Raw genomic sequence first — 57,443 nt, 5'->3', positions numbered from 1 at the left:
TCAAGGTCGGTGCTCAGCTTGGCCTGGTAGGGGTCCTGAAAGAGGTGAAAGTTGTAAAAGGCGGTGAGCAGGCCTGTGCTGTACCTTTTGGTCTTGTAGGTGGCACCGATGTAGTACTTGTCGTTGTCGTCATTGGTGATGTGGTCGTTTTTGGCGTTTTCCGTGACCTTTTCGGCCACGGCCCCGATGTAGAGTTTGTTTTCGCCGATGGGGATGGGGGTGACGAGCTTGATGCGGTCGGTGTCGGTCTCGTCGTCGGACCAGCTGGTGCCCCAGACCACACCCTGCATGCGACCGATGGAGAGGAGGCCGATGGGGGTGATGATTTCCGCGTAGGCTCGGTCGAAGTCAAAGTTGTCGTCGTCTTCGTTGTTGTCAAAGGCGGAGTCCCTGGAGCTGAGAACCTTGTCGAGGGCGTCGAAGCGGGTGATGATCTTGATGTTGTCGGTGATCTGGGCCTCGGTGAGGACACGAAGCCGCATTTCCCTGAAGCTGTCGGTGGAGTCGCTCTTCTGAAGGGTGGCGTTTTCGTTGTTAACGCCTTCGAACTGGAGGCTGCCGCTTATATCCAGATCCAGGGCGAGGGCTGGGGAAGCAATCAGCATCGAAAGAACGAGGGGAAGGAAAAGCAGGCATCGTCTCATGTTTTCGTCTCCTTTGAGTGACATAGGTACCGGTGTGTGACCTGAAGTAAGGCACATAAACAACGTTTTGTGTCGGCGCGACTCAAAACCGGATCCGCCATGGGCAATGTCTCAAAATAACTCAACTGAGGGAGATGTTAGTATGCGTAAACGATGTTATTTTACCCGAAATTAAATGTCAAGTGCTATCGCAAGTAACGGCACGCTTTTTACGGGTGTCTTATTAAGCGAAACCAAGACGCTTTTGTGTGGAGTGTTAAGGGAACTTTTTCCTCGTTAAAAGGGGAGGGGGGAAAGGCTTTCTAAGCGGTGGGTCTTTTTTCTTATATACCTAACTGGGCCACCGGGTGACGTATCCGAATTGAGGAGGACCTCTGCGGATATTCACCCGGTGATGGCATGGGGGGTGAGAAAAGGCGTCTCATCACCCCCTGGCGGTCGGCGTGGCCTTTTTCGGGGCCATGGCCAGGTAGCGCACGCCCGGAGGTAGAAGGCTCCGAGCCACCCGACGAGGGTGAGGGCGGGTTCGGCGGCGATGACAGGGCCCAGGAGTGCGGCCAGAAGGATGCGGGAAGACGAGATGATGCTTCCTTCCACGGCGGTGACAAACCGGAACCCAAAGGTGATGAAGACCTGCCCCATGACGCTCACCACCGAACAGAGCCCCACAAAGAAGAGGGCTTTGCCGCCGGGCCAGACAATGCGGTCCCGGAAGAGAAGAAAGATGATGACACACCCCAGGGCGAACATGAAAAAGAGGGTGGTCTCCGTGGAGTGGACCCGCCGCGAGAGGTTGAGGTAGATGATGGCCACCGACGCGCTGATGCCCGATCCCAGTCCCCAGAGGGAGTTGATATTGAAGTGGGAGAAGAGGCCGCTGTGGACCATGTCCGGCACGAGGATCATCACCACCCCGGCAAAAGCAATGAGGACCACGCAGATGGATGCGTAGTTGCGCTCATCCTTCAGGGTAAACCAGCTCACCAGGGCCACAAACAGAGGATAGGTCATGTTGAGGATATTGCCCTCGGCTACGCTGGTGAGGTCCACGGCCTTGAAAAAACAGTAGACGGCCATGGTGTTGGCCAGGGTCCTGCCGATGAGATAGTGCCAGTTTACAGGCTTAGGCGGCCGTTTTTTCATGACGAGGAGGACGCCGACCATGACGAACCCCAGGAAAAAGCGTCCGAAGACGAAGTTGGCCGAATCGATGGTTACCCCGCTGAGTCTTGCCCATCTGAGGGCGGCGGTGGCGAGGTAGAAGCAGACGGCCGATGCAAAGACCGATGAAAATCCGAGTAATTTGTTGGACGGCTGGCTCATAAGGCAATGGTTCGGGCGGGCATGCCCGTATTTGGTTTTATATAAGGTGGCGCCGGGATGTCATCAGGGCCAACGGGTCACAAAGGGGACCATTCCGGAGGGGACGGAGGAGGAAAAGGCAGGGAGGGGACTCGGGCTGCTCTTTTCCGCCCATGTGTCCCGTGCCGGTCAGACGGCCTGCTGCACTATGCAACCATGCAAATGGATTTGCCTATTGCAGGAATTGTCAATGGGTATGGACTTTTGAAACCAAACCCTGTTTAATGTTCGTGTCCGTATCCCCTCACGGGATCTGTTTCTCACCCTTCACGCTGACACATCCTGTTTTTCGGAGAGACTGATCATGAACCGATTTGCCTTTCATTCCACCGGACTGGCCATCAAGGCCATCTATGACATGGCCCGCGCCCGGGTGAACCTGTACGGTGAGGAAAACATCCCCGACGGGTCCGTCATCTTTGCCGTGAACCATTTCACCCGCATTGAAACCATTTTCCTTCCCCTGCACCTTCGGAAACCGCAGTGCTGTGTGGTCCCTGGCCGATTCCGCCCTGTTCAAGGGGTTCGTGGGGGACTTCATCAGCGAGGCCGGGGCGGTTTCCACGCGGGACCCGGACCGGGACAGGCTCATGGTGAAGACCCTGCTTACCGGTGAGGCCAACTGGGTGATTTTTCCGGAAGGGCGCATGGTCAAGACCAAGAAAATTTACGAAAACGGGGAGTTCGTGATTCGCGCCGAGGGAGGCCCTCATCCGCCCCGAACCGGTGCGGCCACCCTGGGCCTGCGCACGGAGTTTTACAGGGAGCGCCTGAAGGTGATGCAGGAGAAGAAGCCGGAAGAGTATCTGCGCCTGCTGGCGATGTTTGGCATGGAGGCGTCCGAGGCCAGGTTGGACCAGGCCACCTCCATCGTGCCGGTGAACATTACCTACTACCCCTTGCGGGCCCGGGAGTCCATCATCAGCCGCATCACCGGTTCCCTGCTGGACAATCCCTCCACCCGTACCCTGGAAGAGCTCATGACCGAGGGGAGCATGCTCCTGGACGGGGTGGACGTGGATGTCCGGTTCGGCAAGCCCATCAAGGTGCGGCCCTATCTCAAGAATCCGGTGGTGGCCTGGGACATCGCCACCACCGACCCCATCAACTTCGACGACCCCATCAACTCCAGGGACGTGCTCCGGGAAGCCTCGCGTACCTTGATGAAGGCCTACATGAGGGCCATCTACAGCATGACCACGGTGAACCACGACCACATTTTCGCCCTGCTGATGATGCGCCACAGAAGCGATTACATCGACCCCATGGATTTGAAGACCCGGGCCTTTGTGGTGAGCGACTGGCTTCGCAAGCAGATCGGGATCTACATCCACTCCAGCCTGGAGGATTCCCAGAGCCACCTGCTCACCGACGACCGGTACGAAAAATTTTCCAACATCATGGAGGTGGCCGAGGCCAAGGGGGTGGTGAGGCGAAGCGAAGAGGGGGACATCATCCGCAACACCGAGCTGTTGGGGGACGAAGGGCAGTTCCATACCCTGCGCATCCAGAATCCCTTGATGGTGATGGCCAACGAGGTGGAGCCCCTGACGGATTTCACCGCCTTTGTGGACCAGGTGGCCCGGGAGCCCGCTGCCCAGGTGCGGAGGCGGATTTTCGGGCTGTTGATGGAGAAGGGGATCAATGACTTCACCAAAGACCGCGAGGCTTTTTTCATCGATGGGGAGACCAAGCCCGCTGAGATCGGGAGTCCCTGTCTCCTCAAGGGGGACGAGGAGAGGCGGGGTGTCCTTCTCGTCCATGGATACATGGCGGCCCCGGCAGAAGTCAGGGGCCTTGCCGACGAACTCCAGCGCCATGGCTACTGGGTTTACATGCCGCGGCTCCAGGGTCACGGCACCGCCCCCGAGGACCTTGCCGAGCAGCGCTACCTGAACTGGGTGGTCTCGGTGGAGGAGGGGTACGCCCTGCTGAAGAACATGTGCGATACCCTGTTTGTGGGGGGCTTTTCCATGGGCGCGGGGCTGGCCCTGGACCTTGTGACCCGCATTGCCGGAGCCGACGGGGTGAAAGGGGTCTTTGCCGTGGCCCCGCCCATGAAACTCCAAGACTATTCCAGCCGGTTCGTGCCGGCGGTGGACACCTGGAATGCTCTCATGAAGCGCTTGCGCATCGATCGGGTGCGCAAGGAGTTCATTGAGAACCGGCCGGAGAACCCCCACATCAACTACGCGCGCAACCCCGTTTCCGGGATTCGGGAGATCGATCGCCTCATGGACCAGCTGGCACCCAAGCTCGAAGAGATCACCATGCCCGCCCTCATCGTGCAGTCGGCCCGGGATCCTGTGGTGAGCCCCAAGGGAAGCCGGAAGATTTTTGATCGCATCGCCTCCGAAGACAAGGAGTACCGGCTTTTCAATTTTTCCCGACATGGGATTCTTCTCCATGAGGGGAGCGAAAAGGTCTACCGGGCCGTGGTCGAGTTCCTGGCCGACCACCGGCAGGGTTAACGCATTTAGATTTTTGCCTCCGGCGGCCCTGCCGGGGGCCAAACGTTTGCCAATTTAGATGCCTTGGGTTTGACAAACAGGTTTTGTTTTTTGAAGATGCGTTACTACAGAGCATAGCCCCTCTTCTTTTTTAATTTATAAAGGCGCTTATCTCCAGCCCCTGCGGGGCTTGAGATAAGCGCCTTGATTACCGGAACGTTTTTGCGGAGCTTTTTTCAAAAAGCGACCCGCCGGAGGCAACTGATTTTTTACATGCGTTGCCCCTGCGACCACCGGTGATTCCTTTTGTGTTGGCACGGGGGTTGTGATAAAAATATCGATTTTGAGCAGAAGACCGCCGCAGGGAACAGGGCCACCTTTACGCAGGAAGGGCCCGTTTCCTGCGTTTCATAACTTCAGACGACACCATCACACAACAACGGGTGTGAGCCAAGAGGGAGCTGCCGTACATGAGCGAGACCGAAAACAAACCGGTTGATTTTATTCGAAACATCATTAACGAAGACCTGGCTTCCGGGAAACACGAAGGCGTGGTGACCCGTTTCCCGCCCGAGCCCAACGGCTACCTTCATATAGGACACGCCAAGTCCCTCTGCCTCAACTTCGGCATTGCCGAGGAGTACGAGGGGGCTGTCTGCAACCTGCGTTTCGACGACACCAACCCGGAAAAAGAGGACGTGGAGTACATCGACGCCATCAAGGCAGACGTCTCCTGGCTGGGCTTCTCCTGGAACGGTGAGCCCCGGTACGCCTCCGATTACTTTGAGGCCCTCTACGCCTACGCCGTGGAGCTGGTCAAGATGGGCAAGGCCTATGTGGACAGCCTCACCGCCGAAGAGATTCGTGAGTACCGCGGCACCCTCACCGAGCCGGGCAAGAACAGCCCCTACCGGGACCGCAGCGTGGAAGAGAACCTGGCCCTTTTGGAGGGCATGAAACGGGGTGATTTCGAGGAGGGCACCCATATCCTCCGAGCCAAGATTGATATGGCCTCTCCCAACATGAACATGCGGGACCCGGCCATCTACCGAATCCGCAAGGCCGATCACCACCGCACCGGCGATGCCTGGTGCATCTACCCCATGTACGATTTTACCCACTGCCTCTCCGACGCCATGGAGGGCATCACCCACTCCCTATGTACCCTGGAGTTTGCCGACCACCGCCCCTTATACGACTGGGTGCTGGAGACCCTCAAGACCCCGAGCCATCCCCAGCAGATCGAGTTCTCCCGGCTCAACATCAGCTACACGGTCCTCAGCAAGCGAAAGCTCCTTCAGTTGGTGGACCAGGGCCATGTCAGCGGGTGGGACGATCCGCGCATGCCCACCATCAGCGGGATCCGCAGGCGCGGCTATACCCCCGAGGCCCTGCGCAACTTCTGCCGCCGCATCGGTATCTCCAAAAAGGAGAGCCGCATTGACTACACCATCCTGGAAGACTGCGTCCGTGAGGATCTGAACGAAAAGGCACCCCGGGTCATGGGTGTACTGGCGCCCCTCAAGGTCACCGTCACCAACTACCCCGAAGACCTGGTGGAGGAGATGGACGTCATGAACCATCCCCAGAAACCGGAGATGGGCACGCGCAAGGTGCCCTTCTGCAGGGAACTCTACATCGAGCAGAACGATTTCATGGAAGAGCCCCCCAAGAAGTTCTTCCGCCTGGGACCCGGCCGTGAGGTGCGCCTCCGAAGCGCCTACTACCTCACCTGTACCGACGTGGTGAAGAATGATGCCGGCGAGGTGGTGGAACTCCTCTGCACCTACGACCCCGAGTCCAAAGGGGGCTCCACCCCTGACAACCGCAAGGTCAAGGGCACCATTCACTGGGTCTCCGCCCGCCACGCCGTCAACGCCGAGGTCCGGCTCTACGATCGCCTCTTCAAGGTGGAAAACCCGGAAAAAGAAGGGGACTCCTTTCTGGATAACCTTAACCCCGATTCCCTTACCGTTCTTGCAGACTGCAAAGTGGGACCAAGAGGGAGTGAGAGAAGAACGACAACGGGGCCTTCTTTCAGTTTGAACGCACCGGGTACTTTAACCTCGATCCCGTGGACAGCACCCCTGAAAAGCCGGTGTTCAACCGCACCGCCACCCTGCGTGACGCCTGGGCCAAGATGAACAAATAAGAGCCGGGAAAAAACGCCTTCGGCGGCCCTGCCGGGGGCCAAACTTTTAAAAAAGTTTGACAAACAGGCCTTGGAAGCATTTGCAACCTGGCTCATCCCCTGGCGGTGGAGGCAAAACGTGATACGAATAGGAAAAGGGTATGATGTTCATCGCCTGGTGGAAGGGCGTGAACTTGTTCTGGGTGGGGTGACCGTGCCTTATGAGAAAGGGCTCCTGGGGCACTCCGATGCCGATGTGCTTCTCCACGCGGTGTGTGACGCCCTGTTGGGCGCGGCGGGCCTGGGGGATATCGGGGAGCATTTCCCGGACAGCGACCCCCGTTTCAAGGGGATCAGCAGCCTGGTGCTGCTGGCCCACTGCACGGCTCTGTTGGGGGAGAAGGGGTATGAGGTGGTGAACATCGATGCCACCCTCATGGCGGAAAGGCCGAAAATTTCCCCCTACAAGGCGGCCATGCGGGAGAATATCGCAGAGGTCCTCTGCCTGGACCCGGACGCGGTAAACATCAAGGCCACCACCACCGAGGGGCTGGGGCCTGTGGGGCGCGGGGAGGGCATGGCGGCTCTTTGCGCGGCCCTCATACAAAAAGTGGAGAGCTGAATCCGTGCCTGCCCTGGGTGTGGCCCACAGCGATTCATTGCAGATTTATCCTTTGGTCGCCCCTCTGATGCCTTGACAGGGGCGGCAATCGTGATGATTATCTAAACTGACTTTTACAGAAGAGGGCCCCGGTGACGGGGCTTGAGCGTTGAGGGCGGCACAACGGCCCTGCAGCGGATACATAAGGCGGCACACAGCGTGCCCGAATGATAACGACAGAGAAGAGACGGTGAACTGAGCATGGCGCTTCGCATTTACAACACATTGTCCGGACAGAAAGAAGAGTTTCAACCCATCGAAGAGGGCGAGGTCAAGATGTACGTCTGTGGGCCTACGGTCTACGACTCCAGCCATATCGGCCATGCCCGATCCGTGATCTTCTTCGACGTGGTGTACCGCTACCTCAAAGGCCTGGGCCTGGATGTGACCTATGCTCGAAACTTCACCGATATCGACGACAAGATCATCAACCGTGCCGAGCAGCTTGGGGTAACGGCCAAGGCCGTGGCCGAGAAGTACATGGACGAGTTCCATCGGGACATGGACGCCCTGCACGTCAAGCGTCCGGATCTTGCCCCCCTGGCCACCGAGCACATTGACGACATCATCGCCCTGATTACGCGACTCATCGACAAGGGCAAGGCCTACCCCGTGGACGGAGACGTCTACTTCCGCGTCACCTCCTTTGACGGCTACGGCAAGCTCTCCGGCCGGAAACTGGAGGACATGGAGGCCGGGGCCCGTATCGAGGTGGACGACCGCAAGGAGAACCCCTTTGACTTTGCCCTGTGGAAGGCCCAGAAACCGGGTGAGCCCGCCTGGGAAAGCCCCTGGGGCATGGGACGGCCCGGCTGGCACATTGAGTGCTCGGCCATGAGCTCCCGTCTTCTCGGGGAGACCATCGATATCCACGGCGGCGGCAAAGACCTGATCTTTCCCCACCACGAAAACGAGATCGCCCAGTCCGAGGCGGCTTTCGACGCCCCTTTTGTGAAGTACTGGATGCACAACGGCTTTGTGAACATCAACGCCGAGAAGATGTCCAAGTCCCTGGGCAACACCACCATGATCAAGGATGTCCTCAAGAACTATCATCCTGAGGCGGTGCGTCTCTTCCTGCTCTCCAACCACTACCGCAGCCCCATCGATTACAACGAGCAGGCCATGAAAGAGGCCGCAGGCAACCTCGACAAGCTCTACACCCTGCTGCGTCGCATCTCCGATGAGTTCGGTAACCTGAGCATCCTGCGGCTCCAGTCGTTCAACAACAAGTTCGGGGACCTCTTCCGTGAGTTCTGCGAAGGCATGGAAGACGACTTCAACACGGCTCGCGGTATGGCGGCCCTGTTCGAAGCCCTTCGCGCCACGAACCGCACCATCGACGAGATGACCGATGAGAACGCCTTTGAGTCCAAGATCGAGATCGACGGGCACATGGTGGACTTGTTCAAGATGGCCAACATCCTCGGGATACTCAACGAGAATCCGTATGAGTACTTTGAGGCCAAGAAGGACAAATCCGGAGTGGACGCAAGCCGCGTGGAGGCCCTGATTCAGGAACGGGCCGAGGTGCGCAAGGCCAAAAACTTTCAGCGGGCCGATGAGATCCGCGAAGAATTGACCGCCATGGGGGTCGCCATTGAAGACGGCCCCGGCGGCACCACCTGGAAGATGATGGACTAGGCCACGGCGCTGTTCACCCCTTCCGGGACCATCAATCGATAAAAAAAAGCGGCCCGGCATACGGACCGCTTTTTTTTGTGTATATCGGGACTCCCCGCAGACAGGCAGGTTTATCGCCATGGAACCATTTAAAATTGTATCGTCATTCACCCCCCAGGGCGATCAGCCCAAGGCGATCCGCCGCCTGGTAAAGGAGCTGAACAAGGGAACCGCCAATCAGGTCCTTCTGGGGGTGACGGGGTCGGGCAAGACCTTCACCATGGCCCACGTGGTGGAGCAGACCCAGCGTCCCACCCTGGTGCTGGCCCCCAACAAGATCCTGGCGGCCCAGCTCTACAGCGAGTTCCGGGAGCTTTTTCCGGACAACGCCGTGGAGTACTTTGTTAGCTATTACGACTACTACCAGCCGGAAGCGTACATTCCCAGCAGCGACACCTACATCCAGAAAGACTCGGCCATCAACGAGCTCATCGACAAGATGCGCCATTCGGCAACCCGCAACGTCCTGTCGCGACGGGATGTCATCGTGGTGGCCAGTGTCTCCTGTATCTACGGACTCGGGGCGCCGGAGGACTACCTGGCCCTGAGGGTGGAGCTCTCCACCGGGGATGAGCGGAGCCGGGAGTCTCTGCTCACGGATCTTGTCTCCATCCAGTACGAACGCAGCGACATCGATTTTCACCGGGGCTCCTTCCGTGTGCGGGGGGACCGGGTGGAGATTTTCCCGGCCTACGAGGAGAAGGTGGCCGTGCGGGTTGAATTTTTCGGGGACGAGGTCGACACCCTGGCCGAGTTCGACCCCCTCACGGGCAAGACCCTGCGAAAGCTCAAGCGCACCGTCATCTATCCGGCCAGTCACTACGTTACCCGCAAGAGCACCCTCAAGAAGATGCTCAGCAATGTGGAGGTGGAGCTCAAGGACCGTGTGGAGCACTTCCATCGGCTTAACAAGCTCATTGAGGCCCAGCGCATCGACGAACGGACCCGCCTGGATCTTGAGATGCTTCGGGAGATCGGTTACTGCAACGGCATCGAGAACTACTCCCGGTATCTTTCCGGGCGCAATGCAGGGGAGGCGCCGCCCACCCTCCTGGACTATTTCCCCGACGATTTTCTCCTGCTGGTGGACGAGAGCCACATCGCCCTTCCGCAGGTGCGGGCCATGTACAAGGGGGACCGCTCACGCAAGGAGACCCTGGTGGGCTACGGCTTTCGCCTGCCCTCGGCCCTGGACAACCGGCCCCTGAAGTTCGAGGAGTTCGAAAACAAGCGCGGGCAGGCCATTTTTGTCTCCGCCACCCCTGCGGAGTACGAGATGGAGGCTGCAGACGGCATGGTGGTGGAGCAGATCGTCCGCCCCACGGGTCTGGTGGATCCCGAAATCGTGGTGAAGCCCGCCGAGAATCAGGTGGACGATCTCTACGAAGAGATCCGAAAACGCCTGGCGGCTCGGGAGCGGGTGCTGGTCACCACCCTGACCAAGCGCATGGCCGAGGACCTCACCGACTACCTCACCGATCTTGGGGTACGGGTGCGCTACATGCACTCGGACGTCAAGACCATGGAGCGCATCGAGATTGTCCGGGATCTGCGCCTGGGCAAGTTCGACGTGCTGGTGGGTATCAACCTCCTGCGGGAGGGCCTTGATATCCCGGAGGTCTCCCTGGTGGCGGTTCTGGACGCCGATAAAGAGGGCTTCCTCCGGTCGGAGCGGTCCCTGGTACAGACCTGCGGCAGGGCCGCGCGAAACGCCAACGGCAAGGTGATTCTCTATGGGGATAACATCACCGGCTCCATGCAGTACGCCATGGACGAGACCAAGCGTCGACGGGCCATCCAGATGGCGTACAACGAAAAGCACGGCATTGTTCCGGCCACCATCTCCCGGGAGATTCAGAGCAGCTTCGGGGAGCTTTACCATTTTGACGACGAAACCGCGGATGACGCGGTGATGGAAGAGGTGGCCGAGTACGGGGCTGAGTCCATGGACGACGGCGCCCTCCTGGAGACTCTGGAGGCCTCCATGCAGGAGGCGGCCCGGAACCTGGAGTTTGAAAAGGCCGCTCGCCTGCGGGACCAGATTCAGGAGATCAGGAAGCGGATAGGGGAGGCGTCGTGAACCAGGGAATCATGATTCCGGAGGCCCTGGCCGAGCAGTTGAACTGCCTTGTGACGGACCCGGGGGTGTACCGGTTCAAAGACGAAAAGGGGACCGTCATCTATGTGGGCAAGGCCAAGAATCTGAAGAAGCGGGTCTCCAGCTACTTTAACCGCACACACACAGACCCCAAGACTGCGGCCCTGGTCCGCAAGGTGGTCTCCCTGGATACCGTGGTGACGGCCACGGAAAAAGAGGCGCTTATTCTGGAGAGCAGCCTCATTACCCGCCACAAGCCCCGTTACAACATTATCCTCAAGGACGATAAGCGCTATCCCTCCCTGCGGATAGACCCCAACGAGGAGTGGCCGGGCCTGGCCATCGTACGCCGTATTGAAAAGGACGGGGCTCTCTATTTCGGCCCCTACACCTCGTCTTCGGCCGTGCACGCCACGGTGAAGTTCATCAACCGTCACTTTAAGCTGAGAAAATGCACCAACAGTACCCTCAAGAGCAGGTCTCGGCCCTGTCTCAATCACCAGATGGGTCTCTGCCTGGCCCCGTGCTGCCTGGATGTTTCCCGCGAGGCCTACATGGAGATGGTCTCTCAGGTCATCCTGTTTCTTAAAGGGCGCACCCCGGAGCTGGTGGAGAGCCTGAGGGCAGAGATGGTTCGGTGCGCCACCGAGGAGCGCTTTGAAGAGGCGGCCGAGTTGAGGGATCGCCTCTTTGCCGTGGAGAAGACCCTTGAAAAGCAGGTGGTGGTGGCTACGGACATGGGGGACAGGGACGTGGTGGATGTCTGCATGCACGGGCCTGCGGTCTGCATCACGCTGATGCAGGTGCGCGGCGGTGTGCTCCTGGGGAGCCGGAGCGTTCATCTCCTGGAGACCATGGCCGGGCCCGAAGAGGTGGCGGAGAATTTTATCTGCCAGTACTACGAAAAGCACGCGGCCCCTTCCGAGGTGCTGGTTTCCCATCGTTTTGACGGGGTTGAGACCGTATCCGACCATCTGCGGGAGACCGCCGGACGCCGCGTGCAGCTTCTGTTTCCCTCCCGGGGGGAAAAGGCAAAGCTCATGGCCATGGCCCGCAAAAACGGAGAAAAACGCCTGGAGGAGATCATGTCCGGGGCGGACGCGGACCGCAAGGTTTTAGAGAACCTCATGAAACGCCTGGGCATGGACCGGCTTCCCGAGCGCATCGAGTCCTACGACAACTCCAACACGGCGGGCAATGACCCGGTTTCGGGGATGGTGGTGTTTGAAAACGGGCGGCCCAAGAAGAGCGACTACCGAACATTCCGCATCAAGGCCGATACGCGGTACGACGACTACGCCTCCATGGCCGAGGTGCTCACCCGGCGCTTCGGGGACCCTGTGAAACGGGAGCCCCTGCCGGATCTTTTGATGGTGGACGGCGGAAAAGGGCAGCTCAATGTGGCGACTCGGGTCCTGGAGGAGCTGGGGCTTCTGGGGGCTTTTACGGTGATCGGCATTGCCAAGATGCGCGAGGAGGCCGGTGAGACCCAGGACAAAATTTATCTTCCCGGGCGTTCCAACCCCGTGAACATGGGGATGCAGCCCGACCTGCTCCTCTTCCTTCAGCGCATGCGGGACGAAGTGCACCGGTTTGCCATCACCTTTCAGCGTCGTGTGCGCGGCAAGCGGTCGGTTTCTTCGAAACTGGACCATGTGCCCGGGGTGGGGAAGAAGAGGAAGACCATGCTCCTCAAACATTTCGGGGGGATTACGGCCATGAAGGCCGCGTCTCAAGACGAGCTGGCGGCCCTGCCCGGCATCACGCAGGAGATTGCCGGCGCCATCCGGCGCGCCCTGGAGTGATCCTTTGGGTCAGGTATGGGTGAGGCTGCGGATTTCGTGGAGTTGGGCGTTGTGGATGAAGTGACTCAGCACCTCTTCATCCGCGCTCTTCAGGCGGGTGAAGCGGCATCCGGCAAACAGGGAGAGTTCATTGAATCGGCGGTTCACCCGGACCACCGAGAGGGCAGTGTCCATGGTATGGAGCTGCTCTTTTTTTTGGCTGTGGTCCCGGAGCACGATGCCCAACCGGCCCACATGGCCCGCTTCAAGTCCGGCAAGGGGGTTTTTTCCTTTGCCCAGAAGGCGGGGGATGATCAGGCCGACCCCGGTGGTGGATATATTGCAGATGCGGAACTGCTTTCCTGAGAAAAAATCATGGCTGCCGACGACAAGTTTGCCCAGCACCTCGTGGGTGGCGGTGGGGATGTATCGAAAGGCGGAGCGGACGTTGACATCTTCCGGGGTGGGGTCGTAGCTCAAGGCGAGGGCCTGGGTGGTGTTTCCGTTGGCCAGCCGGTAGCCGGGGAGCGTCTTGAGGATTTTGCAGGGGAACCCGATGCGTTTCTTTTCTCCGGAGTCCATTCGGACCATGGTGCTCACGTGGAGCTGCCTGCTTGCCGCATCTTCGGAGGCCCAGGATGCCCCAGTGGCTGCCACGGTGAGTCGCCTGGAGGCCGGGTCCGCTTCAAAGATGACCGAGGCATAGGAGACGGGGCTCAGGCTGTGCAGGTCTATGACAAGATCAATACCGGTTCCGGGTCTAAGGACAGAGTCGTCAACGGGTGCTGTGGCCAACGGGAAATTCCTTCTGTTATCCTGTTTCTTTTGGGCGCGGCTCAAGCCGCAGGAACATGGGATTCATCTACCACAAGGCCGGGCAAAAATCAAAGCCATAGACAAACCCTGTTGGGGCTGCAGGGGAACAGACAGGTTTGCGAATTCAGTAATATGAAGGGGATGGACTACAATAACGGAAGGTTGTGTATTTTGTACGGCGGGAAAATGACTGATTGCGAAACGGCGAATTCAGGGGGGAGGTAAAACGGCGAAAAAAAGTGTGTCCGCCTGGTAGTGTAGACAGACGGACACGGAAAAAACAGTCGTCCGCCTACTTCAAAGCGTCTTTCAGAGCCTTGCCAGGTACAAACTTGGGAACCTTGCGTGCGTCGATGCTGATCTCCTGACCGGTCTGGGGATTGCGGCCTTTGCGGGCTTTTCTTTCAACGGCCTTGAAGGTGCCGAAGCCAACGAGGGTCACGGCGTCGTTACCGGTGAGGGCATCGGTGATGGTGGAAAGGACACAGTCTACGGCTGCCTGAGCTTCTTTTTTGGAGCTGACAACTTTTGCAACTTCGTTGACGAGATCACCTTTGTTCATCCTTGAATCTCCTTTTTGTAAGGGGTTTTAAACAACGGCTTGCTTATGATGTTATTCAGTAATGCAGTGTATATCGGGAAATCAGGATACGACATGCAGTGAGTATCCTATCTGGTAAGGCGAAGTCCAATATTGGCGGCCTTTTTTGAAGATCACCGTACTTATTTGGTTTCTAAGTGTCAAGCAATAATTGAGTTGGATGTCAAAAAAAAAAGCCCAAAAGACTTGATATATGGGCTCTTTAAGGTTTGACAATGATGAATAACCCGTGTTGGGGGCACACTTCCGGCAGATGAGTAAACAGGGTGGGAGGTATGGAAACATTGAAGGGTTTTTGTTGATAAGTCTAATAAATACAGCGCTTTAGCAATGAGTAAATTTTCCTCTTTCAACCGCGATGGCGCGGGTTTGAGAAACCGTCGCTCATCCAGGATTTCAAGGGGAAGGTCTTGTAGGGACCGTTGATCGGGCCCGTATTTCTCGGGATAATACGCGAAGAGAGGCCGTTTTGAAAGGGTGTTCAGGCCTTCAAAGCGGTTTGGTTACCCTCCAAGGATTCTGCAGGCGGTCTATTTCAGCAGGACCTTGACGGCTTCGGCCCCTGTTTCATAGATGTGGGGGGCCACTCCCCGCTTGGACAGGGCGTCTTTGAGCTTCATTTTCAGGAAGGTGCTGGTTGTGTATCGGGTGACCCCTGAATAATAGGTGGCGACAATGTGTTTGACCATGGCGGTATAGGGCTCCATGAGTTCGGGGTGGATCTGGAAATGGTCGTAGTTGACCACGGCAAAGACCTGCCTGTCTATTGTCTTGAGTTTGGATTCCACCGCTTCCTGTATCTCCTCGATCATCTCCGGTGAATCCACCACCAGCCCTTCGAAATTGACAAAGAAGAGATTGGACTCTTCGTTGTAGGTGAGCCTGTCGCTGAGTTTGACGGCCAGGAGGTCGTCCTTGAGGCCCATGGGGTCGGTGCGGAAAATCCGGCTGTCCATGGGGGCCGGTGGGAAGGGCATGGCAGGTTCGAAGGCCATGTGGGCAAGGATGTCTTTCGCAAGGTCGATGCCGGGGGCCACCTCTGTGAGGGTCATCCCCTGGTCCGTGAGGGCAAAGACGCATCGCTCCGTCACAAAGAGGACCGGCTGGTTGCGCTGCCGCGCGTAGTCCCCGCTGAAGGTCACCTGTTCCACATCGGCCATGAATTTCTGAACGGACCCTTCCCGGAGAATCTCCAGGGCGCCGTCGGCGATGCCAACCGAGAGGCCCTTGGCCGTGAAGGTACCGGTGAAGACCACCCGGCGTGCGTTCTGGCTGATGTTGATGAACCCTCCGGCCCCGGCGATACGGGGACCGAACCGGCTCACGTTGAGGTTGCCGTGGCTGTCGGCCTGGGCCAGGCCAAGGAAGGCGATGTCCAGGCCGCCTCCGTCGTAGAAGTCGAACTGGGCGGGTTGGTCGATGACGGCGTCGGGGTTGGTGCCTGCGCCGAAGCTCAGGCCCCCGGCCGGGACCCCGCCGATGAGGCCTGGCTCTGCCGTGAGGGTGATGTAGTCGAGGATGCCCTCTTCATGGGCCACGGAGGCGATGCCCTCGGGCATGCCGATACCCAGGTTCGTCACACAGTTGACGCGCAGCTCCATGGCGGCCCGGCGGGCGATGATCTTGCGCGGGGTCAGGTCCATGGGCGGCATGTGCTGCAGGGGGATGCGGACTTCGCCGCTGTATGCGGGGTTGTAGGCCTCGGCAAAGGTCTGGTGATGGTATTCCGGCTTGGAGACAAAGACGCTGTCCACCATGATGCCGGGCACTTTGACAGCCTTTGGGGGGAGGGTACGCTTTTCGGCGATGCGCTCCACCTGGGCGATGACCACGCCGCCGGAGTTCTTGGCAGCCATGGCCAGGGCGAGGCTCTCCAGGACCAGGGCCTCTTTTTCCATGGTGATGTTGCCCAGGGTGTCGGCGGTGGTGCCCCGGATGACAGCCACATCAATGGGGAAGGTTTTGTAGGCGAGGTAACGTTCCCCGTGGATCTCCATGGAGGTGACCAGGTCCTCGTGGGTGCAGCGGTTGATTTTCCCGCCGTCGATGCGCGGGTCCACAAAGGTGTTTAAACCCACCCGGCTGAGGGTGACGGGGCGGCCTGCGGCAATGTCCCTGTAGAGGTGGCAGAGCACGCCCTGGGGGAGGTTGTACGCTTCGATCTCATCGGCCACGGCCAGGGCCTGGAGGGCGGGGACCAGTCCCCAGTGCCCGCCGATGACCCGTTTGAGCATTCCCTTGTGGCCCAGGTGGTTGAGGCCTTTGGAGGCGCCGTCCCCCATGCCTGCGGCGTAGACGAGGGTAAGCTCTGACGGGGTACCCGTCCGTGTGAAGCGCTCTTCCAGGGTCACGGCGAACTCTTCGGGAAACCCGATGCCCACAAACCCGCCGAATCCGATGGTGTCCCCACTCTGGATCACCTCGGCTGCTTCGCGGGCGTTGACCACTTTTCCCTTTGGGGAGACAAGGGGGGAAAGGCTTGAAAGAATGGGATGGGACGAACCCTGGTTTTTTTGGGTAGGCATGGCAACCTCCATATGGGGGTTTCGGAGACATGATGGTGTGTTTCCGATAGTTTACCAGAGAAGGGGGAGAGGGTGCCAGGGGCGTCTTGGATGTGGGGAATAACGACGGGGCGGCTGCCCCGTCGGGAGGTGCTGTCGGACGAAATATCCAGGTCAGCCCATGAGGCCGAAGTACCAGCTGATAAGGCGCGCGCCGAAGAGGGTGTAGGCCACGCCCCCGGCGGCCAGGAAGGGGCCGTAGGGGATGGCCATTTTCATGTTGCCCCTCTGGACGAGCATGATGGAGAGCCCGATGACACTGCCGGTGAGGGAGGAGAAGAAGACGGTGAACAACACACCTTCCCAGCCGATGAATGCACCCATCATCCCCAGCAGCTTGATGTCGCCGCCGCCCATGCCCGCTTTGCCCGTGGCCCGTTCATATCCCCAGGCAATGAGCCAGAGGCTGCCGCCTCCGGCAAGGATTCCCAGTGCGGCATCCTGCCAGGAGAGGGTGGGGACGGCAAAGGAGAGCAGGAAGAAAATGGGAATTCCCGGCAGGGAGATCACATCGGGGATGATGCGATGATCGATGTCGATGAAAGTGAGGGTGATGAGCACGCAGTAAAACAGAAAATGGGCCAGGGCGCTCAGGGTGGGCCCGAAGGTATACAGGGCGACAAGGGCCATGAGGCGGCGGGCCTCGATGGCCGGGTAGCGGAGGGAGACGCGGTGTTTGCAGGCTCGGCATCGCCCCATTAATATAAGGTAGCTCACCACGGGGATGTTGTCGTACCAGCGGATGGCCGTACCGCAGGAGGGGCAGGCAGAACCCGGCCTGACAATGGAGCGGGAGAGGGGCACCCTGTAGATACAGACATTGAGAAAGCTGCCCACGCAGAGGCCGTAACAGAGGGCGGCCAGGCTAACGAATAAGGGGATCATGAATTTTTCCTGCTTCATCGGGTGGATGTCGTGGGCGGCTGGCCCGTCGGCCGCCTTGGGTCGTCGGCCTCATACCCGGGTAAAATAGAAGCCGTGGCCAAAAAAATCAAGAATGATATTGTAAATGGGGAAATGTGTCTTATAATTACTCCGTAGCTCTCCCTATTCCCCGGAAAAACCTTGTCTGGAGGCCGTTTCGGGCGTTGTGGCAACACGGCGCGCTGCCCGGGGGATGATGTTTGCGTTCAAAAAATCATGATGGCGTCAAAAAATCGTCGATTTTTAGACATCTCGCCTGCGCCTTTGACGTCTTCCCGGTCGGTTTTTCTCCGCCGGGGAGCCGGGACCCTTTCCCGGGCTGCGGGGCCATCGCATCATATGCAGGAGTTGGAATGGCTGTTACCGACAAAGACGATCTGATCAACCTCATCGAAGAAGAGGTTCCCGATAACGAAATCCCTGAAATTCTTCCCTTGATGCCTGTTCGGGATGTGGTGATCTTCAATGACATGCTCCTGCCCCTGTTCATCGGCAGGGACAGGTCGGTGCGCGCCGTGGAGCATGCCCTGGAAGGGGATCGCTTCATTTTCCTTGCGGCCCAGAAGGATCCGGCGGACGAAGAACCGAAGACCGAAGAGATCTTCACCGTGGGCACCGTGGGCAAGGTCCTTCGCATGGTGAAGCTGCCCGACGGCAAGATCAAGGCCCTGGTCCAGGGCATGGCCAAGGGACGGGTCGTGGAATACGTGGACGAATCGCCGTTTTTCAAGGTGCGCCTCGAGCAGATTGAGGAGGAAGCCTCTCCGGAGATGGATCTCACCGCCGAGGCCCTTATGCGCAATGTCCGCGAGCAGAGCGAAAAGATCCTGACCCTCAAAGGGGAGTTCAGCACGGAGGTGTCCGCGGTGCTGGAGAGCATCGACTCTCCGGGCAAGCTGGCCGACCTTGTGGCTTCCAACCTGCGGCTGCGGGTGGACGAGGCCCAGCAGGTCCTCGAATGCCAGGATCCCATGGAGCGGCTGAAGAAGGTCTACGGGTACCTCAGCCGGGAGGTGGAACTGTCCGCGGTGCAGGTCAAGATCCAGACCGATGTGCGGGACGAGATCTCCAAGACCCAGCGTGATTTTTACCTGCGGGAGCAGGTGAGGGCCATCAACCGTGAGCTCGGCGAGCAGGACGACAGGATCGCAGAACTCACCGAGTACAAGGAGAACATTGCCAAGGCCGGCATGTCTCCGGCAGCGGAAAAAGAGGCCCTGAAGCAGCTCAAGCGTCTGGAGCAGATGCACTCCGATTCGTCGGAAGCCTCGGTGATCCGGACCTACCTGGATTGGATGGTGGAACTCCCCTGGAGCGTCAGCACCAAAGACCACCTCAACATCAAGCGCGCGGCCAAGGTGCTGGACGAAGAGCACTATGGACTGGAAAAAGTCAAGGAGCGCATCCTTGAATTTTTAAGCGTTCGAAAGCTTAACCCCAATGTGAAGGGGTCCATCCTTTGCTTTGTGGGCCCTCCCGGGGTGGGCAAGACCTCCCTGGGCAAAGCCATTGCAGCGGCCATGAAACGGGAGTTTGTGCGCATCTCCCTGGGCGGCATCCGAGACGAAGCAGAGATCCGCGGCCACAGGCGGACCTACATCGGGGCCTTGCCCGGCCGGATCATCCAGGGGCTGAAGCAGTGCGGCTCCAACAACCCCGTCTTTATGATGGACGAGGTGGACAAGCTGGGTTCCGATTACAAGGGGGACCCCTCGTCGGCGCTCCTGGAGGCCCTGGATCCCGAGCAGAACAACGAGTTCAGCGACCATTACCTGAACATCGCCTTTGACCTGTCCAAGGTGATGTTTATTCTTACGGCCAACCAGCTGGACACCATTCCGTCGGCCCTGCTGGACCGCATGGAGGTGATCTATCTCTCCGGGTACAGCCATGAAGAGAAGCGGGTCATTGCCGATAACTACCTGCTGCCCCGACAGGTCAAGGAGAACGGCCTGAAAAAGCGTCACCTGCAGCTGAGCGCAGGGGCCCTGGACGACGTCATTCAGCACTACACCCTGGAGGCAGGGGTGCGAAGCCTGGAACGCGAGCTGGGTTCTGTCTGCCGCAAGATCGCCCGCAAGGTCGCCGAAGGCGCCAAGGGCGGGCAGCGTGTCAGCCGCGCCAACCTGGAAAAGTACCTTGGTCCCCCGAAGTATCTTTCGGAGCTGGACAAGGAAGAGAGCCAGGTGGGCCTTTCCACCGGCCTCGCCTGGACCCAGGTGGGCGGGGAGGTTCTCTATGTGGAAACCTCCATCATTCCCGGCAAGGGGGAACTCATTGTCACCGGCCAGCTGGGCGAGGTGATGCAGGAGTCTGTGAAGGCGGCCATGAGCTATACGCGCCATGCCCTTGCAGGCTTGGGGTTCAAGGACAGCTTTGATGACCTGGATATCCACATCCACGTGCCGGACGGGGCCACCCCCAAGGACGGGCCTTCGGCGGGCATTGCCATTGCCACCTCCCTGTTCTCCGCTGTGGTGGACCGGCCGGTGAGCAGTGATGTGGCCATGACCGGCGAGATCTCCCTGCGCGGGCGGGTCCTGCCCATCGGCGGGCTGAAGGAAAAGGCCCTGGGGGCCTTGCGGGGCGGGATCAAGACCGTTCTGTTTCCGGTAAAGAACGCCAAGGACCTGGCGGAGATTCCCCAGAGTGTGAAAAAGCGGATCTCCTTTGTGCCCGTCAGGCACCTGGACGATGTGCTCAAGATCGCCATTGAGGGGTTCGACACCCTGGCTGAGGACGCTGCCCGTCTTAAGAAGGAGGAGGCTGCCGCCGCCAAAGGCAAGACCAAGGCCAAAGGCAAGCGCAAGGCTAAAGAGGAGGCGGCATGATGCGACTCCTTGCCGTGGATACCTCCACCCTGTCGTGCGGCGTGGCCGTCACCGACGGGGAGGGGCTTCTGTCCGAGAGCCTCTTTACAAGCCGCCAGACCCATTCCCGCCACCTGCTGGGCATGGTGGATGAGACCCTTTCCCGTTCCGGTCTGGCCCTGGGAGACCTGGACGGCTTTGCTGTCACTGTGGGGCCCGGCAGTTTTACCGGGCTGCGCATCGGCATGAGTGTGGTCAAGGGACTGGCCGAGGTGGCGGGCAAGCCCGTTGTGGGGGTCAGCACCCTGGAGGCCCTGGCCCGGGGGGCGGCCCTGGCCGGAAAACCCATTGCCTCCATGATCGACGCCCGCAAGGGCGAGGTGTATGCGGCCCTCTACCGGCCGGACGGGACAGGCGGTGTGACCGAGGTCTCTTCCCCCGAGGCTGTTCGGCCGGAAGACTTTTCGGAGCGGCTCACCGGTGAGGTCCTCTGTGTCGGGACCGGTGCGTCTGCCTACGGGGATCTTTTTAAGAACGCCTTGAAAGAAAAGGTTTTTTTTGCTCCAGAGTATGATACTATCCGCCCTTCCGTTGTGGCGGCCCTTGCCCTGGAAGCCCTTGAAAGGGGGGAGGGAAAGGACGCGGCTGCCCTGACGCCTCTGTACCTGAGAAAGTCGGACGCCGAGATCGCCCTGGAGCTTCGAAATGCTTCAGAGGGGCACGGTTAGGGGCTTTCGTTTGACAAGGCATGGGTGATCTGATACTCCTCAATACAGAAGGAGGCATTTAAAAATGCCGAGATTGCGGGGCGTGGACGCCCCGCAAACAACGTTTGATTCCCATCTGTTGCCATGGCACGGATGGCGGCTGTGAGTCTTACCAACCTCATCAGATGCACCACGCCAACAGGAATCGTGCATAAGCAACGATGATATTGATGTCTTGCGTCGGCTGTCCCCGGGTGCGTGTCTGCACCAGGGTGAGACGGTGGGCGGAGGCGTTTCAACCATATGAATACTGGAACCGCGAATGGATCGTTTTACCTGGCCTGAAACACCGAGTCTGAAAGCATTTCAAGTTGCAAAACCCGGCATACCCTTTATTGTGGTGGCCTGTGTTTCCACTCTTTTCCTTGCAGGGATTCATTTCCACACTCTCGCCCTGATCTCTTTTTTCATCACCCTGTTTGTCTGCTACTTCTTCAGGGACCCGGACCGGGCCGTGGAAGTGGGGGAGGGCTACCTCTCGTCCCCTGCGGACGGCAAGGTGATTTTTGCAGAGGTTGTGGACGAGAACCCGTATGTCGAGGGGAAATGCTTTAAGATCAGCATTTTCATGAATGTGTTCAACGTGCATGTCAACAGGGTCCCCTTTGACGGCACGGTCAAGGCCATTCATTACCACCCCGGTAAGTTTTTCAACGCCAGCCTGGACAAAGCCTCCGAGCACAACGAGCGCAATGCCCTGGTGATTGAAACGGACCAGGGGGTGACCTTTGCCACCGTCCAGATTGCAGGGCTTGTGGCCCGGCGCATTATCTGCGGCGTAAACGAAGGGGACCGCGTTACACGGGGCCGACGCTACGGCATGATCTGCTTTGGCTCTCGCCTCGATCTTTACCTGCCCACCGACTTTGCCTGCCGTGTGGCCATCGGCGATAAAGTTCAGGCCGGCACAACGGTTATGGGGGTACTCTCATGAAAGATGCACGAAAAGAACGGCTGAAAAAAGGAATCTATCTGCTGCCCAACGCGTTTACATCCATGAACCTGTTCTTCGGGTTCCTCTGCATTGTCTCCGCTCTGGAGGGACGCTTTGAGTTCGCGGCCATTGCCATTTTGATTGCGGTGGTTTTTGACTCACTGGACGGCAAGATTGCCCGCGCCACCAACACCACCAGCCAGTTTGGCATTGAGTTTGACTCCCTGGCGGACCTGGTCTCCTTTGGGCTGGCGCCTGGCAGGTCTCTCTGGATCTTGAAACCCATGGGACGCATCGGCTGGCTTGCAGCTTTTCTTTTTACCATCTGCGGGGCCCTGCGCCTTGCGCGGTTCAACACCATGGCCGAGGCAACGCCCAGCAACCATTTTCTGGGGCTTCCCATTCCGGCTGCCGCGGGCATGAACGCCACGGCCGTGATGTTCTGCACGAAGTTTGGTGTGCCGGCTTCGGAGTTTCCCCTTGTTTTCCTGCTCGGCATGTACGCCCTGTCGTTTTTGATGGTCAGCTCTGTGAAATACGAGAGCTTTAAAAAAGCCGAGCTCTTTAAGAAGATGAAGTTTAACATGCTGGTTTCCGCCATCCTTGTTTTCATCTTCATTGCGCAGAAACCGCATCTGGCACTTTTTGTTATTTCGCTCTGTTATGTGGTTTCCGGGCCCATCCTCACCATTGTGCTGGCCCGGCGTGCCAAGCAGGCGGAAGGACGCGCCTGATCCGCGCCCAGCGCTTTTTTTGTGTAAGAACAAGGCTCCTTCATGTATGATGGGGCCTTTCTGAAAAGATAAACAGACAAAGCCCCTTTCGTTGCCGGGGATTCAGTCGATGGATCCCAAAGGCGAAAGAGGTTTTTGTTTTTAAAGGACACTGTAACGGGGTCGGGCTTTTGCCCGGGTCCCACAGAAACACCAGGAGCACTATTTTGAAGACCATTCCCATTACCAAGGAAGGCTACGAAACGTTGAAAAGGGAACTCCACCAGCTGAAGACGGTGGACCGCCCCAAGACCATTGAAGCCATCGAGGTCGCACGAAGCCATGGGGACCTTTCGGAGAATGCCGAGTACGATGCGGCAAAAGACCGTCAGTCCTTCATTGAAGGGCGTATCATGGATCTGGAGTACAAGGTCGCCAACGCTGATGTCATCGATCCCGAAACCCTTCCCTCGGACAAGGTGGTCTTCGCCAGCCGATTTGTTCTTGAAAATGTTGACACCGGTGAAGAAGTGACCTATCAGCTGGTCGGTCAGGAAGAGTCGGACATTGCAAAGGGCAAGGTCTCTGTTTCGTCTCCCCTGGGTCAGGCCATCCTCGGCAAGGCTCCGGGAAGCGAAGTGACTGTCCAGGCCCCCGGCGGCCAGCGACTCTACGAGCTTGTTGAGATCTTGTAATCTTTTATCGGTTCGTATATAGTAATAAGTCGGCATGGGGCCCGGTTTCGTTTTTGTCACGGCCCGGCTCACCCGTAACGACAGTTGATTTCCCCCGGAAGAGCGCGGCTTTTCGCGTTTCAGACCGGTATACAAAACACGTTATTTTTCGAACACAAGGAGAATGACCTTGGCCAGAGTAACCGTTGAAGATTGCCTTGAGAAGGTACCCAATCGCTTTATGCTCGTGCATATGGCTTCCAAGCGCGTACGTCAGATTCGTGACGGAGCTGAATTCGTCGTTCAGTCCGCCAACAACGAAGATGTTGTCACCGCCCTTAGAGAGATTGCCTCAGGCAAGGTCTTCCTGAAAACGGAAGACGAGTCGTAGCCCGCTTTCGATCAGGTCAGCCTGTGACAGGTCACCTTTCACTTCGGGCCGCAGTTTTTGTGGCGGCCTGAAGGGGTGGCTGTCGTCCTTCATGATCCTCTCCTTCCCGGCTTTTACAGGGCCCACCCAACCATTCCACAGATTTTCAGGAACAATGTGATACGAGAAACGCGAATATACCAGCGCCTCAATCGTGCCATGGGGAAAGCCATCCACCAGTACGCCATGATTGAAGACGGCGACCGGATTGCTTTGGGGCTTTCGGGAGGAAAAGACAGTCTGACCCTTTTGACTCTTCTTGTGGAGCGGCTTCGCAGGATCCCGGTGACTTACTCCATCCACCCGATCTATATTGATCCCGGATTCGACGGCGGGTTTGCCGACGAGCTGGCGGCGCATTGCCGCGGGCTGGGGTTGACCCTGACGTGCGAAATCACGAATCACGGCCCGGAAGCCCACAAGGATGAGCAGGCCGCGAACCCCTGTTTTATCTGTTCGCGCCTGAGACGAAAGCGGTTGTTTGAATTGACCTCCGAGCTGGGGTGCCGCACCCTGGCCCTGGGTCATAACAAGGATGATGTCATTGAAACCCTGCTCATCAACATGTTTTACTCGGGACAGATCAGCACGATGATGCCTCACCAGTCGATGTTTAACGGTGAAGTTACGGTGATCCGGCCTCTCTACCTGGCCGAGGAAGCCGACATTGTCCGGTTTGCATCGGAACAGGAGTTGCCGGTCTACACCAACCCGTGCCCTTCGGCGGCGGTATCGAAACGCCGTGAAATCAAAGATCTTTTGACTGCGCTTTGCAAGGATAATCCCCACGTCAAAGGAAATCTTTTCCGATCCCTGAGCCAGGTCCGGTTGGACTACTTGTTGACATAGCGTCGTTTCTTTGCTTTTGTTGTTCTACAACTCACTTTGACAGGGGACGGAACAGACAACATGATTGATATGCAGAAACAGCCTGATTATCGCAATATTCCCATTGATCAGGTCGGCATTAAAAATTTGAAATACCCGGTGCGTGTCCTGGACAGGTCCAACGGAACCCAGCATACGGTGGCCTCCATCAACATGTATGTGGATTTGCCTCACCACTCCAAGGGTACCCATATGAGTCGCTTCGTCGAGCTGTTGCATTCCTTTCGAAACGACCTGGAGCTTTCGCTTCCCACCCTCTCTCGTATACTAGTTGAGATGAAAAAAATCCTGGGCGCGAAATCTTCCCATGTGGATATTACTTTTCCCTATTTTATTGAGAAAACTGCTCCGGAAAGCCACTCCCCCGGGCTGGTGGATTATTCGTGCCGGTTCTTGGGAACGAGCAATGAGCACGACGAGGTTGATTTGATCTCGGAGGTGGTGGTTCCCATCACCTCCCTGTGCCCCTGCTCCAAGGAGATCAGCGCCCACGGAGCCCACAATCAGCGCGGTGAAGTGCGACTGGCCACGCGATTTCGCAAGTTCAACTGGATCGAGGACATGATCGAGCTGGTGGAGCAGGCCGCGTCGTGCGAGATCTATTCGGTGCTCAAGCGTGTGGACGAAAAGTACGTCACGGAGCAGGCCTACAACAACCCCAAGTTTGTTGAGGACATTGTCCGGGATATCGCCACGGCCCTGAACCGGGACGACAACATCACCTGGTTCGAGCTGAGCGCTGAGAATTTTGAGTCCATTCACAATCACAGCGCCTATGCGTACATCGCAAGCACCAAAGAGGGGATTGTCGCCGGAGCGTGAGCCTCCCTTTTGCGGGTCTACGAATGATGGAAACGGGTCCGTTGACGCAATGCGTCGGCGGGCCCGTTTTTTTATTGGCGGGGTGTCTGGTCGGCCAGGGCGGTTTTCAGGGCTTTTAAGATGCGGCCCGCGTTTCCGTTTGCGCGGTGGGTGAAGATGACAAAGCGATACTGCCTGCCGTCGGGCATGGTGAGGTATCCCACCCGGGTGGAGACCCCGTTGAGGGTTCCGGTTTTGTAACGGGCGCCGTTCTCTTCATGGAGCAGGGGGGCGTTGGGCGCAAAGCACACCAGCAAGGCGTCCATGGTGCGCGCCGTGAGCACGTTTTTCCTGGAGATGCCGGATCCTTCCACCACGGCGGGGCACTGCCCTATGAGGCGGCTCATCACATCGCAGAAGGTACTGCGTCCTTTTTCAAGGGTGGCGGGGCTCCCTTTGGCATGGGCGCCGGAGGCCAGGAAGAGCTGGTTGGCCATGAAGTTGTTGGAGAAGGCCATGAGCTTTTGCACAACCTCGGGAAGCGCCCAGGGGGAAAAAAGCCGCCGGGTGTAGGGGAGGGGACCTTCGGGCATGGCCTGCGGCGCCACGGTACCCGTAACGGTGATGCCGTGCTGTTTCAGGAACCAGGCGAAGAGGTGGCCCGCATAAAGGCGGCTCTCGGCCGGGGAGAGGCGGATGCGCCCGCCCGGGGCGTTCCGTGGGATCTGCTTGGCCACATAGGGAAGCAGGGGTGTCTGGGGCTCGGCGCTCACAAGGGTTCCCTTGTTTGTCCTGCGGTAATTCACCGTATTGAAATTGGCGCAGAGGGCCCCGTTGGGGGCATCGTAGGGCTGGGTCGATCGGGCGGACACCCCGGGGATGGTGATGCGGTCAATGTAGGTGTCGTCCACACGGATGCCGGTGATGCGGCGTACTCCCCGTGCGACAAGCTCTCCTGCCACCTTTTGTCCATAGGCTGCCAGCACCTCGGAGGTGAGCAGGGGGTCTCCGTACCCTTTGAGGAAGAGGATATTCTCTTTGGTAAGGGCCACATCCGTGGGGAACCGGTAATCCTCCCCCAAGGTCTCGAAGGCCGTCAGGGCCGTGGCGACCTTCAGGGTGGAGGCGGGGACGGACAGGGTGTCGGGGTTCTGGGCGTAGACCACCCTGTGGGGCTCTTCGGTGACCAGCAGGGCGTCGGTAGGGCGAAGGACAGCAGCGAGGGATGGGGGCAGGGCCTCGCCGCCTGCCAGGGAGGGCAGGAGAAGACAGGCGAGGCCCACAAGGATTAATAAAGGGCGTTTCATGGGGTTTAAGCCTCTACTTGCTCTCGACAATGAGGGTTACAGGCCCGTCGTTGGTGAGGGAGACCTCCATGTGGGTCTGGAACCGCCCGGTCTCTGCGGAGATCCCCTTGAACCGCACCGCTTCGATAAAGCAATTGTAAAGGGCATCGGCCTCATCGGGCGGGGCCGCATCAATAAAGGAGGGGCGTCGGCCTTTGCTGCAGTCTCCGTAGAGGGTGAACTGGGAGACCACCAGCATGGCACCCCCCACGTCCTGGAGGGAACGGTTCATCTTGCCGTCTTCGTCTTCAAAGATCCGCAGGCCGGAAATTTTGTCGGCCAGATAGCGGGCCTCCTTTTCCGTGTCGCCCCGGCCGACGCCGAGGAGCACCACCAGCCCTTTGTCGATGGCTCCGGTCTCTTCATCTTCCACCTGAACCGATCCCTGGCTGACGCGTTGTACCACTGCTCGCATTCCATACTCCGTATCTGGCTGTGACGGCCCGCGCTGTGGCGGGCCGTCATATTAAGGGGCCGGACCCTGTCTTGGCAGAGAGGCCCGGCAGGGGACTATTTTTTCAAGAGGTCGGCAAAGGGGTTGTTGAAGGGGCGGCCCTTGTCTTCCCTGTGCTGGGAACCCTTGGGCTGCCGTTTGGGCTTTGTCGGCCGTTGGGGCTGTTTTTTGTCCTGGGGGGCAGACCCGCCTTCGGAGGGGCTCTTCATGGACAGGGAGATTCGCTTCCGGGGTTTGTCGATGCCGATGACCCGCACCTGCACCTTCTGGTGGACCTTCACCACGTCAGCAGGGTTCTTGACGAATTTATCGGACATCTCGCTGATGTGCACAAGCCCGTCCTGGTGGACGCCGATATCCACAAAGGCACCGAAGGCGGTGACGTTGGTGACGACGCCGGGAAGGCGCATGCCCTCCTCCAGGTCGTCCATGGTCTCCACCCCTTCCCGGTAGTTGAAGAGCTTGAAGTCGTCACGGGGGTCCCGCCCGGGCTTGGCCAGCTCCTCGCAGATGTCGGTGAGGGTGGGGAGCCCCACGGTGTCCGTGATGTAGGCGGAGAGGTCCAGTGCCTGCTTCAGGTCGGTGCGCCCGATGAGGGAGGAGACGTCCGCATGGAGGTCTTTTGCCATGGCATCCACGATTCCGTAGCTCTCCGGGTGAACCGCGCTTGAATCAAGGGGGTTTTGCGCTTTGACGATGCGGAGGAACCCGGCGCACTGTTCAAAGGCCTTGGGACCCAGGCGGGGCACCTTGAGAAGGGCCTTTCGGGTTTCGAAGGGGCCGTTTTCATCACGGTGCGCCACAATGTTGCGGGCCAGCTGGGGACCGAGGCCCGATACATAGGTCAGGAGCTCGGCGCTGGCCCGGTTGACGTCCACGCCCACCCCGTTGACACAGCTGACCACGGTGTCGTCCAGGGAGTTTTTCAGGGCGGTCTGGTCCACGTCGTGCTGATACTGGCCCACGCCGATGGATTTGGGGTCGATCTTCACCAGCTCGGAGAGGGGATCCATGAGTCGCCTGCCGATGGAGACAGCGCCCCTTACGGTGAGGTCCAGGTCGGGGAACTCTTTTCGGGCGGTCTCGGAGGCCGAATAGATGGGTACCCCTTCACTTCATGACCAGGGTGACGATGATCTCCCTGGGCAGGCCCAGGCCCTTGACGAACCGTTCGGTCTCCCTGCCGGCCGTGCCGTTGCCGATGGCCACGGCTTCCATGTCGAACCGCTTCACCAGGTTCAGGATGGTCTCGGCGGCCTTTTTATCTTTGTGCTCCCCCATGTTGGGGTAGATGGTGTCGTGGTGGAGCAGCTTGCCCTGGCTGTCCAGGCACACCACCTTGCAGCCGGTTCGGAATCCGGGGTCGATGCCCAGGACCCGCCTGGCACCCATGGGCGGGGAGAGGAGGAGTTCTCGTAAGTTATCGGCAAAGACCGTGATGGCTTCCCGGTCGGCCCGCTCTTTGGACAGGAGCCGCGCTTCGGTCTCCATGGCTCGTGAAAGCAGGCGCTTGTACCCCTGCTCCAGGGCTTTGCGCACCAGGGCGGAGTCGGGGCCGTCCCCTGTGATGAGCAGGGTGTTCAGGATCTGGAGGGCATCCTCTTCGGTGGGGCGGATGGTGAGGTTGAGGACCTCTTCCCGCTCACCGCGCCGGGCGGCGAGGATTCGATGGGACGGGGCGTCGTGAAGGGGTTCGTTCCAGTCGAAGTAGTCCCGGAACTTGGCGCCTTTCTCTTCCATGCCTGTGGCCACCCGGCAGGAGATGGTGCTTTTTTTTGCGTAGAGCTCGCGCAGGGCCTTTCGGACAGGCTCCTGTTCGTTGATCCATTCGACCATGATGTCCACGGCACCGGCCAGGGCATCTGCCGGGGTCTCCACGCCCTTTTCGTCGTCCACGAAGTCCGGGGCCAGGGCTTCCGGATCTTTACCTGACTGGGCAAATATCGCTTCAGCCAGGGGCTCCAGTCCTTTTTCACGGGCCTGCTGGCCTTTGGTGCGCCGTTTGGGGCGGAATGGGAGGTAAATATCTTCGAGGTCGGCCGCGTGCAGAACCAGACCGTGCCTCCAGTTCATCGGTGAGGTGCCCGTTTTTTTCAAGGGAGGTGAGGATGGTCGCCTTGCGTGCGTCCAGTTCTCTGAGCTGGGCCGAAAGGTCCCGTATTTCGGCGACGGCCACTTCGTCGAGGCTGCCTGTGGCCTCTTTACGGTAGCGGGCGATAAAGGGAACGGTGGCGCCCTGGTCGAGGAGGGCCAGGGTTTCGGTGACCTGGGCCGGCGACACGTTCAGTCGGCCGGCAATCATTGCTGTGTTGTCCATTCAGTTGACCCGTTTAATCAGGTTAATGGGGTATGCGAGGGCTCGGGCACGAAAGCGCCGTGTTGTCACTTCGGGGCCCGCCCGGAGGAGAGCCCTGCGCCCTGTGCGCTGTCGGTTTTGTTTATGGTCTGAGCCTGCGTCCATGGACGGAGGTGGAATCCGTATCCGTCACGGGGCCATTGTCCATGGTCGGCTGTCATCGTTACCATGAAACCGGTGGCGTGAAAAACCCTTTTCGCAGAACGCAGGTGAAAAGGCGGTCCATGGTCCGTGCTGCTCATTTGTGTTTGACATCCTCCCTGTGTAAGGCAGATAATAAAAAGGTGTAGGAAAATAGCTGCACTTTACTGAAATAAAGGATAGGCATCGGATTTTCAATTGAATTTTCCTGATGGCGGGGCGTCCACCGCGAGGAGGGGCCATGCGCCTTACCTGCTGAATCACACCATCTATCAAGGGATTTTGAAATTTATGTGTTGACATAATGCGCTGAAAAAATAATATTTCTGTTTCAGAACGTGAGTTTGGCAGCCTGGTCGGCGGCCGACGGGAGGGCCTAACCTGTTCCCCATGCAGGCTTTTTTGGACCGTCGCAATCAGGCAGGCCGGTCCTGCGGCGTCCCTGATGCGGTTTGACGGTATGTCAGCCGGGAAAAGGGCACCCTCAGGGGAAAATGCAACCCCTGTGCAACTCACGTATTCACATGCGACCTGTATCATGGTTGGCGGTACAGCATTATTATCCTTCAGGGGTCGTTGAATGAATATCAAAGAGAGAGTCAAATCACTGCTCAAAGAGGCCGAACTATACAAGTCTCAGCGCCTTTTGAGAGAAGCCCGTAAAAAATACACCCTTGTCATCGACATTCTTCAACAACAGACCCGCATCCAGAATCGTGACGTCCTCATCGCAGCCGTGGCGAAAAAACGGGAAGATCTGGACCACGCCATTGCCAAGTGGGACCAGTCCCGGGTCAACCCCGAAGTCTCAAGCAAAGTCCAGGACTTGATCAAGCGGCTCTTCACCACGACCGAAGAGGGGGTGAGCGACGATGAAAAAGAGATCAACGAAGCCATCACTCTTGCCAAATTCGGTCAGCATCGAAAAGCCCTGGAAGAGTTCCGGCGGTTGGTGCGCCGCCCCGGCATCAGCCTTTCGGCTGCGAAAAACGCAGTAAAGTGCCATCTTGAGCTTTCCGAGGCCGCTGAGGCCGTGGATATGGTGAAGCGCTGGTGGTCACAGGGCTTTTTTACTCCGGAGCAGTATACCTCCCTGACGCAGTTCATGCAGGCTGCCTTCAAGAACGGCCTGGCAGCGATCGCCGCCATGGCCACCGATGGCGGGGCGGTTGCCCTGGAGGAGGACTTTACAGCTCCGGTGGACGACGATATCATCGACATCACGTCCATCGGCATCAATTTTCAAGGGGGGCCCATGGAGGGGCAGCACGTGGAACTGGATGTCAGCTTTCAGTCCGGGAGCCTGCTGAGCCTCATCGTGGCGAGCAGCGAAAAGGCGCTTCTGGAGTATCTGGGAAAAGGCAAGCCCATCCACGACGTCGACTTTTTTTCCCCCATTGCGATTTTTAAGGGTGCTGCGGTGGTGGAATCCAACACCGAGATTCTCTCCGGTCCGAAAAAGGGGGATTTCAGCCTGGATATCCGTATCAACAGTATGTAACGCCCACTGCATGGCGGGTGATGCAGACAATCCGTTTTCAACAGGTACAACAAAATGGGCCACGCCCATTTGCCACAATGCGGGAACCATATGGCCATATTTAACATCCAGAAGCGTGAAATTGAGTGCAAGATTGTCTACTACGGCCCCGGCAGGTGTGGGAAGACGACCAACCTCGAGTACATATTCAAAGCCTTTAAAAAACAGGTGACCGGTGAAATGGTCGCGTATACCAGGGACAGCACGCTTTTTTTTGACTTTCTTCCCATGGGGCTTGGCAAAATCAACGGATGCGACGTGCGTGTCCAACTTGATGTCTGGCAGCAGAAGTACAGCTCCACCCGTAAGCTGGTGCTCAAGGGGCTGGACGGGGTTGTTTTTGTCGCCGACTCCCTGGCGGTTCGCCGGGAGAAGAACATGCTCTCCCTGAAAGACCTTCAGCAAAACCTGAAAGAGTACGGTCAGAGTATCACGCGGATTCCCCTGGTACTCCAGTACAACAAAAGGGACCTTGCCGATGAGGGCGTGCCCATCATGTCCGTAGAGCAGATGGAAAGGGACCTCAACCGCCAGCTCAAGGTGAAGAGTTTCGAAGCCAGTGCCACCCGGGGGACCGGTGTGGGCAAGACCCTTCAGGAGTGCCTGAAGCAGACCCTGATATCTCTTCACAAGGAGTTGCAGTGGGCCAAGTAAGGGCCGGGGCGTCGCCCCTTGGCCTTTGGTATGCGACATTGCAGTAATGGTTGATGGAGACCGCGCCCATGGTGCGGTTTCTTTGTCCGTAAACCGAATGAAAGACGATACGGGGCACGATGAGTACACAACCTGTACTGACAGGCGATTTGAGTTTTTTTGACCTTGCGGATCTTCTGCAGCTCCTCAGTGCCGACGGCAAGAGCGGCGTGGTGAAGCTTTCCAGCCGGTATGTGGATACACCCGGCGTGATCTACGTCCTCGACGGCAACCCCATTAACGCTTTCTGCGACGGCAGGGAGGGGGAGGAGGCCCTGTACGCCCTGTTTGGCTGGGGCGAGGGCGGCTTTGAGGTGTCGCAGGAGGAGTTTCCCCAAGACCGGGTCATCCAGAAATCCGCCATGGCCATTATTCTGGACGCCTTGAAGATGGTGGACGAGGGCGAGATCGAAAAGGTGGGGCCCGTTCAGTACACCGGGGACAAGATGCGGGATGAATCCGGTCGCATTCACCTGCCCGTGGCTCGCGGGCCCGCGTTCTCCGATTACATGTACCTTGCCGATGAAGAGGCTTTTCGGGCCGGCGACCGTATCATTGAACAGGGTCGCCACGGCAACTGGATCTGGGTGGTGCTGGAGGGCGTGGTCAAGATCGTGAAGAACACCTCCATGGGGTCTGTGGTGGTCTCCCGTGTGGGGAGCGGCGCCTTTGTGGGGAACCTCTCCTCCCTGACGCGTCCCGACCACCCCCGCTCGGCCACGGCCGTGGCTGAAGGGGATGTTCTTCTGGGGGTCATCGATACCCGGCAGCTCACCTCGGCCCTTGCCGGGCTCTCCGAAGAGTTTCTCTATGTGGTCAGGGGGATTGAACACCGCCTTGCCATGATTTCGGACCGGGCCGTTGCGTTGAAGTACGGCGGGAAACCCATGTCCGGGCTGCCCCGTGAGATCAAGCCCGTGGTCCGCCAGGGTGACCACGTCACCAAGATGTTCTCCATCGAAGCAGGCCAGGCCTATCTTGTCCAGGAGAACGGGGGAGAAAAGGTGTTTCTGGGAACCATGGGCCCGGGGGACTTCATCGGTCGCCTGCCCATGTTCAAGCATGCCCATGAACCGGACATGGCCTCGGTGTATGCTTCACCGGATTTGAAACTCAGCATTCTGGACACGGATGCGCTGATGGCTGAGTATGACAAAGCGCCGAACCTTATCAAGAATATCATCGAGTACACCTCGGTCTGTGTGTCCCTGATCACGGACCTGGCCTCTCGAAATATTTTGTAAGTTACGATGCCGCTGCGGACCTTTGAAAACCTGCCGATGGTTTAGGGTCCCTGGTGCATCCATGCGATATGGTGTTGACGCAGGGGAAGGGGTGCCGGCCTTTTCCTGCAGACGAAGAGTGTCCGGCATCAACCGTCAGGACTGCCCCCATGGAAAAAAGAAAACACACACGCTACAACTCGACCAACCTCCTTTCCTACGCCTGTGTCAATGCGGAGAACACCGTGGTCCAGCAGGGCATGGGAAAAACCCTTGACGTCAGCGAAGGGGGGATCCTTCTGGAGACCCATGTCCCCATTGATCCCAGCCACAAAGTTCACCTGGACATCGGGTTCAGGGACGATGTGGTGGCGATTATCGGGGACGTGGCCTACACCCGCACGGGGAAGACCGGGCGGGCAGAATCCGGAATCCGTTTCGGGGAGCACAGCGACAAGGACCGTGAGATCCTCCTGAAGTTTATCGAGGGGTTCCAGAAGGGGTAAATGTCGGCGGGAAACCCCGTGGTACGACCCGTTTTACCGTGTTTACGACACGGCCCGGGTCGGGTTTTTCGGGATGCATCCGCCGGTGCAGGGGGAGGGTGTCTGTCGCCTCGGCTTTCAGTGTCTCTTTGTCTGGATCTGTGCGCATCCTGAGGGGGAACACCGACCTGAAACCTTTGGATTTACCTGTTATTGAATAAGTGCTATACAGTGAAGCAACATAAATACCGGCCTGCACTGGGCATGATGTTTTTTTAAACCGAGTTTATCTTCTTTATGGAGTAATGGTATGTACACCAGCAATCTTGAAGGCGTTCAACTGGTTCAGAAGGGGAAAGTACGGGATATCTATGATCTTGGAGATTCCCTCTTGATGGTGGCAACGGACAGGCTCTCGGCCTTTGACGTGGTGCTGCCCGATCCCATCCCCGAAAAAGGGCGGGTCCTGACCCAGATTTCACTGTACTGGTATGAGCAGATGCGCTCTCTCATCGACAACCACCTGATCACAGCGGATGTGGACGCGTACCCTGAGATCCTGAAACCCCACGCGGAAGCCCTCAGGGGCCGCAGCATGATCGTCAGGAAAGCCAAGCCCCTGATGGTGGAGTGTGTGGTCAGGGGATACATTTCCGGGTCCGGCTGGAAGTCCTACAAGAAAGACGGCACCGTATGCGGTATTCCCCTGCCCGAAGGCCTGAAGGAATCGGATCGCCGCTCGTTGGTTTACCCCGTCCACCAAGGCGGATGTGGGGGACCACGACATCAACATCTCTTTTGAAGAGGCCGCCGAGATCATCGGAGCGGACATGGCGGAAAAGGTGCGGGACATCAGCCTTGCCATCTACAACAAAGGGGTTGAAGTCGCCGCTGAAAAGGGCATCATCATCGCCGATACCAAATTTGAGTTCGGGATTTGCGACGGGGAGTTGATCCTCATCGATGAGGTCCTGACCCCGGATTCTTCCCGATTCTGGCCCAAGGCCACCTACAAGCCCGGCGGTGCCCAGGAGAGCTTTGACAAGCAGTTCGTCCGGGATTACCTGGAGACCCTGACCTGGGACAAAACCCCTCCGGGACCCTCCATCCCCGGGGAGGTGCTTGAGCGCACGTCCAAAAAATACCTGGAAGCCCTCGAACTCTTCACGGGAAAGGCTTAAGGGACATCGTACCCATGAGGGACATACGACCCATGACGCCTTTCCTTGCCCGTGACGGGGGTTCCTCCCGCACCGGGTGCGGTATGTCCTTACAGATGCCGAAGTGCCTTGTTATTGAGGTGGATCGGTTCCTTCAGGGCCTCTGCCGGAAAACCTCCCGAACACACATATGCCGTAGAAAACAAACAGCGGATCAACCCTTGATCCGCTGTTTGTCATTTGTTTTAAATTGATTAATCAATTTAAATGAGCTATAGGGTTATAGGATCTGCCTGTTATTACTTAGGATCAATGTTTTCTGGTCTGTTCGAGTAACCGGTTGATATCGACAGAAGAAACCTCTGCCTGTAGACATTCCAGACGCACTGCCGCCAGGCATGAAACCCATCAACAGATACGGAGCGAAGGACCCGCCAATATGGATTTCCCCTTTGATTTCAGTAAAAAACAGCTTGAATCCATTGAAGATGTTCTGAATGAAGAGCTCATTGAACTCGGTGTTCAGAGCGTTGTGCTTATCGACCTGGCAGGCAACGTGATTGTCAACCTGGACAACGGTCGGTGCCAACACGACGTGTATTCGCTTGCGGCCCTTGCTGCCGCGAATTTCGGTGCGGTCAGTGCCATGGCCAACATCATCGGAGAGGAAGAGTTTTCTCTGTTGTTCCACAAGGGAGAAAGCGACAGCATTCATTTCAGTAAAATTGGAACCGATTTGCTTCTCCTGACCATTTTCGGAAAAGATGTGTCCCTGGGATTTCTTCGCTTGAAAGTCAACGAGGCAAACGACAGGATCCGGGACCTCCTGGTTTAGAGGCGTCGGACCGCCGGCATGTTAGAGAATCCGGGCAATCATGTATCAGAGAGGTTAATGGTTTGGCACTGATAAATCCAAAAAAACGTGAAGTCCAAGTTAAGATTGTCTATTATGGTCCGGGCAGGGGGGGAAAGCACAAATCTGGAGTACATCAACGAAAAGTTCCGAAGCAGGATCAAGAGTGAAATGGTGACGGTGAAGACCTACAACGACCGCACCCTTTTTTTTGACTTCCTGCCCTTTGACATCGGGATGATCAAAGGGTACACCATTAAGGTGCAATTCTACACCGTACCGGGGCAGGTAAAGTACAACGCCACCCGAAAGCTGGTGCTGCGCGGTGTGGACGGGATCGTGTTTGTTGCTGATTCCATGACGCTGAGGCAGGAGATGAACATCCGTTCCCTGGAAAACCTGGCGGAAAACCTTGTCTCCTTCAACAAGAACATTGAAACCATCCCACTGGTCATGCAGTACAATAAGCGGGATCTGGAATCCGAGGGAATCCCGGTCCTGCCCGTGGAGGTGATGGAAAAAGACCTCAACACAAGCCTCAAAGCACCCTACTACACAGCCAGTGCCGTGAACGGCGATAACGTGGCGGTGACCATGAAGCGGATCATCTCCATGACGGTGATGTCCATTCGCGAAAAGCTTGAGCTCGGAGGGAGTGTTTAACAATGACGATAAACGGTTCATCCATGAACGAAGAGCTGGACAGCCGCCTGGACGAGCTGTTCGACGACGGTCCGGCCCGGAAGCCGGAGACGTCCGGGGATCCCTTGGAAACCCTCAAGGCCGTGATCCTTGAGATGGAGTGGGAGATCGGGGACAAAAACCTCGATGCCTACCTGCAGGAGTTGAAACGCCTCGGGGGCAGCTGTTGCGACGACAAGGCCCTGACCATTTATATCAAACTCCTCGACACCATCGGTCGCTACCTGAAAGCCAAAAAAGCCGCCGCCCATCCCGAAACCGTCTCGTTTTTGAAATCCCTTTTCGACAGCTTTGAAGCGGCCGTGGGCTCCGACATGTCCGATGAGCAGAAAAACCGCTCGGCGGCGTACCATGTGCGTGAGTTCAAGCGGTTTAAGGGGCTCATTGCCCAGCACGGGGCTGCGAAGCCATCTGCCTCCGGCAGGGCAGGGGTCGGGCTTTCCGATGAGGTGAAGGCCTTTATTCGTCAGGCGGTTCGAGAAGAGATCGCTCGGTTGGTGAAACGGAAATAGGAGCAAGTGCAGGTTGCCATGGTTTTAAAAGGAAACATCGCGTCGTCCATATACCGGCGAGCCGTCAGAGAGGACCTGGGGGAGGTGTCGCTGGACAGCCGCATGCTCACCCTGCTGATGCAGCTCAACGGTGAAAAAAATACCGCTGAGCTTGCCGGAGAACTCGGGCTGACCCTGTCCGATATCCGGGATGTCCTGATTCGCCTGGACCATCTCGGCCTCATTGAGGAGGTGGTCTCTTCGGTGCCGACCCTGTCGGGTGATTTTTACCCTTTTCTTACGGATCAGCTCTCCAAGGCCATGGGGCCCATGGCGGAAATCCTCCTTGAGGATCTTCTTCAGGAGATGGCCCTTGATCGTGAGAGTATCCCCCTGACACGTGCGGCTGAGCTGGTGGACGCCCTGGCCCGGGAAATCCCCCGGGACGAAAAGAGAGCGGAGTTCCAGCAGGTCCTGTTGTCGAGGCTAAAGAATTTCTGACGGACCCACTGCAGGCCAGAGCACCTCAATTCCAACGGTGACAATCCCCAACGAGATTTCAACAGTCAAGGAGTACAGGGACTGTCGCCAGATGTGAAGAGTGCGGGAAGATTTACCATCTGGACCCCGGAAAACTGATGAACCACATCAAGACTCCGGATGGCATCAAGATCAAATGCAAAGTGTGTGAACACATCATTACCATCCGTCCTCCCGGGGAAGAAGAGGTCGCTGTCGGAGAAGGCTCCGGGCCTATCCAGTCGGTGCCCGTCAGCGAAAATTCCCCTGAGCCGGACGCGGCTCCTGCATCTCCGGCCACTCCCCCCCTGAAGGTTGTCTCCAAGAATTCTGCCCCTGAAGAGAAAACGGCGGACGGTCCCCGCGTGGCCCGAAAGAAAAAGACCTCGTACAAGGGGTTCGGCCTGCGGACCAAGATGTTTTTTCTCTTTTTCGGGATTCCCATTTTGCTGTTCATCGGCAGCAGCGCCTTTACCCAGTACCAGATGCTCACCCTCGCCAACAACATCACCGGAGAGAGCACCGGCGTGGTGCGCCAGATGGCCGAGGAGATCATCGTCAATAAAGCCAAGAGCGTGGCCTCCCAGTGCTCTATCTTCCTTCGGAACAACCCGGACCTGAACAAAGACGACTTTTATTACGACTTTGACATGCGGGATATTGCAGTTCAGGATGTCGGCACCGAAGGGTTTACAGCCTTGATCGAGATCCCCGCCCCGGATCAGGATGAAGAGACGGGTTACCGTATCTGGTGCCATCGCAACGAGTCCTACCTGGGTAAGCCTCTCCTGGGCAAAATGAAGGAAGAGCTTGGCCTGGGCTATCAGAGCTTTGAAGAGGTGTTCAAGGCCATGAAGGGGGGGCGGGGCATCAAGGGGTACTACCGAACGGTCAGTGCGAACAACACGGAAAAAGAGAAGTTCATGGCCGTGGAGCCCATTGAGCAGACCCCCTACCTGATTTTGAGTACCACCTTCATCGAAGACTTTACCGGGCCTATTCAGCTCATTGAAAAGAGTGCCACCGGCCTCACCGAAGCCACCCAGAAGATGACCATCGGGTTCATCGCTGTGGTGATCCTTTTCATCGGCCTGTCCATCATGATCTACGGCTACCGGCTGACCTCCAACATCCAGATGCTGACGGATGCGGCGGACCGGATCAGCGTCGGGGAGCTTGATGTGGTCATCGATATCAAATCCCGTGATGAGATCGGCAGTCTGGCCGAGGCGGTGACGCGCATGCAGGACAGTTTGCGATTTTCCATTGAACGGCTCCGCAAAAAGCGGTAGCGTTTCCATACGGGTGTTATCAGCGGGAGCAGAGACCAGGCGGAGAACGGCTGTTTTTCCACGTCACCTGAGATGCTCCCGTTTGTGTTGATGCGGGGCGGCGTCCCGTGATTGCAGCCGTCAGGGACGGCAAGACTGTTTGTCCAACCAGTGAGATTGATCTATGATAGTCATTCCCAGAGAGACCCCTGTGGTCAGCAACCTGCACACCGGTTACATACGCATCAGGCGGTTTGTCGATCACTTTCGAAATGCCTTGCCCTCGGGCTGTGTCATCATGCGGGCACCCGCATCGGAAGGTGTCGTTTTTTTTGACCAGGGGGCATTGATCAATGCCCATACCTGCATAGACGGCCGGGACAGGGATCGTCAGCCGGCTCTTGACGAGCTGTTGCGCATGGCCGATGAGGCCCGGCACACCCTCTCGGTCTTCGAGATCCCGGATGAGAGCATCGGATACTGGGCCAACCTCAACGAAGCGGCGCTGATCCACAAAAACCTGACCTCCTCCACCGTGGACCTGGAGGCGCTCATGAAGAAAATTACCCAGGACCGGTTCACCGGTTTGATCGAGGTGCTGAACCCTTCGGGGAAGGCGGACCAGGTGCATGTCATCATGGGAGAGATCGCCGGAGCGGTGCTGGGTAAGAGCGGCGGCATTCTCCGGGACCCGAACCAGGAGCTCGGGCGCATCATGGCCAACGCCAAAAACAGCCGGACCCGTATTGCCATCAAGCGGGTTCAGATGGAGACCCATCGGCTCAGCGACGACTGCCTGAAGGACAGGGCGCCTCTCTCCGGCGAGGGCAAAGGAAGCGGGGCAGAATGCCGTGGAGATGCTGGAGGTGCTTCTGGGGGTCTTCGAGCAGACCTATACCGGGGTCAAGGAGCAGGCCGATCCCTTTGATACGGTGCTGAAGCGGAAATTCCTCGAAAAAGTATCCCGGTATGAATTCCTGGATCCGTTTACCGAGGAGTTCAGCTACCAGGGCGGTTCCATTACCTACACAGGGACCGACAAGGTCCAGCGGGTCGTGGCGGCGGTGACCGAGTGTCTTCGGGAGCTGGCCCTGGAGCGTGGGCTCGGCATGGAGCTTCAACAGAACCTGAAAACCTGGCGCCAACAGTATCAACGGGAGATCGATGCGTTTAAAGCGGTTGTCTGACGCCTTGCCCCATTGAAAGCCCGACGCCGGTATCTTTTTTATCCCTTCCCCCATGGGGGGCAGGGGAAACACAGGATGGTCACACCATGGTCAGACAGATTCTCGTCGTGGACGACAACCAGCCTTTTCTCAACCTCATCCACAAGCTGTTTTCCAAGCTGAAGGATCGGTATGCGGTCCTTACGTGCACCGACGGCGGTGAGGCTGTAGAGCTCTTGAAGCGGCGCCCCATTGCCCTTGTGGTGACGGATCTCCAGATGCCCAATGTCGATGGGTACGGGCTTCTGGAAAAAATCCGGCGGTTTTTTCCCGATGTCCCCGCCATTGTCGTCACCAGTTTCGATAAGCCCAAAACCCGTGAAGCGGTTATGCGCTACGGGGCACGGGCCTATTTTACGAAGCCGCTGGTGGTTGAGGATCTGGTTCGGACCATTGACCAGATCTTCAAGGAGCAGGCCGGGGGCGGAACCCTGAAAAATGCCTCCCTGGAGATGTTCCTGCAGCTTATCGAGATGGAAGCCAAGACCTGCACCATCCGGGTGGTCAACGAGATGACCGGCACCCAGGGCGTCCTCTTTTTCCGTGACGGGGACATCCTCAATGCACGCTACGGCCCCATGACAGGCAACAAGGCCGCCTATCGCGTCCTGGGATGGGAACGGGTAACCCTGCTCATCGAAAATTCCTGTGTTCTCACCCGGAAAGGGATCCAGGGTGAGCTCCAGGCGATTTTGTTGGACGCCATGCGGCTGAAGGATGAGATGGGAAGCGGCTCGCCGGGTCAGGTTGCTGACCAGGGGAGGGATGCATCCACCGGTGATCCTGTGGATGGTGACCGGGGCGGCTCCCCGGATGAACTGGAGCGCCTTAGGGAACTGGTCGTCAAGGCAAGCGGTAACTCCGATGCCGTGGAGTCGGCAGCCTGGGCTCCGGAGTTGACGGATAAGATGGCCGCTCTGCAGATGTTCGGAAACATTCTGGGGGCCGGGCCACTCAAGGCGGTGTTGAGCAATCGGGAAACCGATCAGCGTATGGTGGTGATGGGAGCCGGGGTCCCGGCCCGGCTGGTGGTGGGAGCAAAGGTCCAGAAAGAATCATTAATTGACGCTGTACTGGACGTGTGAATCAGATTATAATCTTTTATGTATTCAGGTGGATATGGCAAACCATTTTGATGATTTGTTCAGCATCGACGGGGTTCAGGGGGTTTTTTACATCAGCGACGCCGGAAAGCCCCTGGTTGCCGAACTTTCCGAGTCCCATGGTGGCAGCGAGCACGAGTGTGGCGAGGCCAGGGCTTTTCTTGCGGAGAAAATGCGGTGGCGCGATATGGCTCCCCTGGTGGACGGCGCCACGGAAGGGGAGATCCTGTTCGATGCCCTGCGAGTCTACTACCGTCGAACCGTCGACGGAATCCTTTATATCCTCATGGCCCCCGGGTGCGTGGCCGCCATGGTTCGCATGACGTGCGATCTTATTTCAACCGATATGGATAAAAGTCGCAAGACACGAGGTTTCGGTCGTTTCTTTAAAATGTAGTGCACCTGAAGGTGTGCGGCAAATTTGCGAGGATACGCTTTGGAAAAACAGCTGAAGTCTAAAATCGATACCGCCAAAGCCTACAAAAAACACGGTCTCTACGGTGAGTCCATTGCCGTTTATACGGCAATTCTGGATGCATACGACGGTGACCTCGACGAAGAGGTCAACGACTTCATCGGGATGGAGCTTGGCGAATTGAAGACAAAGGCGGCCGAACTCGATGACGACGATGAGGTCATCGAACTCAGCAGCCAGGAGCTCAGCGCCATCAAGAACTCCTGGTCCGAAGACAGCGCCGATGAGATCCTGGAGAGCGCCCACGCCTTTAAAGAACTCGGCCTGCAGCGGGAAGCCCTGGGCGAGCTGTTGAAACTTCTCAACACCAAGTATCCGGTGGCCAAGCTGGTGCCCCAGCTTGCCGACGTCCTGATGCAGCTTCATGCCGTATCCAAAATTCGTAAAAAGGTCCTTGAACTCATAGAGACGAACAACGTGACCCAGGAAGCGGCGGCCGATATTCTCTTCCGGTTCGGCCTGGAGATGGAAAAGCTCGAAAAGAGCGACGAGGCCATGGGCTTCTACGAAGATGTCCGCGGGCTGGATGCGGGCTACACCGGGCTGGATGCCCAGGTCGAGGGGATCAAGGGCGCGCGGAGTTACGAATCCCGCTACGGCTACCTCCTGGAGACGGATCAGGTCAACACCGCTCAGTTGCAGAACGCCCTCAACCTTGCGAGAAAAACCGGGAAAAGCTGCGAATCCATTCTCATTGAAGACATGTATGTGGACAAGGAGGAACTCGGCAAATCCCTTTCCTATTATTACGAGTGTCCCTTTGTGGAATTCGGCACCGATATTCCCATCCCCGTGGAACTCCTGGGGAAGCTGAAGAAGAGCTTTCTCATCCAGAACAGCTGGGTGCCCCTGTCATGGGACATGACCGACGGGGTGGTGGAAGTTCTCATTGATGACCCGAAAAACCTTGAAAAGACGGACCACATCTACAGCCTTCTCAGTGCCAAGCACATCCGATACTCCGTGGGTGTACGGGAAGAGATCATCGAAGTGATCAAGTTCTTCTACGATTCCGACCGCCATACCGAAGAGGGGCCCGGAGAGGAAGACGGCGACTTCGACATGATGCTCGACGTGGAGTTCGAGGAAGAGGTGGACGAGATGCCGGACGACCAGGAGGCGGATCCGTCCCTCTCCGAGTCGTCGAGCCAGATCGTGAAGATGGTGGACCAGGTGATCATCACCGCCTACCGGAAAGGGGCCTCGGATATCCATGTGGAGCCGTCTCCCCACTCCAAGAAGGTGCATATCCGCTACCGCATCGACGGCGTGTGCCAGGATGTGCTCAAGGTGCCCATCTCCAACGCCATGGGGATTCTTTCCCGCCTGAAGATCATGAGTCATCTGGACATTGCCGAACGGCGGCTTCCCCAGGACGGGAAGATCAAGTTCAAGAGAAAAGGGGTGAAGCCCTTTGAGCTGCGTTTGGCCACCCTGCCCACGGCAGGCGGGTTTGAGGATGCGGTGCTTCGTATCCTGGCAGACTCCGGGGCCATGAAAATCGACCAGATGGGGCTCAGCGACCGCAACCTGGAGATCCTGAAAAAGATCGTCGCCCAGCCTTACGGATTGATTCTCTGCGTGGGGCCCACCGGGTCGGGAAAGACCACCACCCTCCATGCGGCCATGGCACACATCAACAAGCCCGGAATCAAGATCTGGACCGCTGAGGATCCTGTTGAAATCACCCAGCCGGGCCTGCGGCAGGTGGAGTGCAAGGCAAAGATCGGCCTGGATTTTGCCCGGGTGATGCGGGCCTTTCTCCGGGCCGACCCGGACGTGATCATGATCGGCGAGATGCGGGATCACGAAACCGCCTCCATCGGCATCGAAGCCTCCCTCACCGGCCACCTGGTTCTCTCCACCCTTCATACCAACAGTGCCCCGGAGACGGTAACCCGGCTTCTGGACATGGGGCTCAACCCCCTGAACTTCTCCGATGCATTCCAGGGGGTCCTGGCCCAGCGGCTGGTCCGAAGGCTGTGCACCAACTGCAGGGACGAGTACACCCCGGACCGGGACGAATTCGACCGTATCGTGGAACTTTACGGTAAGGAGGCCTTTGAGCAAACCGGGATCCGGTATTCCTCGGACATGCGCCTTTTCAAGCCCGTGGGATGCTCGGTCTGCTCCGGCTCCGGTTACAAGGGCCGGGTTGCCATCCATGAATTGATGTACGGCTCTCCTGAGGTCAAGCAGATGATCAAGCGGGCCGCCCACACCGACGAGTTGTTCCGTGTGGCCGCAGAGCAGGGGATGACGACCTTGATTCAGGACGGCCTCGTCAAGGCGCTGGACGGCGTCACCGATGTTGCGGAGATCCGCAGGGTGTGCGTCAGTTAACGGCGCTGTGCCGGGACCCAGAGAAGGTCAGTGAAGCTGGGGTAATGCGTGTCAGGGTGCCTCGGGACTTCGACCCTCCAAATAAAAGGCAAGGCAATGGCAGAAAAAATATTTCTCGGAACCAGCACCACGGCAACCTTTGTGTGCCCTGTCTGTGAGCGATCCCGGACCACGGATATCTCCAAGCTCCTGACCGCCAAGGCGCAACTCAGGATCAAGTGCACCTGCAAATGCGGCCATGTTTTTTCCGTGGTGATCGAGCGGCGAAAGTACTACCGCAAATCCCTCGAATTGTCCGGGGTGGCCTTCGGTTCCCATGACGGCCGCAAATTCATCATGACCGTCAAGGACCTGTCCCGGTCCGGGTGCCGGATCCGGGTCAACACGGCTTTTCCCTTTGCCATTGAAGATATTATCCACGTGGAGTTCAACCTCGACGATAAAGATCGGTCATTCATCAGCAAAACGGCGGTGGTCCGAAGCATCAACGGCCCGTTCCTGGGCCTTGAATTCACCGAAATAGAAAAATACGACAAAATCGGCCAGTATCTTATGTTTTCATGACTTCCGGCCGGTGAGGACGGGAAACCATGCTTGCTACGATTCTTGTGAAAGAAGATTTCCAGGCGTTTATCACCTGCCCATCGTGTCACCGGGTGAAGGAACAGGATGTCTCCACCTTCATGGGGGTCCAGAGTCATGTAAAGATCCGGTGTCGGTGCACCTGCGGCCACAGCTTTCATGTGCAGCTCGAACGGCGGCAGTTTGTGCGCAAGGATGTAGAATTGCCGGTGGTCTGCAAGGTCCAGGAGCGGGGATACAACCTGTCGGGAACGGTGACGGACATCTCCCAGTCGGGTCTGCGGGTTCGGTTGGTGACCTCGGTGCCCCTGGAGGTGGGGATGCGGGTGGAGCTGGCGTTTCACCTGGACGACAGGGAGCACTCCCTCATTGAAAAGTACGGCACCATTCGCAGCATCAGCGACCTGGAGGTGGGCATGGCCTTTGACTCCACCCAGCACTACGGCAAGCTGGGACTTTATATCGAGTTTCATTAAAATCCCGAAAGCCCTTAAACCAACAAAGCCCCTCGAAGACGGAAAATCGTTTCCGTCCGAGGGGCTTTTGTTGTTAAAGCCGGTAGTCTGTTCTTTTACACGGCCAGTCGGCACGCCTCATCACCGGCGGAGCCTCGGTTGGACTCCAGGTAGGCGCGGATGCTGTCGGCCACGGTCTGGAAGGTCCACCGGCGCTTGTCGTCGTCGGTTTCAAGGAGGGTGATGCGGAATCCCTTGCGGGAGCAGCAGAACCCGGTGAGGGGAACCACGCAGATGCCGGTGGCGGCAAGCAGGTAGTAGACGAAGCGCTTGTCCACTTCCACATTTTCGATCTTCTCTTCGATATAGCTTCGGACGCGTCCGTCGCCGATGGCAAGGGTCTGGTCGCTGTTCAGCACGCCGTCATCAAAGAGGACGGACATGTAAAAGGCCCCTTTGGGCTTGATGACCGAGATACCTTCCACATCCTTGAGCATGTCGTAGGCTTCGTCGGCCCGGCGGTGAAACATGTCCCGGCGCATCTCAAGGTGTCCCCGGTAGTTGGGGTGGCCCATGACCAGGGGGATGGAGTGCTGGGGAAGGCTTGTGGAGCACACCTCCAGCATCTTGGCGTTGACGATGCTCTGGATGTACTGGCGGAACATGGGGTAGCTGTTCTGGTTGTACACCTCGATCCATCCGCAGCGGCCGCCGGGCCAGGGGTACTCTTTGGAGATGCCGCGGAGCGCCATGCCCGGGACTTCGCCGATGACTTCGCTCAGGTGAACCGTGGAGGCGTCGTCGTAGACGATGTGGGAGTAGATCTCGTCGCAGATGATGAAGATGCGGTGTCGCCGTGCAATGTCCACCATCTTTTCCAGGACCTCCCGGGGGTAGACCGCGCCCGTGGGGTTGTCCGGGTTGATGATGAGGATGCCGGCGATGGCGTCGTTGTATTTGACCTTGTTTTCCAGGTCCTCCAGGTCCGGCAGCCAGCCATTCTCCGGGTCCAGCTCGTAGGTGAGGTGGTTGTAGCCCGAGTGGGCCGCCTCGGCAGAGGAGTGGGTGGAGTAGGCGGGGGAGGGGCCGATGACCCGGGCTTCGCGTTTGAGGAACCCGAAAATCTTGGCCACGGCGTCGCCCAGTCCGTTGAAGAAGACAATGTCATCTTTGGTGATCTGCGTGCCTCCGCGGCTGTTGACGCATTCGGCAAGGAACTGCTGGGTGTTGGAAACGCCCCGTGTGGCCACATAGCCGTAGGTGTCGTCTTGTCCAACGAGATCGGTGATGATCTCTTTGATCCAGTCAGGGATAGACTCTCCCTTTGCCACAGGGTCTCCGATGTTTTCCCAGGTGATGTCGACGCCCAGGGCTGCCAGTTCGTTGGCCACGGCTACGATTTCTCGGATTTCGTAGGTGAGCTGCCCGGATCCGACATGTACAATATTTCGTCTCATTTTTTTAAAGTCTCTTCCTCTCTCAAAAACAAAACAGCAGAGGATACGGGTGAACCGCATCCTCTGCCGTTTCTTATTCAGAAACATTCAAGCGAAGCTAATTTTCCTGCTCCGCCGCAATCTTTTCAAGTACTTTTTTGGCGATATCCCCGGGAACCTCATCGTAGTGCGAAAATTCCCGGGTGAAGGTGCCCCGTCCACCGGTCATGGAGTTGAGATCCGGGGCGTAGGTGAGGATCTCGGCCATGGGCACATGGGCGTTGATCACCTGATATTTGCCTTCGCTGTCCATGCCGAGGACGCGTCCTCTTCTGGAGTTGAGGTCCCCCATAACGTCGCCGGTAAAATCATCGGGAACGATGACGGCCACGTTCATGACAGGCTCCAGAAGAACCCCGCCGGACTCTTCGCACGCCTTGCGAAAGGCCAGGGAACCGGCCATCTTGAAGGCCATCTCCGAGGAGTCCACTGCATGGAAGGAGCCGTAATCCAGGGTCACCTTGAAGTCCACACAGGGAAAACCGGCGAGGACCCCTTTGGAGGACGCCTCTGCAATCCCTTTTTCCACGGCGGGGATGTAAGTCTTGGGGATGACCCCGCCGACGATGGCGTCTACGAATTCAAAGCCGTCGCCTCTCTGCTGGGGCTCCAAGACGATCCAGCAGTCCCCGTACTGACCGTGCCCGCCGGTCTGTTTCTTGTGCTTGCCCTGGACACGGACTTTTTTGCGGACGGTCTCTCGGTAGGGGACCTTGGGGGGCTTGATCACCACTTCGAGGTTGAACTTCCGCTTGAGCTTTTCAATGGTGGCCTCCACGTGGACCATACCCATACCGTTCAAAAGGATCTCTTTTGTTTCGGCAATACGGTCGAGGCCCAGGGAGGGATCTTCCTCCTGGAGCCTGGAGAGGGAGGAGAAGACCTTGTCTTCGTCTCCCTGGTTGGCGGCCTCCACGGCAAAGGAGATTACCGGGGCGATGGGGTCCGTGGGCTTGAGGATCACCTTGCGGCTTTCGTCGCACAAGGTGGCTCCGGTGAAGGTCTCTTTGAGCTTGGCCACGGCCACGATGGCACCGGCTTCGGCATGGTCGATGGGCTTCTGGTCTTTTCCGGCAAGGTAGAGAAGCTGGGAGAAACGCTCCTTGCTGTCCTTGTCGGTGTTGTAGACGGTGCCGTCCTTGCCCAGGGAGCCGGAAACGATCTTGATCAGGGAGAGGCGGCCCGCGTAGGGGTCCACGATGGTCTTGAAGACATACCCTGAAAAGGGGGCGCTTGGGTCAAAGGCCACGCCCTCTCCGTCCGTGGTGGGGAAGGGGGCATGCTCCAGGGGGCTGGGCAGGCCGTCCACGATGAAGTCGGCCAGGAGGGTCACGCCCATGTTGGCCGTGGCCGCCCCGCAGAGAACCGGCATGAACTGACGGTTTTTGGTGCCGGTTTTGAGCGCGGCCACCAGCTCTGCGTCTTTTATTTCGTCGCCTTCCAGATAGCGCTCAAGGAGCTCGTCATCTGCTTCGGCGATGTTTTCAATGAGTTCGGCTCGTTCGGATTCCACATCGTCGGCCATGTCCGCAGGGATGTCCATGGGCTCGGCCTTGCCGTCTTTGAGGCTGTAGGCCTTGTTGGCGATGAGGTCCACGACACCGGTGAAGGTGTCTTTTTCCCCGATGGGGAGTTGAATCAGAATAGGCTTGGGATCAAGGGCGTCCACCGCGCTGGTGAAGGCCTGCCTGAAGTCGGCACGCTCGTGGTCGAGTTTGTTGATGAAACAGACAGTCGGGATGGCGTTTTCACCTGCAAATTGTGCGGATTGTTCGGTGCGGATATCGGAGCCCGTGCAGGCGTCGATGACGATGACGGCAGCGTCGGCTGCGGGCATGCAGGTTTTGGCGTCGGAGAAGAAGTTTTTGTCACCCGGGGTATCGATGAGGCTGATGATGTGTTTTTTCCACTCATATTGAAAAAAGGCGCTGCTGAGGGACGCGGTGCGGCGCTGCTCTTCTTCCGAGTAGTCCATCACGGTGTTGCCCTCTTCCACACGGCCAAGTCGGCTGGTTGCGCCCGCGTTGAAAATCAATGCCTCGGCAAGGGATGTCTTGCCTGCACCTCCATGGGCTGCCAGAGCGACGTTACGCAGTTTATCAGAAGATAACTTCATTAAACAACCTCCTCAATATGTGAATGATTCAAGCCTATGTCTATGTGACTGTCTCTTCTCCTGAATTACATGTTTTGCTTCTCGACCCCGCCTCTTTCGTGCGGTTCGTGCCGGGTCGAGTGCTTCTGCCAACGCCCTGTGAGAAATCCCCTTGGGGCGTTGTGTATAAACATACCGTTACGAACTTAGGTATATATATCAATCCCGTCAGTATTTCAAAGAGATAATGAATTCGCGATTGCCCTTGGGGCCGAGGATGGGGGAGGGGATGACAGCCTCTTTTTCAAGGCCGAGTTCCTGGAAGAAATCGCTAAGATTGTCGATGACTTCCGCGTGCTGTGCCGGGTCCTTGACGACCCCGCCTTTTCCCACTTTCCCTTTTCCTACCTCAAACTGAGGTTTGATGAGCGCGAGAATTCGTCCCTCTTTTTTGAGAAAACCAAGGGCCGCCGGTACCACCAGCTTCAGTGAGATGAAGGAGGTGTCGATGGTGACCAGGTCCACCTTCTCGGGGACCTGCTCTTCCGTCAGGTAGCGGATATTGGTGCGTTCCAGCACCACGACCCTTTCATCGTTGCGCAGGGACCAGGCCAGCTGGCCGTAGCCCACGTCCACGGCATAGACTTTGTCTGCCCCGTGTCGGAGCAGGCAATCGGTAAAGCCTCCCGTGGAAGCGCCGATGTCCAGACATACATCATGGGCAATGTCGATTTCAAGGGTTTTCAGGGCTTCTTCCAGTTTCAGGGCCCCTCGGCTGACATACGGAATCTCGTCCTCTTTGACGTGTATCTCGGCGCTTGTCAAAACCTTGGTCCCGGCCTTGGTGACAGGTACCCGGTTTACCAGTATTTTTCCGGCCAGAATCAGCGCCTGGGCTTTGTGGCGGCTCTCCACCAGCCCCTTGTCCACGAGGAGCTGGTCAATTCTCATTTTCACTTCCTGACTCAAATGTTTTCCTTGTCCTTTCTCGTTATCGGCCCTTTCCGGCCAGGGTGGTGACGCTTTCGGTCCGTCCCGTTACACGGAACGCGGCCTCCATGACACCCTCGGTGGAGATGCCCTGGCGACGACACAACTCTGCCCGGGGACCGTGCTCCACAAAGTGATCTTCGATGCCCACACGGGCGGTGGTGATGTGTGCCAGGCCCTCGTCGGAGAGGAGTTCCAGCACTGCGCTGCCGAAGCCGCCGGCTTTCATGTGCTCTTCCACGGTCACCACGCGGCCTGTTTTGTCCGCCCAGTGGAGGATGAGGTCCTTGTCCAGGGGTTTGACAAAGCGTGCGTTGATGACGGCGGCTTCAATGCCCTGGTCCGAGAGCTTCTCGGCCGCTTCCATGCAGGTGGCCAGGGTGGTGCCGATGGCAAGAAGGGCAAGGTCGCTGCCTTCACGGACCAGGGCGCCTTTGCCTATGGGAAGGGCAGGGGCCGACGCATCCACGGGGACCCCTTCGGCAGCCCCGCGCGGGTAACGGATGGCGATGGGGCCGTCGTGGTCCAGGGCGGTGCGGAGCATCTGCCGCAGCTCATTTTCATCGGCAGGGGCCATGATGACCATGTTGGGCAGGGGGCGCAGGTAGGCCAGGTCAAAGAGCCCGTGGTGGGTGGGGCCGTCTTCGCCCACGAGGCCGCCGCGATCCACGGCAAAGATCACCGGGTGCCTGTCCAGGCAGACATCGTGGAGGATTTGGTCGTAGGCCCTCTGGAGGAAGGTGGAGTAGATGGCCACCACCGGTTTCATTCCTTCTGTGGCCATGCCCGCGGCAAAGGTTTACCCGTGCTGTTCGGCGATGCCCACATCAAAGAATCGCTCGGGGAACCGGGAGGCAAACTCCGTGAGCCCTGTCCCTTCGGGCATGGCCGCGGTGACGGCCACGATGCGTTTGTCGGTTTCGGCCAGCTCCACCATGCTCCTGCCGAAGACCTCGGTATAGGAGGGGGCCTTGGGCTTGGCCTTCATGCTGTTGCCCGTCTCTTTTTCAAAGGCGCCCACGCCGTGGAAATAGACGGGGTTTGCCTCGGCCGGGGCGTAGCCCATGCCTTTTTTGCTCATGACGTGCAGCAGCACCGGCTTGTTGAGCTTTTTGATGTTTTCCAGGATGTCGATGAGGTGTTCCATGTTGTGGCCGTCGATGGGCCCCAGGTATTCGAACTTGAACGCCTCAAAGAGCATGCCGGGGGTGACGAAGGCCTTGAAGGACTCTTCGGTCTTCTTGGCAAACTGGTAGATGTCGTCTCCCACCTTTGGCAGGGCTTTCATGGCCTTTTTGAACTCGCCCTTGAGGTCCTGGAGGTACTTGGCGGAAAAGGTGCGGCTCAGGAAGGAGGAGAGGGCGCCCACGTTTTTGGCGATGGACATCTCGTTGTCATTTAAGATCACCAGGTGGTTGCGGCTGGAGGGCCCGGACTGGTTGAGCCCCTCGTAGGCGATGCCGCCGGTGAGGCTGCCGTCGCCAATGATGGAGATGACCTTTCCGTTTTCGCCCTTTATGTCCCGGGCGCAGCTCATGCCGTAGCCCGCAGACACCGAGGTGCTGCTGTGGCCGGTGGTGAACGCGTCGTAGGGGCTTTCGCTCACCTTGGGAAAGCCGGAGATGCCCCCCAGGGTTCTCAGGGTCGGAAATGCGTCCCGCCGTCCGGTGAGCAGTTTGTGGGCATAGGCCTGGTGGCCCACGTCCCAGACGACCTTGTCAAAGGGCACGTCAAACACGTAGTGAACCGCAATGGTCAGCTCCACGACGCCGAGGCTGGATGCCAGGTGGCCGCCGTTTTTGGACACCACATCCACAATATTGTCCCGAATCTCCCGGGCAAGCTGGGGAAGCTGGCTGCGATCCAGCTTCTTCAGGTCTGCCGGGGAGTCGATCTGATTTAAAAGGGTCATCACCATCACCTGTATGGTTCCCCCCCACCCATGGTGAGGAAATAAAAGTTCGCTTTCAGCCCCTGGGGGCGGAAATCAACGTTGGCGCTGGACAACGTACAGGGCCAGCGCCTTCAAGGGGTTTGCTCGTTCATCAAGGACGGCCAGGGCATTCACGGCCTCCTCCACCAGCTGCTTTGCGTAGGCCTTGGATTCTTCCAGCCCCATGAGGGACGGGTAGGTGGCCTTGTCGTGTTCAGCGTCCGTGCCGACCCCTTTGCCCATGGTCCAGTCCCTGCTCCACGTTGAGGATGTCGCTGTTGTCGGTTACCTGGAAGGCCAGGCCGATCTTTTCTGCGTAGCGGGTCAGAGCCTCCCGCTCGCCGTTTGCCGCATCGCCGATGACGGCGCCGGACTCCACGGAGGCGCGGATAAGGGCACCGGTTTTCAGGCCGTGCAGCTCCCGTAAAGAGCCAAGGTCCAGGGCGCGGCCTTCGGCTTCGATGTCCCGCATCTGGCCTTCGATCATGCCAAAGGCGCCGGAAGCATCGGCAATGAGGCGGATGACGTCCAGGGTTACCTCGGCACGGGGGCCCCGGTCCAGGGCCAGGAGGTGAAACGCCGAGGTGAGCAGGGCATCCCCTGCCAGGACGGCCGTTGCTTCGTCAAAGGCCTTGTGGCAGGTGGGGCGTCCCCGCCTGAAATCATCGTCGTCCATGGCAGGCAGATCGTCGTGGACCAGGGAGTAGGTGTGGATCATCTCCAGGGCACACGCCGCTTTCATGGCGGTCTCCGGGTTTCCTCCCACCGCCTCGCAGGCGGCCATGCAGAGGATGGGCCGCAGCCGCTTGCCCCCGGCCATCAGGGAGTAGGCCATGGCCTGGGCCACCCGCGTTTCCACGGAAGGGGTCAGGGTGGCAAGGTGCCCTTTAAGGGCGCCTAGACCACGGCGACTCCGTTTTGCTTCGAGGTACCCTTTTAAGTCGAATGCGCTCATTCCGCGCCCCGCTGATCGGTTTCGGTAAAGGGGGCGTCCTGGAGGCCCTCAGCGGTTTCGCCGGTGAGGATCCGCACGCGGGTCTCGGCTTCGTCCAGGGTGTCCGAGCAGGTCTTGGAGAGCTTGACGCCCTCTTCAAAGCGTTTCATGGCCTTGTCCAGCGGAAGATCCCCTGACTCCAGATCTTCGACAATGGCCTCCAGCTGAGCCACTGCCTCTTCAAATTTTTTCTTTGCCATCGTCTTTCCTTTCCACAACGGCTTCAAGCAAGCCGTCTGCAAGAACCACATCCAGGGAAGATCCGATCTCCACCTGGGCTGCGCGGGTGATGACCTCACCGCTTTGTGAATCGCGCACAATGCTGTAGCCCCGGTCCAGGACCAGTTTGGGGCTCAGGGCGCTGAGGTTTTGTTCCAGGCGCTTCTGGGTGTCCCGGCTCCGGGCCAGCCGTGCCTCCATGGCAAGGTCCATGCGCCTGGACAGCTCCCGAACCTCGCGGCGTCCGGCCTCCACGGCCAGAAGGGGAGAGGCCTTGGCCAGCCGGTCCCTGCGCCAGGTGAGGGCTGTCCTTCGATCGCCCAGTTCCCGGCGAATGGCCCGTGCCATGCGCTGGGTCAGTTCGTCCACCCGCAACCTGTGATCATATATCTTTTTTTTCGGGTCCACAAGGCGGCGTGATGCCGCGTTCAGTCGCAGCCTCCCGTCTTCTATCCTTCGGTCCATGCAGAGGCGGAGCCGGGCCGCCAGCAGGGCCACGTCTTCTTTCAGCCGTTTTTTGTCAGGAACCGCAAGGGACGCGGCTGCCGTGGGGGTCGGAGCCCGCATGTCCGCCGTGAAATCGGCGATGGTGTAGTCCGTCTCATGGCCCACGGCGCTGATGACGGGAAGCACCGACCCGTGGATGGCCCGGGCCACCTCTTCGCTGTTGAAGGGAGCCAGGTCCTCCATGGACCCGCCGCCCCGCGCTACTATAATAAGGTCGGCGGCCATGTGCCGGTTGATCCCGGCGATGGCCGCCGGGATATCGAGGCAGGCCTGGTCGCCCTGGACCCTTACGGGCACCACCAGGAGCTCCGCGTTGGGATAGCGGAGGCGAAAGACGGTGAGCATGTCGTGAACCACAGCCCCCGTGGGGGAGGTGACCAGGGCAATGCGCTCGGGGAAGGGGGGGAGTTTTTTCTTAATGGCCTCGTCAAAGAGTCCCTCGGCAGCGAGTTTTCGTTTGAGTTGCTCAAAGGCGAGCTGCAGGGCCCCGGCGCCCTTGGGTTCCATGTATTCAAAAATGATCTGGTAGGTACCCCTGGGCTCATACAGGCTGACGCGTCCCAATCCGGTGATGGTCTGGCCGTCCTGAAGGCGAAACTTCAGCCGGGAGGCCTGGCCGCGGAAGAGGACGCCGCTGATCTGGGCGCCCTGGTCCTTCAGCGTGAAATAGCAGTGGCCCGACGAGGGAATGCGAAGGTTGGATATCTCTCCGTAAATCCACACGTATGGGAATCGGTTCTCAAGCACGCCTTTGATTTCGCGGGTCAGGCTCGAGACCGAATAGATCTCTTTTCGTTCCGTCATCTCCAATGTCTTTCCTGAAGGGGTTGCCAAGGGGTGCCCGACGCCGTTCATCGGCACAGGCTTCGCACGGAGGATCAGCTCCGGGTTCGCCAATCTAGCACAGTTGCAGGTGGGGTTCAATAAAAGAGCCGATTTAGCCCGGCAACTGGGACGCCGGCTACCAAGCTGCCTCGTTATTGGCCGATGGGGTTTTGGGATGGGATCGCAGCTTTCCAGGCGACGTCCCGTGTCGTCTGCCGTGGTGACGATACGCGGATCGGCGTAGATGCAAGTGGCACCGTTCATGTTGCAACAAACGCTGTGGGTTGCAAATGGGCTTATGACACTGCGTTAATGAAAAAGGTATGGAATCAGATGGATGGCTGCGTCGTGATGTAGGTCTCTATCTATTAATAACGTCCGATAATAGATATTATGTAAACTTTTGCATATGGAACCCGTATCAGGGTTCGAGGGCCTCCCCTGATGCATCACGAGGCATCTCCAGAGATAAATTCCCTCACCGCAGGCGGAATGTGGACGGTGTCCAGGTCCATGCGTGCCAGGGCGCGGCCGAGGATGCGATTCTTCTCGCGGAGCTTCCGCCGTTTGTCCATGATGAAGCAGAGTTCCCCACGAACCACGCAGAGGCCGCTCTTGACCGGGATCGTGGTGGCCCGGAAGCTGTGCTCCTGATACGTGGCACCCATTTTTTCAAGGGTCGTCTTCAGGTGCTCAAAGAGTTCGGTCTGGCTCAGTTTCATGGTGGATGCTTCCACTGCGGTTGTCGGTTGGTTTTGTGCTGCTGTGTCCATATCTCCTTCGCATATCCCGGATGGCGGGCCCAGGTCAAGTGCGGCACGTTCCTTAAGGGCAAAACATCCCCGGGAATCCCCCGTGACCCTGCCGCTGCCATCGTGGCCATGGGTTGTTTTTTCTGTCCCCGGCCATCTGCCACCATTAAATTTTTGAAATGAGCGGCTGTTTTTTGCTTTATGTTCCCGCGCAGATCATTCTTGCCGGGCGCTGCCGCGTTTTACAGGTTGAAATCGCGGATACCTGTGTTATCTTTTCTGCTGTGGGCCCGGATGGTCCGATAAAGATCCGGTATCCAACGAGATAGCCTCGCAACATTGCGGCGTCATCATCAACTTCTCAATTCGGAGGATCAATGCAGTCTTCATCTGTTCAAAATGTCCGTTCCCAGGCAGCGGTAAACACCTTTTTGATGAGTGTTTACAACTGGATGGCGGTGGGACTTCTTCTTACCGCCGGTGTGGCGTGGTACGTAGCCAACTCCCGTGCAATGCTCGAACTCATCTTCGGCAACCGCATGGTCTTTTTCGGTCTGATCATCGCAGAACTCGGCATGGTCGTGGCCATTTCAGCCGGTATCCAGCGGATCAAGGCAAGCACGGCCACCCTGCTCTTCGTGCTTTATTCCGCCCTGAACGGCGCCACCCTCGCCTCTATCTTTATCGTCTACACCCGGTCGTCCATCTTTTCGACCTTTGTGGTGTGTGCGGCTATGTTCGGAACGTGCAGCGTCTACGGCATGGTGACCAAAAAAGACCTGACGGGCATGGGCAACTTCATGTTCATGGGCCTCATCGGCATCATCATCGCCACGGTGGTGAACATCTTCCTCAGAAGTTCCGGCATGTCCATGATCATCTCCTACGTGGGCGTCATCGTTTTTGTGGGCCTCACCGCCTACGACACCCAGAAAATCAAGATGATGGCCCTCTCCCAGCCCGGAGACCTGGACGCAGGGACCCTGCGCAAAGGCGCCATCATGGGTGCCCTCACCCTCTACCTTGATTTCATCAACCTCTTCCTCATGCTCCTTCGCATCATGGGGAACCGCGAATAGCACACGGCTTTTCTGGTGAATCCAAACGGCCCGTGTTTCCGGTTATCCGGGTAACACGGGCCGTTTTTTTTAGGGTGTATACACGGGCCCTTCCGGCCAAAGTCAAAGGCGCATTCGCAACCTGCTTTCGAGGTGGCACACCTCGCCGCCGGAGGCTTTTTTTTATCCGATCTCTCGGCGAACAGCCTCGGCAATGGCCTCGGCCCAGTAGCGGGTGAGGTCGGCGTCCTCCCCTTCCACCATCACCCGGAGCATTTTCTGGGTGCCGGAGTAGCGCACCAGGGTGCGCCCTTTTCCGTTCAATGCTTTTTCCGCTTCGTCAATGGCCTTGGGCACTGCGGTGAGCTCTTCCAATGGCTTTTTCTCGGCAACGTCCACGTTGATGAGTACCTGGGGAAACACGGTCATGGCCTGTTTCAGCTCGGAGAGCGGTTTGCCGGTCTCTTTGAGGACGGTGAGCAGGAGGAGCGCGCTCAGCAGGCCGTCTCCGGTGGTGTGGCGATCCAGAAAGATCATGTGGCCGGAGTCTTCCCCTCCCACCACGGCGCCCTGCTCTTTCATGGCGAGCATGACGTGGCGATCCCCCACCGCGCTCTTGGTGTGGGTGACCCCCTTTTCTTCCAGGCAGGCGGAAAGGCCCATGTTGCTCATGACGGTTGTGACCACGGTGTCGTTGGCAAGGATTCCCTGGGTCCGGTAGTATTCGGCCACAATGGCGATGACCTGGTCGCCGGAAACGATCTCCCCGGTTTCGTCCACGCAGATCAAGCGGTCGGCGTCTCCGTCAAAGGCAAGGCCGGCAGAAGCTCCGGAGGATGTCACCAGGGCCTGTACTTCGTCCGGGTGCTCGGAGCCGCAGCCCGCGTTGATGTTGATCCCGTTGGGGGCGGCGTTGATGAGGGTCAGCTCGGCTCCGGCGCCCCTGAGCAGGGGCTCGGCCAGGCTGCTTGCCGCGCCGTTGGAGGCGTCGGCCACCAGGCGCAGGCCGGAGAGGTCCACGGGGCATGCCTCTTTAAGGAAGCCCAGGTAGCGGGTGGCGGCATGGGGGATGTGGTTCATGGTTCCCACGGTGGGAACTGCTTCCAGGCGCGACTGAAGGGCGTCGGTGTCTGCAACCAGGGCTTCGATGCGGGCTTCCACGGCCTCGTCGAACTTGAAGCCATCTTCATTAAACAGCTTGATGCCGTTGTCTTCAAAGGGGTTGTGGGAGGCTGAGATCACCACGCCCAGAGCTGCCTCGTCATGGGCGGCCGTGAGAAAGGCCACGCCGGGTGTGGGAATCACACCCGCCAGGGCCACATGGGCGCCCATGCTCATGACGCCTGCGGCAAGGGCCGAGGACAGGGCCTGGCCCGACTGCCGGGTATCCCGCCCGATGATGACGGTGTGCTTGGACGGTG

General features: G+C 58.2%; 53 protein-coding genes and 2 pseudogenes (2 of these 55 only partly in view). 32 read left to right on the top strand and 23 right to left on the bottom strand.

Annotation, left to right across the window (positions count from 1 at the left end; genetic code table 11):
* Both ACOYW1_RS12310 and ACOYW1_RS12305 read right to left on the bottom strand, forming a co-directional pair.
* Positions 1-644: the start of a hypothetical protein gene (locus tag ACOYW1_RS12310; protein WP_482423028.1), read on the bottom strand. The gene continues 952 nt to the left of window position 1, outside the view; 644 of the gene's 1,596 nt are visible here — the first part of the coding sequence; the start codon lies at positions 642-644; its stop codon lies beyond the left edge, outside the window.
* Positions 645-1,028: 384 nt separating this feature from the next.
* Positions 1,029-1,967, bottom strand: coding sequence for a DMT family transporter (locus ACOYW1_RS12305; RefSeq protein ID WP_482423027.1), 939 nt, complete (start codon positions 1,965-1,967; stop codon positions 1,029-1,031).
* A 527-nt stretch (positions 1,968-2,494) separates the two neighbouring features.
* On the opposite strand from ACOYW1_RS12305, the gene ACOYW1_RS12300 reads away from it, so the two are divergent.
* The 6 genes from ACOYW1_RS12300 (at position 2,495) to uvrC (ending at position 12,834) form a co-directional block, all read left to right on the top strand.
* A complete protein-coding gene (locus ACOYW1_RS12300; RefSeq protein WP_482423026.1) occupies positions 2,495-4,477 on the top strand; it encodes an alpha/beta hydrolase in 1,983 nt (660 codons plus the stop codon).
* A gap of 449 nt (positions 4,478-4,926) precedes the next feature.
* Entirely contained in the window at positions 4,927-6,600 is a 1,674-nt protein-coding gene (locus ACOYW1_RS12295) for a glutamine--tRNA ligase/YqeY domain fusion protein (protein ID WP_482423025.1), read from the top strand.
* Positions 6,601-6,729: 129 nt separating this feature from the next.
* Complete coding sequence (ispF, locus tag ACOYW1_RS12290) at positions 6,730-7,209, top strand: 2-C-methyl-D-erythritol 2,4-cyclodiphosphate synthase (protein WP_482418860.1); 480 nt, start codon at positions 6,730-6,732, stop codon at positions 7,207-7,209.
* Between the two features lie 240 nt (positions 7,210-7,449).
* Entirely contained in the window at positions 7,450-8,892 is a 1,443-nt protein-coding gene (gene cysS / locus ACOYW1_RS12285) for a cysteine--tRNA ligase (protein ID WP_482423024.1), read from the top strand.
* 118 nt (positions 8,893-9,010) lie between these two features.
* Entirely contained in the window at positions 9,011-11,011 is a 2,001-nt protein-coding gene (uvrB, locus tag ACOYW1_RS12280) for an excinuclease ABC subunit UvrB (protein ID WP_482423023.1), read from the top strand.
* Entirely contained in the window at positions 11,008-12,834 is a 1,827-nt protein-coding gene (uvrC, locus tag ACOYW1_RS12275) for an excinuclease ABC subunit UvrC (RefSeq protein ID WP_482423022.1), read from the top strand. The genes uvrB and uvrC overlap by 4 nt, the downstream gene beginning before the upstream one ends.
* A 9-nt stretch (positions 12,835-12,843) precedes the next feature.
* Here uvrC and ACOYW1_RS12270 read toward each other — a convergent pair whose 3' ends face one another.
* The 4 genes from ACOYW1_RS12270 to ACOYW1_RS12255 all read right to left on the bottom strand — a co-directional run bounded on the left by ACOYW1_RS12270 (position 12,844) and on the right by ACOYW1_RS12255 (position 17,679).
* Positions 12,844-13,608: a PilZ domain-containing protein gene (locus ACOYW1_RS12270; protein WP_482423021.1), complete on the bottom strand. Its 765-nt coding sequence runs from the start codon at positions 13,606-13,608 to the stop codon at positions 12,844-12,846.
* Between the two features lie 313 nt (positions 13,609-13,921).
* Positions 13,922-14,191 carry an HU family DNA-binding protein gene (locus ACOYW1_RS12265; RefSeq protein WP_092211056.1) on the bottom strand — a complete coding sequence of 90 codons (270 nt, stop codon included), beginning with the start codon at positions 14,189-14,191 and terminating at the stop codon, positions 13,922-13,924.
* Positions 14,192-14,760: 569 nt separating this feature from the next.
* Positions 14,761-16,755 (bottom strand): acyl CoA:acetate/3-ketoacid CoA transferase, encoded by a 1,995-nt coding sequence (locus ACOYW1_RS12260; protein ID WP_482423020.1) that lies wholly within the window; start codon positions 16,753-16,755, stop codon positions 14,761-14,763.
* Between the two features lie 153 nt (positions 16,756-16,908).
* Complete coding sequence (locus ACOYW1_RS12255; RefSeq protein ID WP_482423019.1) at positions 16,909-17,679, bottom strand: prepilin peptidase; 771 nt, start codon at positions 17,677-17,679, stop codon at positions 16,909-16,911.
* Between the two features lie 392 nt (positions 17,680-18,071).
* Here ACOYW1_RS12255 and lon point away from each other — a divergent pair, with 392 nt between their 5' ends.
* The 6 genes from lon (at position 18,072) to rpoZ (ending at position 24,007) form a co-directional block, all read left to right on the top strand.
* Complete coding sequence (lon, locus tag ACOYW1_RS12250; RefSeq protein WP_482416240.1) at positions 18,072-20,549, top strand: endopeptidase La; 2,478 nt, start codon at positions 18,072-18,074, stop codon at positions 20,547-20,549.
* Complete coding sequence (gene tsaB, locus ACOYW1_RS12245; RefSeq protein WP_482423018.1) at positions 20,546-21,256, top strand: tRNA (adenosine(37)-N6)-threonylcarbamoyltransferase complex dimerization subunit type 1 TsaB; 711 nt, start codon at positions 20,546-20,548, stop codon at positions 21,254-21,256. The genes lon and tsaB overlap by 4 nt, the downstream gene beginning before the upstream one ends.
* Positions 21,257-21,557: 301 nt before the next feature.
* On the top strand, positions 21,558-22,229 hold the full coding sequence (locus ACOYW1_RS12240; RefSeq protein WP_180144874.1) for a phosphatidylserine decarboxylase family protein: 672 nt from the start codon (positions 21,558-21,560) through the stop codon (positions 22,227-22,229).
* A complete protein-coding gene (pssA, locus tag ACOYW1_RS12235) occupies positions 22,226-22,963 on the top strand; it encodes a CDP-diacylglycerol--serine O-phosphatidyltransferase (protein ID WP_482423017.1) in 738 nt (245 codons plus the stop codon). The genes ACOYW1_RS12240 and pssA overlap by 4 nt, the downstream gene beginning before the upstream one ends.
* Before the next feature lie 206 nt (positions 22,964-23,169).
* Positions 23,170-23,637 carry a transcription elongation factor GreA gene (greA, locus tag ACOYW1_RS12230; protein ID WP_180144880.1) on the top strand — a complete coding sequence of 156 codons (468 nt, stop codon included), beginning with the start codon at positions 23,170-23,172 and terminating at the stop codon, positions 23,635-23,637.
* A 163-nt stretch (positions 23,638-23,800) separates the two neighbouring features.
* Complete coding sequence (gene rpoZ, locus ACOYW1_RS12225) at positions 23,801-24,007, top strand: DNA-directed RNA polymerase subunit omega (protein ID WP_482423016.1); 207 nt, start codon at positions 23,801-23,803, stop codon at positions 24,005-24,007.
* On the opposite strand, the gene ACOYW1_RS12220 is transcribed toward rpoZ, so the two are convergent.
* Positions 23,969-24,100 (bottom strand): hypothetical protein, encoded by a 132-nt coding sequence (locus tag ACOYW1_RS12220; protein WP_281374543.1) that lies wholly within the window; start codon positions 24,098-24,100, stop codon positions 23,969-23,971. The genes rpoZ and ACOYW1_RS12220 overlap by 39 nt on opposite strands.
* Positions 24,101-24,163: 63 nt before the next feature.
* Here ACOYW1_RS12220 and ACOYW1_RS12215 point away from each other — a divergent pair, with 63 nt between their 5' ends.
* Together ACOYW1_RS12215 and folE2 are read left to right on the top strand one after the other, a co-directional pair.
* On the top strand, positions 24,164-24,895 hold the full coding sequence (locus ACOYW1_RS12215) for a PP-loop family protein (protein WP_482416243.1): 732 nt from the start codon (positions 24,164-24,166) through the stop codon (positions 24,893-24,895).
* Between the two features lie 60 nt (positions 24,896-24,955).
* Positions 24,956-25,756, top strand: a complete 801-nt coding sequence (gene folE2, locus ACOYW1_RS12210; RefSeq protein ID WP_482416244.1) for a GTP cyclohydrolase FolE2 — start codon at positions 24,956-24,958, stop codon at positions 25,754-25,756.
* 71 nt (positions 25,757-25,827) lie between these two features.
* Here folE2 and ACOYW1_RS12205 read toward each other — a convergent pair whose 3' ends face one another.
* From ACOYW1_RS12205 to ACOYW1_RS12185, 5 genes are all read right to left on the bottom strand, one after another.
* Entirely contained in the window at positions 25,828-27,042 is a 1,215-nt protein-coding gene (locus ACOYW1_RS12205) for a D-alanyl-D-alanine carboxypeptidase/D-alanyl-D-alanine-endopeptidase (protein WP_482423015.1), read from the bottom strand.
* A 13-nt stretch (positions 27,043-27,055) separates the two neighbouring features.
* The gene (dtd, locus tag ACOYW1_RS12200) at positions 27,056-27,496 is read right to left on the bottom strand and encodes a D-aminoacyl-tRNA deacylase (RefSeq protein ID WP_482423014.1); all 441 of its coding nucleotides are present in this window, start codon (positions 27,494-27,496) and stop codon (positions 27,056-27,058) included.
* Positions 27,497-27,591: 95 nt separating this feature from the next.
* The gene (locus tag ACOYW1_RS12195) at positions 27,592-28,548 is read right to left on the bottom strand and encodes a helix-hairpin-helix domain-containing protein (RefSeq protein WP_482423013.1); all 957 of its coding nucleotides are present in this window, start codon (positions 28,546-28,548) and stop codon (positions 27,592-27,594) included.
* Between the two features lie 97 nt (positions 28,549-28,645).
* Positions 28,646-29,608 (bottom strand): Tex family protein, encoded by a 963-nt coding sequence (locus tag ACOYW1_RS12190; protein ID WP_482423012.1) that lies wholly within the window; start codon positions 29,606-29,608, stop codon positions 28,646-28,648.
* The gene (locus ACOYW1_RS12185) at positions 29,508-29,852 is read right to left on the bottom strand and encodes a Tex-like N-terminal domain-containing protein (RefSeq protein ID WP_482423011.1); all 345 of its coding nucleotides are present in this window, start codon (positions 29,850-29,852) and stop codon (positions 29,508-29,510) included. The genes ACOYW1_RS12190 and ACOYW1_RS12185 overlap by 101 nt, the downstream gene beginning before the upstream one ends.
* A 760-nt stretch (positions 29,853-30,612) precedes the next feature.
* On the opposite strand from ACOYW1_RS12185, the gene ACOYW1_RS12180 reads away from it, so the two are divergent.
* The 17 genes and pseudogenes from ACOYW1_RS12180 (at position 30,613) to ACOYW1_RS12100 (ending at position 45,174) form a co-directional block, all read left to right on the top strand.
* Positions 30,613-31,533, top strand: coding sequence for a hypothetical protein (locus ACOYW1_RS12180; protein WP_482423010.1), 921 nt, complete (start codon positions 30,613-30,615; stop codon positions 31,531-31,533).
* A gap of 90 nt (positions 31,534-31,623) precedes the next feature.
* Complete coding sequence (locus ACOYW1_RS12175) at positions 31,624-32,226, top strand: GTP-binding protein (protein WP_482423009.1); 603 nt, start codon at positions 31,624-31,626, stop codon at positions 32,224-32,226.
* Between the two features lie 119 nt (positions 32,227-32,345).
* A complete protein-coding gene (locus tag ACOYW1_RS12170; RefSeq protein ID WP_482423008.1) occupies positions 32,346-33,509 on the top strand; it encodes a cyclic nucleotide-binding domain-containing protein in 1,164 nt (387 codons plus the stop codon).
* A 149-nt stretch (positions 33,510-33,658) separates the two neighbouring features.
* A complete protein-coding gene (locus tag ACOYW1_RS12165; RefSeq protein WP_482423007.1) occupies positions 33,659-33,994 on the top strand; it encodes a PilZ domain-containing protein in 336 nt (111 codons plus the stop codon).
* A gap of 289 nt (positions 33,995-34,283) precedes the next feature.
* Positions 34,284-35,154: pseudogene (locus ACOYW1_RS12160) on the top strand (phosphoribosylaminoimidazolesuccinocarboxamide synthase).
* Between the two features lie 418 nt (positions 35,155-35,572).
* Positions 35,573-35,968, top strand: a complete 396-nt coding sequence (locus ACOYW1_RS12155; protein WP_180144915.1) for a roadblock/LC7 domain-containing protein — start codon at positions 35,573-35,575, stop codon at positions 35,966-35,968.
* Between the two features lie 114 nt (positions 35,969-36,082).
* Positions 36,083-36,649 (top strand): GTP-binding protein, encoded by a 567-nt coding sequence (locus tag ACOYW1_RS12150; protein ID WP_482423006.1) that lies wholly within the window; start codon positions 36,083-36,085, stop codon positions 36,647-36,649.
* Positions 36,650-36,651: 2 nt separating this feature from the next.
* Positions 36,652-37,200, top strand: a complete 549-nt coding sequence (locus tag ACOYW1_RS12145; protein ID WP_482423005.1) for a hypothetical protein — start codon at positions 36,652-36,654, stop codon at positions 37,198-37,200.
* Positions 37,201-37,218: 18 nt separating this feature from the next.
* Positions 37,219-37,680 carry a DUF8082 domain-containing protein gene (locus ACOYW1_RS12140; protein ID WP_482423004.1) on the top strand — a complete coding sequence of 154 codons (462 nt, stop codon included), beginning with the start codon at positions 37,219-37,221 and terminating at the stop codon, positions 37,678-37,680.
* A gap of 137 nt (positions 37,681-37,817) precedes the next feature.
* Positions 37,818-38,990: a HAMP domain-containing protein gene (locus ACOYW1_RS12135; RefSeq protein WP_482423003.1), complete on the top strand. Its 1,173-nt coding sequence runs from the start codon at positions 37,818-37,820 to the stop codon at positions 38,988-38,990.
* A gap of 163 nt (positions 38,991-39,153) precedes the next feature.
* Positions 39,154-39,897 carry a hypothetical protein gene (locus tag ACOYW1_RS12130; RefSeq protein ID WP_482423002.1) on the top strand — a complete coding sequence of 248 codons (744 nt, stop codon included), beginning with the start codon at positions 39,154-39,156 and terminating at the stop codon, positions 39,895-39,897.
* A complete protein-coding gene (locus ACOYW1_RS12125; RefSeq protein ID WP_482423001.1) occupies positions 39,821-40,156 on the top strand; it encodes a hypothetical protein in 336 nt (111 codons plus the stop codon). The genes ACOYW1_RS12130 and ACOYW1_RS12125 overlap by 77 nt, the downstream gene beginning before the upstream one ends.
* 86 nt (positions 40,157-40,242) lie before the next feature.
* Entirely contained in the window at positions 40,243-41,280 is a 1,038-nt protein-coding gene (locus ACOYW1_RS12120) for a response regulator (RefSeq protein ID WP_482423000.1), read from the top strand.
* Positions 41,281-41,314: 34 nt separating this feature from the next.
* Complete coding sequence (locus ACOYW1_RS12115; RefSeq protein ID WP_482422999.1) at positions 41,315-41,695, top strand: hypothetical protein; 381 nt, start codon at positions 41,315-41,317, stop codon at positions 41,693-41,695.
* Positions 41,696-41,734: 39 nt separating this feature from the next.
* Entirely contained in the window at positions 41,735-44,116 is a 2,382-nt protein-coding gene (locus ACOYW1_RS12110) for a GspE/PulE family protein (protein ID WP_482422998.1), read from the top strand.
* Positions 44,117-44,212: 96 nt separating this feature from the next.
* The gene (locus ACOYW1_RS12105; protein ID WP_482416256.1) at positions 44,213-44,680 is read left to right on the top strand and encodes a PilZ domain-containing protein; all 468 of its coding nucleotides are present in this window, start codon (positions 44,213-44,215) and stop codon (positions 44,678-44,680) included.
* A gap of 26 nt (positions 44,681-44,706) precedes the next feature.
* Positions 44,707-45,174 carry a PilZ domain-containing protein gene (locus ACOYW1_RS12100; RefSeq protein WP_482422997.1) on the top strand — a complete coding sequence of 156 codons (468 nt, stop codon included), beginning with the start codon at positions 44,707-44,709 and terminating at the stop codon, positions 45,172-45,174.
* Between the two features lie 95 nt (positions 45,175-45,269).
* Here ACOYW1_RS12100 and ACOYW1_RS12095 read toward each other — a convergent pair whose 3' ends face one another.
* The 10 genes and pseudogenes from ACOYW1_RS12095 to ACOYW1_RS12050 form a co-directional block, all read right to left on the bottom strand.
* Positions 45,270-46,610, bottom strand: a complete 1,341-nt coding sequence (locus tag ACOYW1_RS12095) for a pyridoxal phosphate-dependent aminotransferase (RefSeq protein ID WP_482422996.1) — start codon at positions 46,608-46,610, stop codon at positions 45,270-45,272.
* 97 nt (positions 46,611-46,707) lie between these two features.
* Entirely contained in the window at positions 46,708-48,765 is a 2,058-nt protein-coding gene (fusA, locus tag ACOYW1_RS12090) for an elongation factor G (protein WP_482422995.1), read from the bottom strand.
* A gap of 207 nt (positions 48,766-48,972) precedes the next feature.
* Positions 48,973-49,695, bottom strand: coding sequence for a TlyA family RNA methyltransferase (locus tag ACOYW1_RS12085; protein WP_482416260.1), 723 nt, complete (start codon positions 49,693-49,695; stop codon positions 48,973-48,975).
* Positions 49,696-49,735: 40 nt separating this feature from the next.
* Complete coding sequence (locus ACOYW1_RS12080) at positions 49,736-50,203, bottom strand: transketolase C-terminal domain-containing protein (protein WP_482423709.1); 468 nt, start codon at positions 50,201-50,203, stop codon at positions 49,736-49,738.
* Positions 50,204-50,230: 27 nt separating this feature from the next.
* Positions 50,231-51,646, bottom strand: a pseudogene (gene dxs / locus ACOYW1_RS12075) (1-deoxy-D-xylulose-5-phosphate synthase); the annotation flags it as partial.
* A 75-nt stretch (positions 51,647-51,721) separates the two neighbouring features.
* Positions 51,722-51,910 (bottom strand): hypothetical protein, encoded by a 189-nt coding sequence (locus ACOYW1_RS12070; RefSeq protein WP_482422994.1) that lies wholly within the window; start codon positions 51,908-51,910, stop codon positions 51,722-51,724.
* Complete coding sequence (locus ACOYW1_RS12065) at positions 51,882-52,622, bottom strand: polyprenyl synthetase family protein (protein WP_482422993.1); 741 nt, start codon at positions 52,620-52,622, stop codon at positions 51,882-51,884. Before ACOYW1_RS12065 ends, ACOYW1_RS12070 begins: the two co-directional genes overlap by 29 nt.
* Complete coding sequence (gene xseB, locus ACOYW1_RS12060; RefSeq protein ID WP_180144955.1) at positions 52,619-52,861, bottom strand: exodeoxyribonuclease VII small subunit; 243 nt, start codon at positions 52,859-52,861, stop codon at positions 52,619-52,621. Before xseB ends, ACOYW1_RS12065 begins: the two co-directional genes overlap by 4 nt.
* Positions 52,842-54,191, bottom strand: a complete 1,350-nt coding sequence (xseA, locus tag ACOYW1_RS12055) for an exodeoxyribonuclease VII large subunit (RefSeq protein WP_482422992.1) — start codon at positions 54,189-54,191, stop codon at positions 52,842-52,844. Before xseA ends, xseB begins: the two co-directional genes overlap by 20 nt.
* 470 nt (positions 54,192-54,661) lie before the next feature.
* Complete coding sequence (locus tag ACOYW1_RS12050; protein ID WP_482422991.1) at positions 54,662-54,985, bottom strand: hypothetical protein; 324 nt, start codon at positions 54,983-54,985, stop codon at positions 54,662-54,664.
* 356 nt (positions 54,986-55,341) lie between these two features.
* Between ACOYW1_RS12050 and ACOYW1_RS12045 the strand changes: the two genes are divergently transcribed.
* Positions 55,342-56,043, top strand: coding sequence for a Bax inhibitor-1/YccA family protein (locus ACOYW1_RS12045; RefSeq protein WP_482422990.1), 702 nt, complete (start codon positions 55,342-55,344; stop codon positions 56,041-56,043).
* 162 nt (positions 56,044-56,205) lie between these two features.
* Here the strand turns inward: ACOYW1_RS12045 and glmM are convergent, their stop codons facing one another.
* Positions 56,206-57,443: the 3' portion of a phosphoglucosamine mutase gene (gene glmM, locus ACOYW1_RS12040; protein WP_482422989.1), read on the bottom strand. It continues 106 nt past the right edge of the window; only the last 1,238 of its 1,344 coding nucleotides appear in the window; its start codon lies off the right edge, out of view — the gene reads right to left on this strand; the stop codon is at positions 56,206-56,208.

This window comes from Desulfoluna sp. CYM3A (assembly GCF_056829965.1).
Note: the sequence above shows the minus strand (reverse complement) of the source record. Positions and strands in the feature narration are given on the sequence as shown.

Bases quoted from the DNA above. Each gene is read 5' to 3' on its own strand.
- ACOYW1_RS12305 (WP_482423027.1), bottom strand. From the start codon at position 1,967: ATGAGCCAGCCGTCCAACAAATTACTCGGATTTTCATCGGTCTTTGCA.
- ACOYW1_RS12295 (WP_482423025.1), top strand. From the start codon at position 4,927: ATGAGCGAGACCGAAAACAAACCGGTTGATTTTATTCGAAACATCATT.
- cysS (WP_482423024.1), top strand. From the start codon at position 7,450: ATGGCGCTTCGCATTTACAACACATTGTCCGGACAGAAAGAAGAGTTT.
- uvrB (WP_482423023.1), top strand. From the start codon at position 9,011: ATGGAACCATTTAAAATTGTATCGTCATTCACCCCCCAGGGCGATCAG.
- ACOYW1_RS12265 (WP_092211056.1), bottom strand. From the start codon at position 14,191: ATGAACAAAGGTGATCTCGTCAACGAAGTTGCAAAAGTTGTCAGCTCC.
- ACOYW1_RS12260 (WP_482423020.1), bottom strand. From the start codon at position 16,755: ATGCCTACCCAAAAAAACCAGGGTTCGTCCCATCCCATTCTTTCAAGC.
- ACOYW1_RS12255 (WP_482423019.1), bottom strand. From the start codon at position 17,679: ATGATCCCCTTATTCGTTAGCCTGGCCGCCCTCTGTTACGGCCTCTGC.
- lon (WP_482416240.1), top strand. From the start codon at position 18,072: ATGGCTGTTACCGACAAAGACGATCTGATCAACCTCATCGAAGAAGAG.
- tsaB (WP_482423018.1), top strand. From the start codon at position 20,546: ATGATGCGACTCCTTGCCGTGGATACCTCCACCCTGTCGTGCGGCGTG.
- ACOYW1_RS12240 (WP_180144874.1), top strand. From the start codon at position 21,558: ATGGATCGTTTTACCTGGCCTGAAACACCGAGTCTGAAAGCATTTCAA.
- pssA (WP_482423017.1), top strand. From the start codon at position 22,226: ATGAAAGATGCACGAAAAGAACGGCTGAAAAAAGGAATCTATCTGCTG.
- rpoZ (WP_482423016.1), top strand. From the start codon at position 23,801: ATGACCTTGGCCAGAGTAACCGTTGAAGATTGCCTTGAGAAGGTACCC.
- ACOYW1_RS12220 (WP_281374543.1), bottom strand. From the start codon at position 24,100: ATGAAGGACGACAGCCACCCCTTCAGGCCGCCACAAAAACTGCGGCCC.
- folE2 (WP_482416244.1), top strand. From the start codon at position 24,956: ATGATTGATATGCAGAAACAGCCTGATTATCGCAATATTCCCATTGAT.
- ACOYW1_RS12205 (WP_482423015.1), bottom strand. From the start codon at position 27,042: ATGAAACGCCCTTTATTAATCCTTGTGGGCCTCGCCTGTCTTCTCCTG.
- dtd (WP_482423014.1), bottom strand. From the start codon at position 27,496: ATGCGAGCAGTGGTACAACGCGTCAGCCAGGGATCGGTTCAGGTGGAA.
- ACOYW1_RS12195 (WP_482423013.1), bottom strand. From the start codon at position 28,548: ATGGATCCCCTCTCCGAGCTGGTGAAGATCGACCCCAAATCCATCGGC.
- ACOYW1_RS12190 (WP_482423012.1), bottom strand. From the start codon at position 29,608: ATGAACTGGAGGCACGGTCTGGTTCTGCACGCGGCCGACCTCGAAGAT.
- ACOYW1_RS12185 (WP_482423011.1), bottom strand. From the start codon at position 29,852: ATGGACAACACAGCAATGATTGCCGGCCGACTGAACGTGTCGCCGGCC.
- ACOYW1_RS12180 (WP_482423010.1), top strand. From the start codon at position 30,613: ATGAATATCAAAGAGAGAGTCAAATCACTGCTCAAAGAGGCCGAACTA.
- ACOYW1_RS12175 (WP_482423009.1), top strand. From the start codon at position 31,624: ATGGCCATATTTAACATCCAGAAGCGTGAAATTGAGTGCAAGATTGTC.
- ACOYW1_RS12170 (WP_482423008.1), top strand. From the start codon at position 32,346: ATGAGTACACAACCTGTACTGACAGGCGATTTGAGTTTTTTTGACCTT.
- ACOYW1_RS12165 (WP_482423007.1), top strand. From the start codon at position 33,659: ATGGAAAAAAGAAAACACACACGCTACAACTCGACCAACCTCCTTTCC.
- ACOYW1_RS12155 (WP_180144915.1), top strand. From the start codon at position 35,573: ATGGATTTCCCCTTTGATTTCAGTAAAAAACAGCTTGAATCCATTGAA.
- ACOYW1_RS12150 (WP_482423006.1), top strand. From the start codon at position 36,083: ATGGTCCGGGCAGGGGGGGAAAGCACAAATCTGGAGTACATCAACGAA.
- ACOYW1_RS12145 (WP_482423005.1), top strand. From the start codon at position 36,652: ATGACGATAAACGGTTCATCCATGAACGAAGAGCTGGACAGCCGCCTG.
- ACOYW1_RS12140 (WP_482423004.1), top strand. From the start codon at position 37,219: ATGGTTTTAAAAGGAAACATCGCGTCGTCCATATACCGGCGAGCCGTC.
- ACOYW1_RS12135 (WP_482423003.1), top strand. From the start codon at position 37,818: ATGAACCACATCAAGACTCCGGATGGCATCAAGATCAAATGCAAAGTG.
- ACOYW1_RS12130 (WP_482423002.1), top strand. From the start codon at position 39,154: ATGATAGTCATTCCCAGAGAGACCCCTGTGGTCAGCAACCTGCACACC.
- ACOYW1_RS12120 (WP_482423000.1), top strand. From the start codon at position 40,243: ATGGTCAGACAGATTCTCGTCGTGGACGACAACCAGCCTTTTCTCAAC.
- ACOYW1_RS12115 (WP_482422999.1), top strand. From the start codon at position 41,315: ATGGCAAACCATTTTGATGATTTGTTCAGCATCGACGGGGTTCAGGGG.
- ACOYW1_RS12105 (WP_482416256.1), top strand. From the start codon at position 44,213: ATGGCAGAAAAAATATTTCTCGGAACCAGCACCACGGCAACCTTTGTG.
- ACOYW1_RS12100 (WP_482422997.1), top strand. From the start codon at position 44,707: ATGCTTGCTACGATTCTTGTGAAAGAAGATTTCCAGGCGTTTATCACC.
- ACOYW1_RS12095 (WP_482422996.1), bottom strand. From the start codon at position 46,610: ATGAGACGAAATATTGTACATGTCGGATCCGGGCAGCTCACCTACGAA.
- fusA (WP_482422995.1), bottom strand. From the start codon at position 48,765: ATGAAGTTATCTTCTGATAAACTGCGTAACGTCGCTCTGGCAGCCCAT.
- ACOYW1_RS12085 (WP_482416260.1), bottom strand. From the start codon at position 49,695: ATGAGAATTGACCAGCTCCTCGTGGACAAGGGGCTGGTGGAGAGCCGC.
- ACOYW1_RS12070 (WP_482422994.1), bottom strand. From the start codon at position 51,910: ATGGGCAAAGGGGTCGGCACGGACGCTGAACACGACAAGGCCACCTAC.
- ACOYW1_RS12065 (WP_482422993.1), bottom strand. From the start codon at position 52,622: ATGAGCGCATTCGACTTAAAAGGGTACCTCGAAGCAAAACGGAGTCGC.
- xseB (WP_180144955.1), bottom strand. From the start codon at position 52,861: ATGGCAAAGAAAAAATTTGAAGAGGCAGTGGCTCAGCTGGAGGCCATT.
- xseA (WP_482422992.1), bottom strand. From the start codon at position 54,191: ATGACGGAACGAAAAGAGATCTATTCGGTCTCGAGCCTGACCCGCGAA.
- ACOYW1_RS12050 (WP_482422991.1), bottom strand. From the start codon at position 54,985: ATGGACACAGCAGCACAAAACCAACCGACAACCGCAGTGGAAGCATCC.
- ACOYW1_RS12045 (WP_482422990.1), top strand. From the start codon at position 55,342: ATGCAGTCTTCATCTGTTCAAAATGTCCGTTCCCAGGCAGCGGTAAAC.